Raw genomic sequence first — 57,671 nt, 5'->3', positions numbered from 1 at the left:
GAATCATCGGCCCGGGAGAGCAACCGGAAATCCCGTTTCTGCCGTACGGATCGATCGAACAGGAAATCCATGTCAACCTGCAGGAAGGCAATGACGCTCATGTGATCGAGTCGCTGCGGAAATTGACCGTGCAGATGGCGCAGCGGTACAGCAAGGCGAACTTCCACCAATTCGCCCGCGAAGTGACGGGGAAGGTATTCCGCAAGCTGCATGCGCTGCAGCTCGACACGGTATGCGTCTGCGGATTGCCCGAAGTCATCCGTCACATTCATACCGTGGAGGAGCTGAACGAATACTTCGAGACGCTGCTCAGCGAAGCGGGGCGGTTAATTCGCTTGAAGAAGGAAGAGCATGATCCGATCGTGCATTTCGTGGCGGCCTATATGGAGGAGCATTATAAAGAGGAGATCTCTCTGGACCTGATGGCCGGCAAGATCAACATTACGGGAGGTTATTTATCGACGTATTTCAAGGAGAAGACGGGCATCAACTTCGTCGATTACGTCAATGAATTCCGGATCAAGAAAGCGATGGACATGCTGCTCGATTCGGAGACGCGAATTCACGATATCGCGCTGCTGGCCGGCTACCAGTCGCTCAGCTCCTTCAACCGCGCCTTCAAGAAGTTCTCGGGCGTCACGCCGAGCGAATATCGCCGCAATAACCTTCAACCGAACGCGTCGGATTCGGCTTGATGCGGTCAGGAAATGAAGGAAGCCCACCTAAGCAATTCAGCCTCTGCGACTATGCAGTCCAGTGTGTATAAAACGAAGGGCTTATCTCGTTCATTTATTCTACGGTGACAGGATTTCGAACTGATTGATTATACAACGCATATTTCATACAGAATGACCGGAAAAGCATGCTTGCTTTGTCCGGTCATCTTTGGTGTTATTTTCTACACATAGGTAGAGAGGGGGTATCAATCTCCATACAAATGATTTGCAAACACAACGGTTTGCATTTGCCGCGGCGCAACTAGAACGGGCCAGTAAAATGGATTTCCATTCCAGCCCCCGGCAGTACCATTTTGTTTTAGCAGAATAATTGCAGGGATATCAGCAGCAAGCTTTTTCGCAAGACCCTTCTCTTGATAAGAATCTGGTGAATTCTCTGTTCGCCCATCATTCTTCTGTCTGGCAATGTCACGATTGCGCCTTACAATCGTCCATACCTTCCCCTTCCTTTCATTGTCCTTAGTAAGATTCGCAAGATACTCCAAACTAGCAATAAATGCGGCTTTATTCCAAGAGTGTCCCTCTGCAAATGTGTCTGCTATTTTATTGATGATTGTGATCACATCAGTTGAATCCATCAAGAAGGCATCCGGCGTATTACTACTGTCACTGCAATATTTTGAAATCATCTGATCGATTGCAGCGACCGGCTTCTGAAGATGTGTTTTCGCCCGAATATTAAATCCAATCGGCAGAAGGCGAGAGGCTGGTTTCAAGGTCGTCGTATCCGCTAATAGAATCTTGTTTGGAGAACACGGAATAATTTGGCTTGATGCATCCTTCTGCACAAAGATAACGCCGTTGTCGTGATGACCTTTCTCGAATGCTTCCCTAAGTGCGGAATCAAACTCATGAATGCGCTGCATAACCGTATAGATATCCGGGGTTGTATAGAAACGCGTAACCGTCAAATCCTCCAGTGGTCTCGCTCCGTACATGCGGGAATGCTGAAGCACGGTGTCCTGTTGAAAGGTTTTCGGGCGTCTGCCATAGTAGAAACCAATGAGATTCCCAATCGTAATTCCACGGTCCAAGATCTGCCCACCGATAAAGATGTTCAGCGGGGTTCGCAGCTTCAGCTGTCCGGATTGATCCAATAACTCGTTAACATCTTTCTCTGAATTCACTTTCGTGATCATAATATAACCGCCATTTAGAGCATGCCGCGTTTCTTCCATGACCAATTCAAACGCTGGTATTGTCAAATCTGATCGTCGTATCGAGGCTTTCAAATTCTTATAGGCTTCTTCTATCAGTCGACGGAAAGTGTCCGTGTTTTCTCCAGCTTCATCGGTTAGCTTCTCTACAATCGTTTCAATGATACTCTCCTGCCATACATGCGCGGCTTTGCCTTGTTCCGTATGGATGATGAAGCTGAATTTTTTCGGCACGTTCCTATCATCACGGTCCTGAATGCGCCGGATGCACCCGCCTACTATGAAATTTACAATAGCGCTGCGAAGCGAGGCGATTTTGCGGCTAAATAAACTCTCCTCAATTTTAAACACTCTACGATCCGGCTTCTTTAAGACTGCAAGCTCTTCTTCCGGAACTTCTTCGAATAGATGATAGGGAACAGTACCTTCCACTTCGCTTTCCTGAAAGTAGTATTCCCCTCCAATATATTTATCATGGATAGGAACAAGCTCCGTGAAAGCCGGTTTGATCGGTTTGAACACAATCGAGTCAACGATCATGTCCTCCGGCTGCAGATATAAGGAATATGGAGTTGCCGTTACTTGAAGAAAGCTGCTATTAGGTGCCTGTTGGCGAAATTCATCAATTTTCCCAGCAATTTTCTTAATATCGAGACGATCTTCTTTTGTTTTGGCAAAACCAATGCTTGCAAAGTCAGCTTCGTCATCGATGATTAAAATTTTTTTATTCGCTAACTCCGGGTAATCTTCGAAGAAAGCCTTATGCAGTCTTATCATGTTCTTCATTTCTTTCTTCACGACAAATACGAGCTTCTGATTGATCTCATAACGAGTTAACGTCGGCATAACCATGATATCGAATATTTGAATAAGATCCCGTTCGTTCAGTTCGCCGAACTCGGATTTCAATCGTTCCAATGTCTGCTGAGCCAGAGCTTTAGTTCCCTTCGTCAATACGATTACCACATCATAATGATTATCGTAAGCTAATGACATGACGCCTAAGAATGTTCTTGTCTTGCCTGACTGAATTTTCCCAAGCAGCATGCCCGGGCGGTCCAACGTTGTTTGTGTATCCGATAGTTTCTGAACCGTACGCTCCATGCATTCCTGCATTTCCTTGGAGTACTTGTTCTGGGTATTCAGGTATGTAAAAAATGGCCCCTGAAGGTTCAAAGTCTGTATCACTGTGCCACATCCCTTTTCTATTAAATAAAGATCCATCCGATCGACAATAGTGAACGCACGTTTCTGACAACTAATTGTCACCTCACCTGCGTTACACTGGTCCCAGTAGATAACGAGAGGGGCAAGGACGGATGAAGAAGTACATCGTATACGATCTTGAATCCACTGTAAAGCAAAGACGCTCGGACAGTCCGAAATCATTGAAATCGGCGCGCTCGAGCTAATGGAACGGCGGTGTCGCCCTAACCGATCTGTTTTCCACACCCATGTGAAGCCTTCTCTCCGACCGCTGCTTATGCCGTATACAACTTCATTCACGGGTAACGCCTTTGCTTCTTCGCGCATCTCTTCCTTAATTCTGATCTGTTCTTCACGCATTTGCGGGCCGACTCCATCAGCTCCATGTGCTTCAGCACCTTCGCATCGCCCGGATGGCCTAGCAAAGCGCTGTCCGCCGTGAACGAAGCCGTTACTTCCCAGTAGTGAGAGCTTGCTGCTGCCCCGCTCGTTATATCGGCATACTCGCAATTCACGAGCAGCAATGCGTGCGTACCTGCCTTGCGCGGTTGAACGGCAAGCTCTATCAGGACTTGCTTGCTCTCGCCGGCGGCCATGTCCCCTAATCGTACGGTATGCTCACCCAATCGCTCCTCGCTTCGATAACCAAAAATCCCCGTAATCCGCACGGCATCGGAAGGATGCAGAGTGAGCGTTACATTCCGGGCAACGAGGCGGAGCAGCCCTTCCAGCTCTTGCTCGAGAATAGCCGGAATATCGTCAGGCTGACGAATGTAGTAGAAATTCCCTCCGCCGCTCTCGGCGACCGCTTCCATAAAACTCTCTTCCAAGCCGCTTCCTGCCCCTATCGTCGTAATGCCGATACCGGCAGCGTGATAGATCTGGGCGATCGCCGACAGCTCCTCGCGGTCGGTAATGCCGGCATTGGCATGCCCGTCGGACAGCAGAATGACGCGATTCACCGTGCTGTCCTTCAATCCTTTGCGCACATGCCTTACGCCTTCGATCAAGCCTCCGCTCAGATTGGTGCTTCGTCCCGCGTCGATGGCTTCGATCATCCTTTTCATTCCAGCCTTGTTCCTGGTCGTCCCGGGAGGGAATACCGTCACCGCCTCTTGGTCGAATGCGACCATGCTGAGTGAATCTCCATCCTCCATGAGATCCGTTATGAATTGGCAGGCCTGCTTGCTGTAAGCAAGCGGCTGCCCGGACATCGATTCGCTGCGGTCCAGCACCAGGGAGAGATTGAGCTGGGCGCGGGCTGAAGACAGTGCCGCTTTCCCTGCTGCCTCGATAAGGAGATAAACCTTCTCCGCACCTCCAATCGGCAAATAGGGACTGCTCCATGCATGGGCGGCTGAGACGGCTTTGTTCATTGGATTCATCACAAGTTCCTCCCCGTAGACATTCTTAATGGCTTGTCGGCGACACAGGATTTACGGTTCCTTCCCATAGATATACTTTAACGAAACCGGTAGACGTCTGATTGTCAGCGAATGTACGTTCGTGCACGAATGAGCAGAGGGCGAATCCCCGCATGAAAAAAAGCGTACCCGATACGTTATTCTTCGCATCGTGTACGCCCGTGCTTCAGTATAATGCCCGGATCCGGCTGCAGCCGCTACTGATACAGCTCCATCCATTGGCTTAGCTGCTGCTTTAAGCCCTCTCTTACCGACTTGGGCTCCAAAATTTCCGCGTTCGGCCCGTACCGGAGAATCCACTGAATGAACTCCTTCTCGTTGTTGACGGTGACCTCGAACAATAAGCTGCCGTCCTTCTGATCCTTCATCCGGGGATGCACGAACAGCTCCTCTTCCTTTATGTACCGTGCCGCTTCGGGACTGAAGCGCACCTTGAACGTCACATTCTTGTCGCCGCGGTCGATGGACCATGTGTTCTTCAAATATTGCTTAATATTGAATTCACCCTTGTCGAAGGACTCTCCGGTCATCGCCACCTGCAGGAACCGACTGATCCGGAACGTACGGATGGCTTGCGCCGAATGGCAGTAACCAATGAGATAGAACCGCTGATCGCGGGGCACAAGATAGTAGGGGTCGACTCTCCGCTGCGTCGTTTCATCCCTTGACTGCGTGTGATAGACCGTATCGATCGATTGCTGCTCCAGAATCGCCTGGATGATCGGCTGCAGGAAGTTTTCGCTTTCTTTGCGGTAGGCCGGCGTTCCCATCTGGATGATGTCCGCAATGTTCTCGATAATGCTGTTCTGCCTGGCTTTCTCCTTCAAGTGCGTCGCCATGACCTTATCGTAGGCCGTATCGAAGCCGGGCGGCAGCTTGTCCTTGTCCAGCACCGAGGGCAGCAGCGAGAAGACCAGCGCCTCCTGCTCGGAGAAGTTAAGCGGATAGAGAAAGAATTTGCCCATAAAGCGGTAGCCCGTCCCACGGCCTTCATTGGTTACCGGGGCGATCAGGCTCAGAATATCCAAATCCCGGTAGATCGTCCGCGTGGTCACATTGCACTTCAGCGCGAGGTCGGCGGCGGATATTCCCGGGTTGGATTGAATGGCGTTAATCATGTTGAAAATTCGGATCACTTTGTCGATCATGCTGATGCTCCTTAGTCATGTAGTTCTAATCGCCTATATCTACTTATTCGGCCGGCAGCAGGAAGTTCCTTCCTTAGCGGAGGACATATGTCTTTCCTAATAAACTAAAGCTCATTAACGGAATTTTCTACAAGTTAATTCTCATTCCCTCTTAAAATGTGAAATCAATCACATGATTTTATCACGTCATCGCTTACACTTAAGGCATGAACAAATGATGGGAGTGTGCATTATGGAATATAACCCTCGCACGTTTACCTTGAACTACCTGAAATACTGCTATACCTGTCAGGATGCACATCTATGTCTAAGCGATACCGAAAGCAAATGCATCGCTTGCTGGGAAGAGAAGAACATCCTTAAGAAGGAGGAGGCTGCCCCCGTTACAACGGAAGAGCTGCTTAGGAAATACGCGGAGTAAATCTCGGGAACGACCGTAAGAAAGCCACGGCATAATCGCGGCCAGAGCACAAAGAAGATCGTTAATCTCCTGACCAAGCAGGCAGGAGACTAACGATCTTCTTTTTCTTGCGCTAAATACCAATTCCTGCAGCGCTTTGGAATAATCAAATAAAACATAGCCCCCTAAAAAAGGGGGCTATGTCATCAATCCGGCCGAATCCAACGGCGGATCCGGTTTTTTAACCTTGTTTATTGAGCGGCGCTTGGAGCGTTGAGAGCTTCTTCCGGCACTTTGATCTCGGCGACCTCGTTGTGCTTGGAGAACGTGCTGGTCATCACCATATCAAGCGAGATGCTCTGGCCTTCCTGCTCCATATCCATCGTCATGCTCACATCGGATTTGGTAGGCAGATAGGTCTCTTTGTTTACGCCATACGTAATTTTGATGTTCTTGATGTTCATCGCATCCAGCATAGCCGCCACTTGCTCGTTGGCGCCGCCGGATTGGCTCATCAGCGATTTGGCCATCTCCTTCATGCTGTCTCCGGACAGGTCGGCCGACATCACGTATTCGCTGCCCTCTTCCGTAATTTTCATATCTTTGGCGATCGTCTTGAACTGCTCCAGCTGGGCTTCCGGCTTCATCGAGCCGGACAGGCTGGCCATCATTTGATCTTTCATTTCATTCGGCAGCTTCACCCAGCTTCCGTTCGTTCCCGAATAGATGCCATCTTCCGTGATGTACTGCGTGATAGTCTGGTTGCCCTGCTGATCCGGCATTTGCATCTGGATCTCTTGATAGATTGCCATTGGCTCCTTGATGATATCCGTCTTCATCTTCATGTCGATCTTCTGTTCCTGCTTCTGATCGCCCTGCGCCATCGTAATGTTCTGGTTAATCGCGGCATCCATCGAGAAGCTCTTAAGCGCTATGCTTGCATCTGTCGTTTTCGAAATGAGTTCATCTACCGTAGGGAGCGATCCCGTCTCTTTGTTCGCGTTAGCTGAGTTGCCGCCGGCTCCGGTCGTCTGCTCGGCGTTGCCGCCTTTGTTGCCGTTACCTGCGTTCGATTCGACCGGCTCCTTCGAACCGCAAGCGGTAAGACCCAGTGCCAGGATGGCTGCCAATAGTCCTGCTGTCAACTTCTTCAATTACTCGTCCTCCCAAGATTTGTATTCTTTCTTATATTAACCAAATTCTTGGGAGGGATGATAGGGAATATTATCCCGATTAAGTAGCTATTACGACCCAATCTATTCCAACTTAAGGCCTATTTGTCGAAAATAATCGCAACCGGCGTCCCTACCATCCGGCCGCTATACGCTGCTGCCTCCGGCATCCTGCCATGCGCCGGCTGCGCTTTATCGCATTTTCCTAACAAAAATCCCGAATCATTTGCTCCTTCACTGCCGCGACCGGATAATCCGGATAGATCGACAGCAGAAGCATCACGCCATGCAGTGCCGAGGAAAAGTACAAGGAGCGAAGCTTCTGATCCACAACCTGCATGCGCTCGAAGATGCCGCATTGAAGCTCATATTGCCTGGACATTTCCTGATTCAGCATTTGGCTGTACTTGGAAAGCACCGCGTCTTCCTCCGGATGCGTCTGAAGATGCAGGAAGAAGCGGTACGCCTTGGGATTCTGTACGATATACCCCAGCGCCCCTTCGATAATTTGCAGCAGCTGGTCTCTCGGCGAGTCAAGCGCGTAAGCCGCTTCCATCACGCCTACAATCTCGTCCACCCGGGCCCGAACGATCTCGGCCAGAAGGCCTTCTTTCCCTTGATAGTAATTGTACAGCAGTCCTTTGGATACGCCCGCTCTCCTGGCGATATCATCGATGGATGTGGCATGATACCCTCGTTCAAGGAAGCATTCCATGGCTGCGGTACCGATATTGTCCATGGCCAATTGGCGAATCCTTTCATTCTCTTCCCGGCTGCGCGGCATTTATGGTTCACTCCTCCCGATTCGAATCCAGAAAGCGTTGAATAATGGAGGCGAGCTTCGAGGCGTGCGTCATCGTGATCATATGATCCGCACCTTCCACCTTGTCAAATTGCACGGACGGCACGCGCTCGAATTCCTTGGCGACGCCCAGCATATCGCCCCATTCCACCGTTCCGTGAATAAAAAGCGTTGGCGCGGCCACTTGCTCCAGCCGCTCGATCGCCGGAGGCTGCGGCCATATGACCTCGAAGCTTCGCCATTCCGTAAAGACTCTTGTCATGTAATGACTATGCAGGTCAATCAGAAAGTCGCGGTGTTCGCTCGCCATTACGGTTCGGTAATTGGGGCCTTCCAACGAAAACTCTACCATTTTACCGATATCTGGAGCAAGCGCATTTACAGCCCCCATCCACTCGAGAAACGCCTGCGAATACGGATACCCGGTCAGGGAAGGCGCAATAACGATCAATCGCTCGACCATGTCCGGATGGGCAAGCGCGAAATTCAGGGCCAGCTCCCCGCCCATGGAGTGGCCGATAAGTGTAACCCGGTTCAGCTGCAAGTGCTGGAGCAGCCCGAGCAGATCCGAGACGGGATCCATCGGCTCCTGCGGTGCGGGAGATTCCCCCATCCCCCTGCCGTCATAGGTGACGACTTGATTGGACTTCGCGAGCAGCGGCGCAAGCCCCTTCCATTCCCTGGAGTCGACGCCGGGACTGTGAATCATGACGACTGCCGGCCCACTTCCCTGAGTACCGTAGTATAAGTCCATATCACAAGCTCCTCTCAACAAAATTTGGAATTTCTTGACTCTATTTTATTTAAAACTGAACATTCAGTCAATGGAAAAACGAACGGCCGGCAGAGGGGGTTGCCATAAATGGCTTGTTCTTGCATGGATTGGTTCTATGTTATGATGTTGAAAATAATCGCATTGGATGGATGATATCGGTGAAAACTTTCATTACCTTCAAACAGAAGCTCATTATGACGTATATGATCTTTATCGTGCTGCCGCTATCCACTCTCGGCTTTGGAGCCTATCATTTATACAGCCAGGCCATGGAGAAGAAAGTAAGCGATTTCGCCGAACAGGTGGCGGTCAGCACGGCTTCCAGCATTGAAATGTATATTCACGAGCTGGAAAGATTCACCCTCATGCCCTATCACAACCAAGAGCTGCTGGATATGCTGACGATCATGCAGCCCTCCAATTCCTTGTCTGAGATGGACATGAAAGAGATCATCGAGAAAAATTTCAGCTTCTGGCAGTCCCAGCGGGACAGCGTGGAGGAGATCTATTATTTCGGCGTACCGGGCACAGGAATGAAGCGGATCTATAGTCAAGGTTATCTCCCGCCCGATTTCACCGTGGATATGATGCCATGGTACGAAACGTTCAGCCAATCCGGCAGCAACACCGTTTTCCTCAGTCTTCATAAGCCGATCGTCAATTATTACAACGATATCCATGACGAGCAGAAAGTCTTCTCCTTGGTACGCAAAATATACAAATCGACGACGATGCTGGAGTACGCCGGTTATTTCGAGGTTGATTTCAAGCTTGACGATATCCAAAAAATGATGGATCTGGTCAACCGCGACAAGAACAGCTCCTACTTCATCATGGACAGCGCCAAGCAGGTCGTCTATGCCAATCATTCCGTAGATGAACAGCTCCTGGCCAATCTCCCCGCCATACCCGCCGACAAGCAGGGGCAGCAAATGATGAACATCGGGAAGCAAAAGAATATCGTGGTCTACAGCAAAGTCGGCGGATACGGCTGGACGGTTGTCGGGTACGTGCCCGTGGATCAAATCGTGTCCGGCATCGTCAGCGTGCGCAATTCCATGATCCTGCTCGGAATCATTTGCATTATTTGCGCCATTCTTATTTCTACCGGGATCTCCTATCAGATCACCAAGCCGATCTACCGCCTCATCGCGCTTATCAAACGGGTGGAAACGGAAGATTTTCAAATCGAATATGTCAACCCGCCGCGCAATGAGATCGGTCATTTGATCAGGAGCGTTATTCAAATGAGCCGGAAACTGGATGAGACGATCCGCAATCTTTACCAGGCCGAAATTGTCCGCAAGGAGAGCGAGCTGCAGGCATTAAAGTCGCAAATCAATCCTCATTTTCTATTTAATACGCTCGAAATGATCAAGATGAAGGCGGAAATCGATGAAGCCGACTCGACCGTCGACATGATTACCGCTTTAGGCAAGCTGGTGAAATCTTCTGTTTTTCAAGGCAATGGCTTCATTACCTTTCGCGAGGAAACGGAGTATTTAACCAATTATTTCTATATTCAAGAAAGCCGCTATGCTACACGGTTTGAAATGACCGTTGACGTCGAGGATGAAATTCTGGATTGGTATTTGCCCAAAATCCTGATTCAGCCGCTTATCGAAAACGCCTTCTATCATGGTCTGGAAATGAAACAGGGGAAAGGCAAACTGAGCGTTACGATTTGGAGAGAGTCGGATTATGTAAAGGTTCAGGTTGCCGACGATGGCCTCGGTATGTCCCCGGAACGCCTGCAGCAGCTGATGCTGCAATTCCAGAACAGCACGTCCTATGCGTCGAGATCCAAGAAAAGCATTGGGCTGGCCAATGTATATGCCCGCATGCAATTGTATTTCGGCGGCCCCTATACGATGAATATCAACAGCGAGCAAGGGCTGGGAACACAGATTACTCTGATCCTGCCCATCATCCGCAGCGAAAGTGAGGTCAACATCTATGTATCGCGTCATAATCGTTGATGACGAAGCCGTCATCCGCCAAGGCATCAAGAAAATCCTGCAGCGTTTTGCCCCCGAATGGGAGGTTGTCGGCGAAGCCGAGGACGGCATCTCCGGCCTGCAGCAGATCCTGCGTCTGCAGCCGGATCTGGCGATTCTGGATATCCGCATGCCGGGGCTCACCGGCATTGAATGCTGTGAGCAAATTGCGGATCAAGCCCCGCGTATCCATCGCATCATCCTGACCGCCTATCAGGATTTTCAGCTTGCCAAGCAGGCTATACATTATGGCGTGCTGGAGTTTATCACCAAGCCGCTGGACCGCGAGGAGCTGCTGCGGACGCTGCGCAAAGTGGAGACTTTGGTTGACGGAGAGCGCCGGGAGCAGGCCCAGCTGAGCTCTCTTCGGCATACCGTCCGCCAAGCGGCTCCTCTGGCTCAACAGCTGTATTATCATCAGTTTTTATTCGGGCATTATTCTAATGATCTGGAACAGTTTCTTATCGATACCGGATATTCCGTCCCCTTCAAGCAGGATAACGCTCTGGTCGTCCTGCTGGCCGTGAGTCCGGATTGGATCGAGAAGGATACCTTCAGCCCATTCGACGTCGAGCTGTTCATGTATGCTCTTGCCAAGTTCGTCCAGGAATGGTGTGACGACCAGCCGCATGCCTTTATTTTGCAGGACCATGCCGGTCAATTGATTGTCATTCTCCAATACCCCGCCGATTCGGCGGAACCTGCCGGACAGCTGGCGGCGCAGCTGGCAAGCGGGCTTAATAAGGGCATTCGCCATTATTTCAAACGGACGGTCACCATCGGGATCAGCAGCGTCCATTCTTTTGCCGATACCCCGAAAGCTTACCAGGAAGCCTCTCTGGCCGTCACTTACCGCATTGTTTATGGCGGGGATCAGGTTCTGTCGCATCATGACCTTCATGCCCAGCGGAATATACCTGTGCATTTGCTTGAGCAAATGGAGGCCTCTTTGGAGCAACTGATGCAGGGCAATGAACAAACCGCTTACGAGGTGTTGGATGAAGTCACTTCTTCCGGGCGCATAGGCCCCGTCGACCTGAAACGGATTATCGTCCACTACATGCTGCGGCTTGCGGTACAAATCAAGCAAATGGATCAGGATATCCATCAAATAAGCGGCAAATCCTTGCAAGCGTGGTTATCCGAGCTGGAATCCACAATAACCCGCGACTCCTTAATGGAGAAGATCAAAACGATGATCCATGAGCTATGCCGGATCATTGTTCAGGAACGCAATCATCTGGATCTCAAGCTTGTGGAGAAAGCGAAGCAGCATGTGAGGGATTATCTGTCCGAAGGGGTCAGCCTTCAATCCGTTGCGGATTATCTCGGGATGAATGCCAGCTATTTCAGCCGATGGTTCAAGTATTCGACAAATGGAAATTTCGTCGATTTTCTTAAAGAATGCCGGATCGAGAAAGCAAAAGAACTGATTCAGCAGGGCAAGCATACGCTTCAGGAAATCAGCACGCTGATCGGTTATGCCGATGTGAAGCATTTTTACCGCGTCTTCAAGGAACGTACCGGCTATTCGCCGTCAGAATATAAGAAGCATTGCATGTAAGGGTAAAGAAATCCATCCCAAAGTAAAGTTTACACCTCTACATGTCCCGTGCCCGGTCCTTTAACATGGAATATAAGAAAGATGAATGCGCTTTCTGAACTTACATCAAGGGGGATTCCAATGAATATGAACAAGAAAGCAAAGATGCTGCCGGCTATGATGCTCACGCTTGCTTTGGTTTTGGGCGGCTGCGGCGGCAATGCAGCCAAGAACAGCCCGTCCGATACGCCTTCTGCGGCGTCGGGTAACCAGGAGACAAGCGCGGCCGGATGGACAGGCACCATTACGATGTATGCTCAAGTCTACACGCCCAACTCCAAGAACATTACAGGCTTGAAAGATCAGCAAATGCTGCAAACGGTAGCTGACGAGTATGAGAAGACTCACCCCGGAATCAAAATTGAATTTGTCGATGAGGAGTATAAAGATTACACGCAGACGATCCGCGTCAAAGCGGCGGCCGGCGAATTATTCGATGTGTTCTGGGGACAATGGGAAGAATTGAATAACACCTTCCCTAAAGGCATTGCAGAGGATTTGACGGAATACTTGAACAAGCCCAATCCGTATATTGCCGATAAACCGGCCTGGAAGGATGCCATGAACGAAACGGTCGTGAATGAGACCGTCTCTCCGGATGGCAAGATCTATAACATCAATGGCGACTATGTGGCGACCGCCTTCTTCTATAACAAAGACCTCTTCGAACAAGCCGGCATTACCGAAGCGCCGAAGAGCTGGGCGGAGCTGATTGATACCAGCAAGAAATTGCAGGCGGCCGGCATTGTTCCGATGTCGCAGGCTCCGGACTACGGCTGGTTCCAACGCCATTTCCTGAGCGACTTCTTCTCCAAGGAATTTGAAACGATCTCCGGTTACGACAAGAAACCGGGTATTTCCTCCCTGGATCAATCCGTCGCGATTTCGAAAGGCCTCCTGAGCACCAAGGACGAGCGATTCATGGGATGGTGGCCGATGTTCAAGGAGCTGACCGATACGTGGAAGAAAGATTATTTGACCGCTGACCCCGGTGTTGCCGCCAACAGCGCAAGAAACGACTTCTTGGCCGGGAAGACCGCCATTATGTATGATGGCAGCTGGCTGCCTGAAAACGCCAAGGACGCCAATATCAACTTTGAATTAGCTTCCTTCAACTTCCCTGTATTGACCGCTGCCGATACGGCGCACACGACAGGTCACGATACTTCCGGGGCCGTAGGCGGTCCGAATGCGGCGTTCCAGTTTGCCATTGCAACCGAGCAAGCCAATGCAAGCATGAAGGAAGAAGGCAAGAAAGAAGCGGTGCTCGACTGGCTGCAATTCCTCGGAACGCCGGCGAATGTAGAGAAAGTCGTCAATGAGCACGGCACATTCGTTCCGACCTGGCCGGGCACGAAGCCGAACGAGAGCATGGCCGATCTGGCCAGCCAAGCCTCCAAAGAGCTCAAAGCGATCGGTGTCGGCGGGTCCTCGCCAAACCTGAGCAAAAATCTGCAGCGGATCTTCGGCTTGTATCTGAGCGGCAATATGGATTTCGATAAAGCGCAACAATCCGTACAGAAGGAACTCGATACCGCGATCAAAGAATACGAAACCAAAAACAATACGGATTACAGTCAGTACTAAGCTTATAGGGAGAAGGGAGCTTGCATGACAAACGCATCGCTCCCTTTTTTCTATTCTCTCAAGAAAGGACGGCTTCCCTGATGAAAATAATAGATAAGTTCAAGGGTTCTCTGACCGGATACGCCTTTATTTTACCTACCTTCATCTTCCTCATCTGGTTTATGTACTTCCCGGTTTATCAGGCTTTGAGCGGCGCTTTCACGAACTGGGACGGCTTTAATCCCCCTCAGTTTATCGGACTGGACAACTTTGAGCGGATGCTGACCGACGAGGTGCTGAGCCAATCCACCGTCAATGCGTTAATTTGGATTGTATTCTCGATCGCTTTGGCCGTTATACCGCCATTTCTCGTTGCGGAGCTTATTTTCCACGTCAAAAATCTCCGGGCCCAATATATCTATCGCACCTTATTCGTCGTGCCCATTGTCATCCCCGGCATTGTAACCGTCCTTCTCTGGCGTTTCCTGTACGAGGGTGACGGCGCCATTAACCGAATTTTGGAAATGATAGGTCTGGGATCCTTGCAGCAGCTATGGCTCGGAGATCCTAATATCGCGCTCTATTCCATCATTCTGATGGGCTTTCCGTGGATCAGCGCATTTAACATGCTTATTTTCTACTCCGGCTTGCAGGGAATCCCTCAGGAAGTGATCGAAGCGGCGAAGCTCGAAGGGGCTACCGGGTGGAAACGGGTGTTCAAGCTGGATATTCCGCTCTCCTTCCCGCAATTCAGGCTAATCGTGATTCTATCCCTGATCGGAAGCCTGCAGAATATTATTCCGCCGTTGATTATGACCAACGGGGGGCCGGGATATTCCACCTATGTGCCGATTCTCCATATGTACAATGTTTCCACAGTAAACGGCGAATTCGGTTACGGCATGGCTATTGCCCTCGTTATGTTCATCATTATTTTGCTGTTTACAATCCTTAATATGAAATTGATCAAATCCGAATCCTAACCAAAGGAGGACTACTCTTTGAAAAGCATCCGGCTGCCATCCGTTGGACAATGGATCTTAATTATTCTGATCTTCTTCTCCTTTCTGCCGATTTATTTCATTCTAGCCAATTCAATCAAAACGCCGCTTGATTTCGCAGCCAGCGATCTGAATATTCCGCAGCATTTCGAATGGAGCAACTATGCGGCAGCATGGGAAAGAATAAACACGCCGATCCTGAATTCGGTTTTCATTATTGTCATCAGCGTGTTCTTTATCGTTATCTTTTCTTCGATGAGCGCCTATGCGTTCGCCAAGCTTCCCTTTCCGCTGAAAAATATATTATTCATGCTGATCTTCTGTCTGCTGCTGATTCCGGGCTTCCTGACCTTGATTCCGCTTTATCTGCAGATCAAGAAGCTGGGGCTCTCGGACAGCTACTGGGCGCTGATTCTGCCCTATATCGCGGGCGGCCAGGCCTTCACCATCTTCGTGTTAAAAACCTTCTTCGACCAGCTGCCCAATGAGCTGTTCGAGGCAGCGCGGATAGACGGCGCCGGAAACGCCAGAATTTTTACCGCTATCGTGCTTCCCTTATCCGTTCCGATCTGCACCACGGTCGCAATTATCAATATCATCAACCTGTGGAACGACTATCTGCTGCCTTCGCTCCTGTTGGACCGGGCGCATCAGACCTTGACCGTCGCTCTGGTCGCCTTCGAAGCTTCCGCCGGCAACAATGGCCTTAGCGACTACGGCGGGATGATGGCGGCTTATGCTCTCGCCTCCGTGCCGCTCTTGATCCTGTTCTCCGTCCTCATGCGCAATTTCGTCGAGGGCATTGCCAGCGGTTCGATTAAGATGTAAACACAACAACACATGCCAGCATCGCCCATTGCAAATCAAGGACGTGAAATCATTCGCGTCCTTGATTTTTCACTGTGTCATCGTCACATTTGACGCCCCGGCTCCGCTATCAATAACAAAGGCTGACGGAACCACCACCGTCAGCCTTCCTAAGTTGTCTTGCAAGAACGCGAGTTTTTAAATGCTGAGCTCTAGACCATTTTGCAGTCTCCATACAAGGCCTAGACTCGGCCTATGTCCCGAAAATACAAGGCCATCGGCTTCCCTCCCCATGGTAATTCCCGTATATCCTATGACAAAGCTTCTATCCGAGCTTCACTTTTCCAACTGATTAGATTCGTCAGCTCTCGGCCTGCTCCCTCAGCTGCTTATACCAATCCCGCACGCTGCGCTCCAGTCGGCTTGCCAGGTCCGGATGAGCGTCCTTGAGATTGACCCGCTCGCCGGGGTCCGCCTCCAGATCGGAGAGATGGACATCGTCCGGCTGCGTACGGTCGAAGTCAAGCTTGCCGTCTAGAACCAGCTTCCACTTTCCTTCGCGAACCGCAAGCTGGCTGCCGTATTCCCAGAAAATTTGGCGATGCGGCGTCGATGTCCCCTTCGTCACCATCTCAACGACGCTAAGGCCGTCAATTTCTTCCGGAGACGGCGATGCCAGGCCGGCAAATTCCATGACTGTCGGCACGATGTCGGCCATCATGCCCGTATCATGGCACACCTGACCTGCTGCAATAGCATGGGGGTAGACCAGTATCGCAGGTTCGCGGATGCCGCCTTCGAACAAGCTTCCTTTATGACCGCGGAATACGCCGGCGCTTCCGCCATAGTAGACGTCTTCCGTGCCGTCGAGGTAATTGCGGGATTCCGAAGAAGGCCCATTGTCGCTGGAGAAGAAGATAATCGTATTCTCATAGAGTCCGGTTCGCTTCAACGCCGCTACGATATCGCCCACGCCGTCGTCCACGGCGGAAATCATCGCCGCCATCAGCTGACGGTCGCGGGGCAAATGGCTATATCGCTTCATATACTTCTCCGGTGCATGCATCGGGTAATGCGGCGCATTGTATGCGGCGTAGAGGAAGAAAGGCGTCTCCTTGTGACGCTCGATGAAATCGACGGATTTGTCCGTAATGAGATGGGTCATATATTCGCCGTCATGCCATACTTCCTCGCGGTTGTTCCATAAGTCATGCGTTGGATTGACATGCGGCATGCCCCAATAGAAGATATGCGAATAGTAATCCACACAGCCGGCATGGAAGCCGAAGTAATCGTCGAAGCCGCGGGCATTCGGCGTAGCATCCTCGGAGGAGCCGAGATGCCATTTGCCGTAGAGAGCCGTGCTGTAACCGGATTCCTTGAGCCGCTCGGCCAGCGTCTTCGCTTCCCGCTTCAGCCCTCCGGTTCCTCTCTTCCCGCCCAAAATATGGCTCACGCCTGCTTTCGCCGGGTACAGCCCCGTCAATAACGATGCACGGGACGGCGAGCAGACCGGTGAATTGGAGTACCATTCCGTGAAGCGGACCCCATCCTCTGCAAGCGCATCCAAATGTGGGGTGCGAATCGCATCCGACCCGTAGCATCCCAAATCGCCGTAGCCCAAATCGTCGCAGTACACGACGACGATATTCGGTCTTGTCATAACGGTCACACCTTTTCTCTAATTTCATTGCAATTCATAGCGTTCGCATCGATACAGAATATTTTCCTACCGCACGTACATATCCAGCTTATTGATCATTTTCCAAGCATCGTCACTACCCTTTCATTATAACCCGCCCCTCGGCCGTTGTCGCGCTTCGCATCGAAGCCCTATCTTTGAATCGGCGGCAGCTGCCCTCTCTTGATTCCCCGCCAATAAAAACAAAGCAGCCCCGCGCGCGGCGAGGCTGCCATAATTAAAGATGAGACATTGCTTGCAGGGGGGAAAATCGCCTATAACTTGCGGAACAGCTCTTCCAGCACTTCGCCGCTCGCATTGCCGCCTGCGGAGAACAGGACAACCCCCGACTCGCTGACCGTCGCCTGTTTACCCAATATTAGCGCGGCCGTGCTCACGTCAACGTAGTCTTCGCCCCTCCACTTCTTCAGCTCTTTCTTGTCTACGACTTTCTTCGCCGTCTTCTCCAGGAATGCGACCGGAATGTACAGCTGACCGTTATCCCCGATCGGCGTTACATTGGTATTGTCCCCGTCCACAATGACCTTCTTGTCGCCCAAATACGCTTCATACCCGTTAACCTTCATCGCAACCGCTCCGCCATTCAACAAGGAAGTCAGCTCGGCGCTCAGTGCTGCGTTCTGGCTCCGGGTCGTGTAACGGTAATTGAACCGGCCATTCGGCGCGGCGTCGCCCTGATCCAGGAACTGCATGACGTCGCCGCCATCGACCGAGTTATCCGCCCATTTGAAATCGAAGCCTTGGGCCGCATCAATACTCAGCATGTTCTTCGGAATCGTCATATACATTTCATTGCCGCTGACCGTATACTCGGCATCGCCTGTCTTCGTCCAATTCCAGGTGCCGCCGTCGTTGGCCTCAATCGCCGCCTTGCCGCCGCTATCCGAACGGTTAATGATAAAATCATAGCCTTCCCAGCCGGTGGCGGCATTCTGGTCGGCATCAATGTACAGGTTCATCCAATCCGTTCCCGTACGGGCCGTGAGCGCATCCTTCGTCCGCACATAGAAGTACCAATTGTGATTATCCGAGCTGACCTTCGCATACTCGATATCGTTCCTGCCGCTCGTATTCGTGTAGCGATAGACGCCCGCGAAGGACATGCTGTCCCGGTGTACCGTATCGCCCAGCGTATCCCGGTATTCCGGACCGACCGCCTTCCATTCCTGGAACGCTTTGTGCTCGTGGATTTTCCCTTGCCCGAACGCGGCCGGAACCGGCCGAACGCCCTTGAACTGTCGGATCTTCTCCACGGTCTGATAGTAGTAATTATCGTTGAACCCGCCCTTCATCGGCTCGAGGTCGCGGCTGAATTCGGGATTGAACGCATCCACGTAATAATGCTTATAGAGCGGATCGTTCCTCACCACCGTATACGTATTGGCAATCCGCTGCCCGTTGGCGTCGTTCTCCCATCTGCCCGCCCACCATTCGTTCCAGCCGGTCAGCATGACGTATTCCGGATCGACCTCGGATACGCGGCTCCACTGCTCCTCGTAAGCGAGACCGAGCGGCGTCGTTTGCAGCTCGAATTCGAAATCGTTCAGGCCGTCCGTCGGCTGCTCGCCGTTCGCGAAGCTGCGTCCCCTGGAGGAGTTCGCATGGAAGCCGGAGGCGACGGTCAGCTGCTCCACCTCTCCTGTCGCAGGATCCTTGCCCGGCGCTTGAGGATATTCGGCGATCCAAGGCCATCTGCCCATGCCGTCTCCCGTCCAACCGTTGAATGCCCACGACGACCGGACCGTGAACTGTTCGCGGAGCGTCTTGGGTACCTTGGCGAGATTGCCGAGCACGAGCGGCTTGCCGTCGACCTTGAACCACAGCTCGTTGTAGTAATTGTCCTTATATACCTCTTCCCAGGCTTGCGTCATCATGTTCTTGCCGGAATCGGCATTATCGCCGAAGAAGAAGACGATCTGGGGCGTGTCGAGCCCTTCGTTTCTCATCTTCTTGTATTCATCGAGAACCACCGTATAAATATGCGGATACAGCAAATTATTCGAGTTGTCGAAGAAGACGAAGTCGACGCCCGCTTCCGTCAGCATATTCGCATGCTTGCGGATGACCCAGCGATCGTCGGAACGGTAGTAGCCGAAGTACGGCTCCGCCCAATAATGCGCGAATCCGAGCGGCCCCTGCGGGATGATATCCCATACCGCGTTCACGCCGCCTTCCAGATAGGTTTTGTTATGGTCATAGATTTGACCCGACGAGGCGTCATGCCATAGAAAATAGAACATGCCGACCTTCTTGTCCTTCGGTGCTCCCGCAACCGCGTAGTCGGGGGAGGTTCGGGACAAATCGTCGGTAGCTACCCATGTATCGCTGTACACGTCCCGGTACTGGAAGGGCTCCGCCGCTTCGTACGGCGGCCGCTCGTATTCGGCTGTCGTGACGGAAACGTTATCCAGCACAATGTTCGGCGTATTGTGGACCCACCAGTTGATGAATCCGCTCTTGCCAATGGCATATCCCGGCTGGGAGGTGACGGCCGGCGTCTGCAGATTATCCGCCGCGTACAGCATGACATTCTCATCGTCGATCGCAACCTGTGCGACGAATTGCTTTACGCCCTGATCGTCGTTGACGTAGATCTTCACGATATTCTGATCCAGATCGTCTTCGAGCTCGATCGTCCGCTTATCCGCGAAACTGTACGGAATTTGAACATATCCGGTCAGCGGCCAGTTATTCGTGCGGATGCCGACCTTGTTATCCTTGAAGGCCAGCCACAGGCCGGTCGATTCGTTCGCCTGCGATGAATAACTGCTAAGACGCAAGCCCACGTACATCGTCATCCACGGGGACGTATCCTCAGGCGCAGCCTGCAGATCAAACTTCACCTGGTAGCTGCCGGCTGCCGCCGTCTTCTTCTTGAAGCGGAGCCCGTATAAGCCGCCGTTCTGATTCGTCAGCGCCCCGTCGATCACCCGGGCGTTGTTCACCTCCCAGATCTCATCGCGGATGACCGTATCGTTCGGAAAATCGACGGAATCCGTTCCCGCTTCCGTAATGACGGAGACATTGTCCAGAAAGACGCCGGGCGTGATGTGAACCCACCAATTGATATAGCCGGATTTAGCAAGCTGGTAGGAGAGATCTGTCGTGATTTTGGGCGTCGCGAGATCGTCCGCGGCATACATGCCGACAGACTGGCCTTGAATGTTCACCTGCGCGACGAAGGTTTTGCTTCCTTGATCATCCTGGACGTAAATTTTCACGATGTCCTGATCGACGTTGTCTTCAATAAAGACTCTCCGCGCTTCGTAGAAATCATAGTCGATGGTCATGTACGTCGTTTCCGGCCAGTTATTCGTCCTCATGCCGATCTTATTGTCCTTGAACGCAAGCCACAGGCCGTCGGGCTCATTCGCTTGTCTGCTGTACGTGCCCAGACGCAAGCCCACATACAGCGTCATCCAAGGCGAGGTATCTCCAGGCGCGGACACCAGGTCGAATTGCGCCGTATACGTTCCTGTGGCGGGCGTCGTTTTCTTGTAGCGCAAGCCATGCAAGCCGCCTTCGAGATTCGTTAGCGCACCGCCGACGATCTGGGCGTTATTGCCCTGCCATGTATCGTCGATGTCCCATACCGGGCCAGGCGATTCCACAACATTCGAGAAATCCTGCGTATACGTGACGGGCGCGCCGCTGGCCCGGGCAATCCCGCCGCCTGCATCATCGTAGCCCAGCGTCACCGTCGACAATGCCAGAAGGATGGCCATTCCCCCAATTAACCATGACCGTTTCCACAATAACAACATCATTCACCTCCAATAATGATAGCGCTTGCATTTTAGCGGTTCAGGTTGTAAGGTTTTGATCTTCGTATCCGATCTTCGATCTCAAATTGCGGCGTAGGTTGTCGATTTTAGTGCGACTTTTGCAGATGTGTTTCCACAGCTCAACGAGCTTAGTGGATCAAGAAACACGGCTGCAACGGGAGCAATAAAAGCGATCAACCGCAGCGGAACAATTCCCTCATTTGTCCTCCTTTACCTGCATTATACAACACACTTATGTTGGATTCGTTACAACATATTGCTGATTTTTCGCTATCATCATGCCGTCATGATCGGGCGATTGCTCCTTCGGCTCTATCGGTCCTTAGCGCCCCTTTTACTGTGTCAGCTATATATTCAGCCCGCTCCGGTATCGTGTATAATGAATATACAGAATTCCATTATTTAACTCGCCTCTCACCATTGTTTCGAATGAATGTCTGCCTATTCAGCCATACCTGACAGCTTGATAACCTTGATATATGGAGAGATTGCAACGTGGACGTTTATCAAGAGCCGATTGAATACCAGAATCCCATTCTATGCGTGAAAATTTGGCAGCTCGTTAACAAGGGAATTGAGTATCCGATCGACTGGATCTGGCATTATCATAAACCGGTCGAGTTCATCTTCATGGAGCGCGGTCAGCTCGATGTCCATACGAAGGATCATGTGTATCATTTGAAGGCGGGAGACAGCTGCGTAATCGGATCGTCCCAGCTTCATTTCAGCCGAAAAATCGGCGAGGAGGAGCTTGTCTACTATGTGCTGCATGTCGAGTTCTCCGCTTACTTCGATCCGGCTATGCAGATGTATTACCGGATGTTCATGGAGATCGATCAGCCGCTGGACTGCCTCAACTATGTCCTGGAGACCAATGAAGCGGTCAAAGCGGACATCGGCCGCCTATTCGCCAATATATATCGGGAGATGCACGATAGGCCGAAGGGTTATGAGATTGCAACCAGCATGCACATGAAGGATTTGATGCTGACGCTGCTGCGCAGCGATACCCTCGGCATTCTGGAACGGCAGGATGCCGGAGGGGTTCAGCTGCTGCTGCCCATATTGGCTTATGTGGACGAGCATCTCGACGACAAGATCGAGCTGCAGGACGTGAGCGCTCTGGCGCATATGAGCTACTCGTATTTCTCGAAGTTTTTCAAAAAAACGATGGGCATCTCTTTCACCGATTACGTGAATCAGAAACGGATCAAGAAAGCGGAGCTTCTGCTGCTGACGGAAAATTGGAACGTGGCTCAAGTGGCGGGCGGCGTCGGTATCGTAAACATGGCCCACTTCTATAAGCTGTTCAAACGCTATAACGGATGCACGCCGAAGGAATTCATCGGCAAGCTTCGTATTGCGCTCTAAGCTGCCCGCCATGGCACAGGACAGCGGCAAGAAGCCTTGGACCGGATTCGGTTCCAAGGCTTCTTCTTATTGAAATGAGCACCAGCCGCCCTGTCGTTATACCGTGTTCGACGATGCACGGCTTATATTTTTGCCATAGAAGATTTCGTCCATCTCCGTCTTTAACCGGTCTGTTATTTCCCTCTCTTCACCCGGCTCCAGCTTGTCCTTCGTGTAGCCGAACAAATAGTTATTGAGATCGAACTGGCGCAGCTTGCATTTGGTATGGAAAATATTCTCCTGATAGACATTCACGTCGATCATATCGTACTGGCGTTTGATTTCATCGGGAATGTAGTTCTGAATGGAGCTGATATCATGGTCGATGAACAGCTTATGGCCTTGTATATCCCTTGTGAACCCCCGTACGCGGTAATCCAGCGTCATAATGTCGGTATCGAAGGAATGAATTAAGTAATTCAACGCCTTCAGCGGTGAAATTTCGCCGCAGGTCGATACGTCGATATCCGCCCGGAAGGTGCTGATTCCCTCATCCGGATGATATTCCGGATACGTATGGACCGTAATATGACTCTTATCCAACTGCAAGACGACCGATTCCGGCAGCGGCCCCGGGGATTCGGCAAAGGATTCTGTCGGGACCTCGACCACCGGCCCCTCCGAGATGAGCAGCGTGACGCTCGCCCCCTGCGGCACATAATCCTGCTGGGCAATATTCAGCACATGCGCGCCGATAATGTCCGTTACCGTCTCCAGGATCCGCTTGAGCCGGTCGGAGTTATATTGTTCGTCAATGTAAGCGATGTAAGCCTCGCGCTCCTCCTTCGTCTTGGTGTAGCAAATATCATACATATTGAAGCTTAAGGATTTCGTCAGGTTATTGAACCCATGTAACGTAATGCGCTGCTCCGGCGTCAATGTCATCTGTTCATCCCTCATTTCTTCCCAAGTCTAAACCACAGCTATCGCATCCTCTCCATATATTACCCATTTCAGAGACGTTCATTGTATAGGATGGATGAAATCCGGATTCTCCTTGGCGGACGATACCGTTTGTCACACATCGTGCTAGGTGGGGATGCACTCGATGCAGGGCGGGCTTCATATACGGCTGTCACGGAACACGGTAATTGAGAGCTGTACCTTCGGTGCAGCAAACACCAGCCGAGAGAATAAAAAAGCGGTTGAACCGTCCCCGGCTCAACCGCTTTCCCGATATCTATTCAGCCTGCCGGGGAACTGGAGGCAGCTTCTAATACGGCCCAATTAGAAACGCTTCAAGAAATTAACGATCGTGAGCAGACCCTTGTCGAAGTTCTCCAAGTGAAAATGCTCATTCGGCGCGTGCAGATTCTCGGTGGGAAGACCGAAGCCCATCAGCACCACCGGCGCGGACAGCTCGCGGGCGAAGGCTTCGACAATCGGAATGGAGCCGCCGTCCTTCGTGAACACCGGACGGGTTCCGTACACCTGCTCGTAGGCATCGGCTGCCTGCTGCAGCAGCGGAATCGAAGGCTCGATGGTGAACGGATTGCCCTTCTCCCTTTGCACGACGGTCACTCTGGCCCCCGCAGGCGTATGGCTGCGGATATGCCGCTCGATTTTGTCGAGAATATCCTGCGGCTTCTGCTGGCCTACCAGCCGGCACGTAATCTTGGCATGCGCTTCCGCCGGAATGACGGTCTTCGTGCCTTCTCCCTGGAAGCCGCCGTACATCCCGTTAATCTCGAGCGTCGGCCGCGCCCCGGTCCGTTCCACATACGTATAGCCTTCCTCGCCGAACAGGGCATCCAGATCGAGCCTTGCCTTCAGCTGCTCTTCGTCAAAGCCCTTCTTCGCAAGCTCGGCACGCATTTCCTCCGTCAGTTCCGGCACATCGTCATAGAACCCGCCGACGCTTACCCGCCCCTGCTCATCATGCAGCGATGACAGCAGAGTAACCAGTGCATGTAACGCATTCGGAACGCCTCCCCCGTAGGTCCCGGAGTGGAGATCCGTCTTGGCCGTCCGGACGGAAACGTCCAGCGAGCATAGTCCGCGAAGACCGGTGCAGATCGCCGGACGCCCTGGCCCAAGCAACTCCGTGTCGGAGATCAGAACCGCATCCGCCGCGAGCTTCTCCTTGTTCGCTTCCAGGAAGGGATGCAGGTTGGCACTCGATATTTCTTCTTCTCCCTCGATGCATACCTTGATATTGACCGGAAGCGCCTTCTCCTGCCGGAGAATGGCTTCTATCGCCTTAAGGTGCAGAAAGAGCTGTCCCTTGTCGTCCGTGGCTCCTCGTGCGTACAGCTTATTGTCGCGTATATCCGGTTCGAAGGGAGGGGTTTCCCATAGATGCAGCGGATCTACCGGCTGTACGTCATAATGGCCGTACACAAGGATCGTCGGTTTGCCCGGCGCGTGCAGATGATCCGCATAAACGATGGGATGGCCCGCAGTCTGGTGAATATCGACGTTCTCCAGTCCCGCTTTCTTCAATGTGTCAGCCAGCCAGCCCGCGGCCCTGTTCACATCCGCCTTATGCTCGGACAGCGCGGAGATGCTCGGAATCGAGATCCATTCCTTGAGCTCGTTCAGATGCTCTTCTCTTCTTTCTTTGAAATAGGCTTCATATGCCATATGTATCCAACCTCCTATATTTGTACATTCCGGATTATCTCTAGATAGCACAGCTTGTCCTGTCATTCCATATCTTACCGCAATAAGACCGTGCTAATCCGATTATACCACTATTGGCCGGCAACTTTCTTCTTCGCATGGACCCAGCCCTCGGCACGGCTTGCCTTTATATAGTAAGCGTCGAACTTAGTGCCGCTTTGGCAGTCATCTTTCGGCCTACGCCTCCCGGCCATGAAGCGGCTAGCCAGGGACCCCGCCAGCGCTCAAAAGCCCAAGCGCATGATCCGCTCGGGCTTTCGTCTTTATTGCGTACGCAAATAGTTTACCGTGGCAGAACCGATATCGCCGAGCCGCCAGAGCGCAATGCTTCCGATGCCCGCTTGCCGGGCGGTGTCGATCCAGCCGGCCATACAGATTGCAGGCCATCATCACGCGGCATCCAGGTGCAGCAAACTAGAGGACGCGGAACTTCTCGAAGCAGTCCGGCTTCATCTCCGTCGAAGCGCCCGGCATTTGCGGCAGCACGTAGTAGCCGTTCTCCACAGTCGCAGGTTCCACAAAAATGTCCCGAATCCACGGGATATATTCCAGCATGATCGCATTTTGCGTGGAGGCGACCAAATGCTGATGAATTTGTCCCATATCGCCGACATGCGGACACATCGGCAAATCATAAGCCGCGGCCAGTCCTGCAACCTGCAGCCACTCGGTAATGCCACCCAGACGAGTAACATCCGCCTGCACATACTCGACGGCGCCTTGATGAATATAGTCGCGGAAAGCATATTTATTGTACACATGCTCGCCAAGCGCAATCGGCACGTTCAGTTCGTCCGCCAGCTTCTTATGGCCCATCACATCATCGGGATTGAGCGGCTCCTCCAGCCAGTACAGATCGAATTCCTCCAGCTTTTTCCCCCACGTCATTGCCGTCGTAATGTTCCATTGCTGGTTCACATCGATCATCAAAATAATATCGTCGCCGATGACCTTGCGAACCGCTTTAACCCGATCGTAGTCTTCGCGGGAATCCGGCTTGCCGACTTTCATCTTCACCCCGGTAAAGCCTTGCTCGACGATCTCCGATACGTCGCGGATAAGACGCTCCTTCGTCCAGTTCAGCCAGCCGCCGTTTGTATTGTACGCTTTGATGCGCTGCGGCTTGTGACCACCCAAATATTTCCACAACGGCTTGCCTGCCGCCTTGGAAATGATGTCCCAGAGCGCGATATCCACAGCAGCCAGCGCCATATGGGCGATACCTGCGCGGCCGACCCAATGCATGGCGCCGAAGCGCAGATCGTCCCAAATTTCCTTCACCATAAACGGATCTTTCCCGATTAAGGCCGGCCCGTAGTAACGATCGATCGTCTGCACGATCATTTCGTCCCCGAGCGCACATGTTCCCGTATATCCGTAACCGACAATGCCTTCATCGGTATAAATCCGCACCCCGGGAAGCCCCCAGTGACTTGCGGCGTTAATCGCATCCGTAATCGGCGGTGTAATCGGCACATGCAGCGCGAAGCTCTCTACCTTCGTAATTTTCATCCGGTTATCTCTCCTTTTTCTACTGCTGAGCGGTATAGTTACGTCATTTCATCATAAGAACAGCATGGATTAAAAGCAGCAGACAGCCTGCAGGCCATAAGATTATGGCTGCGGGCTGTGGGTTGCTATCAGAACGAGCTCGCTTTGTTCGTATCCGGGCACCAGCGCGCGGTACGGTAATAGCGGATCAGAACATTCATTGCTTCCTTCGACTGCAAGTGTGTCAAGGCTTCCATCGCATAGGCGCGCACATAGCGATCCTTGCTCCCCATAGCATCCTCCAACGCCCGAATGACTTGCGCGGATTCGCCATTTTTGCCGGCGCGCAGCAGCGAAAGGGCAGCCGTATAGCCGATTTTATTGGCAATGTATCTCTGCATATTGATGAAGGAATCGCCGGACCGCTCGGGTACTGGCGTAGATTCCGCCTTTAGCGATGCCGTGAGCTCCTCTGCCAGCGCGGGAACGACCAGTTCCGCGGGCTCCGCAACCATGCCAAGCGACTCAACCGCATTGCGGCGCAACCACTCGCTGTCCGCTTTCGCCGCCTCGATCAGCGCAGGAACACCTTCGCCGGCATCCGGTCCGATCATCCCAAGAGTGTATGCAGCGAATGCCGCTTTCTTCTCATCGGAGTGCTTCAGCAAGCCGACCAGCCCCGGCACCGCAGCGGCACCGGCTCCCTGCAAGCCGTAAGCGGCCCGCTCGGCCACTTGCGTCTTCCCTTCCGACAATTGCCGGATCAGTTCCGCAATGCCTTGCTCGCCCATATGACCAAGCGCATACGCTGCATTCAACGCTGTCGTCTCAGCCGGATCCGCCAGCAGCTTGCCCAGTGCAGGCGCGCAAGAACCAGCCGCTTCTCCGATCAGGCCCAGCTCATCGGCTGCCCGGCCACGAACGGAGGCATCCTCCGAGGCCAGTGCCTGCTCCAGACGCTGTAGTTCCAACGCATCGGCAGCGGCGCCAATGCCGCTCATGGTCGACTCCCCGCGAAGCCAGTTCCATACGTCCTGCCACAGATTCAAATGCTCGGCCGGCAGTCCGGCCGGCACTTTCAGTTCTGCGCTCTGATGGTTCCAGCTTGGCGCTGTCGAAGCATGCAGCCGTACGAACTGGAATTTCAGCATATAGCGGTCGATCTGGGAGAAATTGAGCGAAGCTTTATGCCACAGATCGAAGTGCACGAGCACCATCGTACCCGCTTTGCCGGTCGGCAGCAGCGTCTCGCCGCGATCGCCGACGAACTTCTCGTAATATTGCGTGCCCGGCATAATAGCCGTTGGCCCCAGCTCTTCCGTTACGTCCTGCGTATAGTAGAAAATCATGGCCCACCAAGGACGGTGGCTGCGCATGGAAGACCAGAAGCCGTCCTTATGCCATTGCCCTTCCGGGTTGCCGGGCTTATTGAAATGGCAATGCCGATGCGGATGCATATAGTAATCGGGGCCAAGCAGGCTGGTCAAAGCCCCTTTCACAACCGGCGTCTCGAAAAATTGCTGAATTTCCGGCACACGCGGCAAAATGTTATTGCCCGGGTTCCCCTCTTCCTGGAAAGCATAATTAATGCTGCTCATCACTTTCCGGTGAAGCTGCTCCGGCAATTCGTTGCGAAGCACAACATAACCTTTTGTAATAAAATGAATCATTTGCTCATCTGTCAGCAAATCATTATTTTCAGTCATAGTTGACTCGCTCCTTTGATCTCGTATTCTTGCGAGTTTTATTGCATCAACCGAACGAATGAATGTATTTGCAAGGAAGTCCCGCTTTTATTTGCACAATTGTCCGATGAATGAATCAACATCGAAGTATACTAAACATACGCGGGCTTATTTCAAACTAGACAAGAAATCGATCGTGTTTTGATCCGGTTTATAGCTGGTCGTGTCGAACGGCTCTTTCATCGCTTTTTGCGCCATGTCCAGATACTCGGCCAGCCCCAGCTTATCCAACCCTTTCAAATACGCATCCCAATCGTTCTCCACCGACTTGGAGCCGAGGATAAACTGGGCTTTCCACTGTTTCACGTATTGCTCAATATTCGTCTTGAGCAGCGCGAACTTCTGATAATCCTCCGGCTCCATCCAGATGGCGCCAGGGTAAACCTGATCCGGCTGGTGACCGGTATAATTGCGCATCGTCTCCAACAGCAGCAGCGACTCCAGCCCCTCGGCAGAGAACGGCGGCTTGGCCTCGACGAATCCGTTGCGCCACGTCATATCCTGAAGTGCCGGCCCCATCTGGTTCCAGCCTTCATTCTGCTTGGCGCCGGCGGAATAGAACTTGTCGGACTGTGTGATGAACAGCGCTTGCTCGCCGTTCAGTCCTTTTATGCCTGGACCGGCTTTGGTCCAATATTTGCCTTCGGCGCCGTAGTTCATCGTCTGCGTCCCCTCCGGCGTATAGATGAAGTCCAGCAGTTTCATAATGCGCACAATCTGCTCTTCTGTCGCCTTATTCGTGACGGCAAAAGACAATGAACGAGGCGTGTTGCCGCTAAAGGCTGCATATTGTACTCCATCCGGCCCCGCAAGCGGTGCCATCGTTACCCAGTTCGAATAGCTCTGATGGCCAGGATCAAGGAATGCGGCACTATACAAGGACGAAACGACGGCTACTTTATCTTGGGCAATGAGCGGTTTCAACACCTCGGACTTTTGGCTGAACGACTGCTTGTCGATCAAGCCTTTGCTGAACAGCCTGTTCATGTAAGCCAGACCGTTCTTCCAGCCATCCTGCGCGGGAGCGTAGACGACCTTACCGTCCTTCAGATCGAACAAATCGTTGGCGTTGTCATACGTAAAGGAATTCATTAAGAACACCGTCGGGTCGAAGCCGTCGGAAGCGCCGGACAATGGAATCAGCCCGTTGTCCTTGAATACCTGCAGCACCTGCTCGAACTCATCGGTCGTGGTCGGCATCGTCAGGTTGAACTTCTCCAGATAGGACTTGTTGATCCAGAACTTCTGTCCCCAGTAGCAATGCAAGCAGGAATTGTACATCGTCAACCCGTAGATATTGCCATCTGGAGCCGTAACCGCTTGCTTCAATCCCGGTGCGTTTTCGATAGTCTCTCTTAAATTGGGGGCGTATTTGTCAATGTAGCTGTTTAATGGCACGAGAATGCCCTGTTTGGACAGCCGCAAAACTTCCGACAGAGAAAAGCCGCCCGACCAGAATACATCGGGGTAGTTGCCTCCTGACAGCAGCAGCGATTGCTTGGTGGCCGCGTCGCTCGACGGCGCCGTGACCCATTCAATATTCAGCTTGAATGTATCTTTGACATAATTGGTAAACCAGTTCGTATTCAAATCGACGACATCGCCGGGCGGCACAGCATAGAACGAAACGTCCACGACGCTCGTTTCATCCACCTGTCCTGACGGCTCAGCGGGTGCAGCATCGCCGTTTTTCGGCGTATTTCCGCCACTGTTGTCCGAACAGGCGGATAAGATCATTAAGATACAAATTAGTGCTGCCGCAACGGCCGTTTTTGTTTTCTTCACCATGTTTATACCCCTCCGAAATCGATTAGATGGAAGCTGATGAAACAAGGCAATCCGGTTTAAGCTTTGATTGAACCGACCATCACCCCCTTGACGAAATACTTCTGAATGAACGGATAAAGCATCAGAATCGGCACGCTGGCAATCACGATGACGGAATACTTCAGCAAGTTTTTCATATCCTCGAATTGCTTCAGCTGCTCGGCAGACAGCGACATCGAAGCCGTCGAAACCGAATTGAGCACCAAAATTTCACGCAGCACCAGCTGCAGCGGATACTTCTCCTCGCCGTTCAGGAAAATAAGCGCATTGAAGTAAGAGTTCCATTGGCCCACCGCCGACCAAAGGAAGAGCACGGCCAGGACAGGCTTGGACAGCGGGACGACAACGCTGACCAGAAAACGGCCGTCGCTGCAGCCGTCAAGTTGGGCCGCCTCGTACAAATCGCCGGGAATCGTCGTCTGGAAGAACGTCTTCGCCACAATAACCGAGAATACGCTGAGCGCTCCGGGCAGCACCATCGCCCAGATCGTGTCCAGCATATGCAGCGATCGGACAACGAGATAGAACGGAATCAACCCTCCGCTGAACAGCATGGCGAACAGCAAGGCCCATACCAGAATTCTGCGGCCGACGAACGTCGTATTGGATATCGGGTAAGCCATCATAACCGTGAGCGTAACGCTGATCACGGAACCCAATCCCGTATAAAGGATCGAGTTCAGGTAGCCGCTCCAGATTTGCGGATATTGGAAGACGGCCTCGTATCCGTATAAGGTCGGTTCCACCGGAAACAGCCAGACGCGTCCGGACATGACCGCCGATGAGGAGCTGAACGACGAGCTGACGATATAGATGAGCGGATAGGCGACAGCAATCAGCACCACGGTAAGCACCGTGTAAATGACGGCCATCATGATGCGGTCTCCCATCGACTCCTTGATGAGCGTATGCGATCTCATTTTCATTCCCGCCCCTTCTGTTAGAACAAACTCGATTCGGAAAATCTGCGTGCAAGCAGATTGGCCGAGAAGATGAGAATAAATCCGATGATGGAGTTGAACAGGCCCACCGCAACGGCAAAGCTGTAATTCATATGCACCAGCCCGATCTTGTACACATAGGTCGAAATGACCTCCGATGTGCTCAGGTTCAACATATTTTGCAGCAGGAACACCTTCTCGAATCCAACGCTGAGCAGACCGCCTATCGACATGATGAGCAGAATAATAATGGTCGGCCGAATGGTTGGCAGGTCGATATGAACCATCTTTTGCACCCGGGAGGCTCCGTCAATTTTTGCCGCTTCGTAGAGCTCGGGATTGACGCCTGACAGCGCTGCCAAATAAATAATGGCGCCATACCCGGTCTCTTGCCAGACGGCAGACCAGACATATAGGGAAGAAAACGCTTTCGGATCTCCCAAGATATCCATGGGATCCGCAATGCCCAGCAGCTCCGTCAGTTGCCCGTATATGCCGATCGTCGGCGACAAAATGATGTTAAGCATCCCGACCAGAACAACAGTGGAAATAAAATAAGGGGCGTACGTAAACATCTGAACCACTTTCTTGAACCGTTGGCTCTTCACTTCATTTAGAGCAAGGGCGAGCAGGATGGCTGCCGGTGTGCCGACGAGGAGCGAGTACACGCTGAGAAGCAGCGTATTCTTGATAACCGGCCAGAAGAAAGGAGATTCGAAGAACATGGCGAACTGTTTGCCTCCTACCCAAGGACTTCCCCAGATGCCCTGAATCGGGTTGAATTCCTTGAAGGCAAGCTGAATCCCAACGAGCGGAACATAGTTGAACGTAATGAGGAATGCGACAGGTACGGCGACAATCAAATACAACTGCCAATGCCGCAAAATATATTTCTTCCAGTAAGCAGTCATTCGAACGGTCAAAAGCCAGTCCCCCTTCTTCTTTGAAATCGTTTACTAAATCGTGTATGATTTTAAAATTTATCATACACGATTTATTGTGCGAAAAAGAATTGTTCTTGATTGGATCCAATTTTTTGCTTTTTACTTCAATCGTTCCCTTAAACGCTGTACGGAATTGTTTACATGCGTTCTCATCGCTTCAACCGCTTGTTCGATATCGTCGGCAAGCAGCGCGCGTATGATTTGTTCATGCTCCGCCTTCTCCACATCGAGCACAATTTGGTAATGAACGAGACTCAAATAGCGATGGATGCGTTCGATCAGCGAGGTTACCATTTGCTTCAAATTTTCGTTGCCGGCATAGTCCAGAATAGTGCCGTGCAAGTCGCGGTTCATCTCCAGCACAACTTGGCTTCCGTCGGTACCGTCCCCCTCCTCTTGCACCGAGCTCAACCGCTGCAAAATTTGCTCCAGCCGCGCACGCGGAATATGCGGTGCCGCCTTACGAATGGACAGTTCCTCCAGCTGCAGACGAATTTCAAAAATCTCATTAATGTCGGTCAGATTCATCTCCGCCACGAACATGCCCTTGAACGGAACAACAGTGACCAGTCCTTCCGACGCCAGACGGAACAGCGATTCCCGAATGGGGATATTGCTGACCCCCAAATCTCTCGCCAGTTTGTCAATGTTGATCTTGTCGCCTGCCGGAATCTTGTGAGACATAATTTGCTGCTTCAACAACGTGTACAGTTCGTCGGTTAATACATAGCGGTTTAGTTGTTTCTCCCTCAATTCCGTTCAGCTCCATCCATATGACTTTTCCAAGATTATAGCATATTCATACGGATTTAGAAGAACCGGCAGTCTCCCTGTTTTGTACAAATTTTCCGCCAACACCTCATGAAGCGCTTACACCTATTAAGGAAAATAGCCCCCTCGCCTTGGCTGAACCTGTTCTTCAAAATTACTATATCCGAATCGCCCAATGAAGTATTTATCCGAGGGTCTCTTTTTTGCACAATCGTCAGATTATTTTTACAAAAAACATCCAATCTCATCGAATTTTGATGAACGGACAGCTGAAAAAAAAGAGCTTCAGTCCCCGGCAGATTCCTTGAAGAACCTTTTTATAGCAGAAAGGAATGCCCCTCCCATCATCAAAATGAAAGGCGTGTTCCCCTCACAAATGCACGAAAAAAAGCACCGGAATCCGATACGGTTCCAGTGCTGCGTATGAACGGCTCTCTCCCGATCAGTCGGAGTAACCCCGTCGAAGGCGAATCCTCATTCCCCGGAATAGAACCGGTACTGGTCCTTCCCTTTCTCCTTCGAGGCGTACAAAGCGATATCCGCCCTCTTGCACAGCATCTCCGGATCGACGCCATGCTCGGGGGCAAGCGATATCCCGATACTGACCGATATTTGGCCGCCTGCCGGCGCAAATTCCCGTTCGGACATCTTTTTTATAGCCGCAATAATCGACTTGGCCGACTCCTCCGCCTCTTGCTTGCTGGTTGCGGGCATGATCAGGACGAACTCGTCGCCGCCCCATCTGATCGTAATATCTTCTTTGCGGGCAATGGTTCGTATACTTTGGGCCGTGCATTGCAACAGATGGTCTCCCTTGGCATGGCCCTGATTGTCGTTAACCGCTTTGAAGTTATCGAGGTCAATCAATGCCGTCGTTCCTCTGTTCTCGCCCAGAACAGCCGCTAACGCTTCGTCGAATGCCGCACGGTTCTTCAGCCCAGTCAGACTGTCGTGAAAAGCAAGAGTCATCGGTCTGGCCACCCAACGGGAGATAATCGCGGACAGGACGATCGTAACGCCGAAGACGATCAAGAGCTGAACGATCAGCCAGCTGCGGTTAGCTTTTAGAGCCGCCTGCAGGTCATGCTCATTATAGATCACTTCGAGTATTTTGTTCTTGGTCGTCCCGCTGTCGAATTCGGAGGTATAGGGGACATAGCGGTAAACGGCGGGCTCACTGTCCCATACGCTCCTAATTTCCGTCGTCTGCCGGGACTTCAGCGTCTGTTCGAAGGCCTTTCTTCTATCCGGGGGAAGCGTGGTCTCCTGGACCGGCTGGCCAAGCGAATAGCCTCCAATATTCAGGACGTTGATATCGTTAATAGAAGGGTTCTTGGTTACTAATTCATCGATCGCATGGAGAAAATTATATTCCTTGAAAATCGCATCGTCCTGAAGGAAATAGCCGAGCTATGTACTTTTTGTCCCGCGTCGCCATATAGCTGTACTTCTTGATCTTGCCGGTAATTTGCTCGATATCCATGCCATCGGCTGAAAATTGGCCTGAAGCTCTCGTTTCGTCCAACATCCCCTTCAGCTTGATGCAGCACTCAGCAAAATCAAGTCCTACATTTTCCGCAAGACTGCTGTGGGTAATGACATCATTGCTATCGATGATATAAATATCCATCCCAAGCTCTTGCTTCAACGCTTGAAAATCCCATTCATCGAACGAAGGCTGCTTTTCATAACGATTCAATAACGCGATGGAGCTCTCCCTCATCGTTGACGTAATATGTTCTCCGAATAATAAGTAAGCTTTCTCCACCGTGTGCAGCGTATATTGAACCATCTCTTCATTCTGACGCACCTGCAGTTGATTATTGCCGACCGCCTGCTCCTTCAGCCTTATATGGTCTGTCAGTACAATCATAATTGATATTCCCATGGCGAAGAGGACCATGATACCAGACAGCTTCAATCTGAAATGAACCTTCACTTATGTACACCTCGCTGCAGCCCACTAGGATGTCACATCTATTCAGCTATTCCACATACCAGAATCAAAACCCTTTATTCGACAATAGATGCCAAAATATTTAAGCCCATCCAATGATTCGAACACGAATGCCGCACAGCAGAATGTTTTTTACAATTTCTCAATAATCGGCATATGCAGCAAAGAGGCGTCCACCTCCGGGGTGAACGCCATATTTGAAGCGCCGATCTCGACAGCTTGCTATATTCCGCGGCCTAATGATGCGTCTGGATCAGGCGCCGAAGCGCTGCCTGTACCCGCATTTTCTGCACAGCTCCTCGACCGCCTCTCTCCTGGAGAATCCGTCATAAAGGTTATTCGCCCGCTCACCCTCCACAATCTCGGAGAATGGGGTGCTGTTCACGTTGCCAAGATTAATGACGCCCTCGCCGTCGAGGCAGCATGGGACGACCGTACCGTCCACCAGGATCGCCGCCTGATTCCGGAGCGCATGACAGAAGCCTTTCCCATCATCCTCGGGCGCCTCCAGACTCGGCCATTGGAACTCGTAATCCTGGTTCAAGTAGATGCGGTCGGCGATTTTGAGCCCGCTGCCCGGAGCGACCTTTTCTTCAATCTTGAAGTCCAGGTTAAACTCCTTCTCCAGCACCTCCAGCGTCTCCCTGTTCCGTTTCTTCTGCTCATTCGTCACATTGTCCTGATCCAGATTCCACAGCCTGAACGAGATGATGACATTATGCTTGACCGCCTCCCGAACGAAGGCGAGGATATTCCCAAGGTAACCTTCGCGGTCCACCGAGCCCTCGTGGCCATCGAAGCTGTGAAGCGAGAAGTTCATCTGGCGCAGTGCCGGTTTCCCTAGAATCTTGGACATTCTCTTGGGAATGAGCGTGCCGTTGGTCGTGATGTTGACCTTGAACCCCTTGGCATGGCTGGCATCCAACAGCTCGTCGATCCGGGGATGGAGAAGCGGCTCGCCCTTCACATGCAGGTAGATATGATTGGTATGCGGTTTGATTTGATCCAATCTATGATTAAATTCATCCAGCTGGATAAACTTCGTCTTCCGGCTTGTCTGCGGGCAGAAGCTGCATGCCAGGTTGCAGACGCTCGTAATTTCAATATAGACCTTGTTGAATGTCTTCAAGTCTTGTTCCCTCCGCGCGTTGCGTGATCTACCATGCCTATTCTACCATCAATAGATAGAAAAAGCATGAACCGATCCTGGCATGTGAATCAGAAGACGAATGCAGGAATGTTCTTGTCACTTGACGCCAGCGCGTATTTGCTGCTGTGGCAATCTCTATATGGGTATGGGTACGGGTATGCGTATGCGTATGCGTATGGGTATGGGTATGGGTATGGGTATGGGTATGGGTATGGGTGTGCGTATGGAGGTGCGTATGGGGGTGCGTATGGGTATGGGTATGCGTATGGGGGTGCGTATGGGTATGGGTATGCGTATGGGGGTGCGTATGGGGGTGCGTATGGGCATGCGTATGGGGGTGCGTATGGGTCGTGCGTATGGGTATGGGTATGGGTATGGGTATGCGTATGGGAGGGCGTATGGGGGTGCGTATGGGGGTGCGTATGGGAGGGCGTATGGGGGTGCGTATGGGGGTGGCATTATAATGTTGTATTTTATACAACATTATACGGAGAAAACCGTGATGATACCGATATTATTGCACATTCTACAACAATTTCCTCTAAAAAGCGGCTAATCCATGATTTCATAACTACATTGTTGTATAAAATACAACAATTCCGCCAATGCGGGCTAAATGATCAAGTCGTGTTGCACTTTTTACAACATCAGCGGCCGGGCCTCCGATTATTGGACACTTTGCGACGAAGCTTTGAGCAGACGCATCATAACGTGAATACGCAGTTCGTCGTTTTTCACTGTGTCGGACTCTCATAACGGCTACCTCCAGCTAAGTTAATTGTATATCGCTTAACCTCAAAGTGTGTCCAAGATGATTAGGAGGCTTTTTAGATCACCATCTACCTGCATCGGTCGCAAGATAGAGAGAGAGTTCGCCATACAAACACCTGCATCGGTCGCACGACAGGAAGTGAGTTCGCCAGGCAAACACCTGCATCGGTCGCACGACAGGAAGAGAGTTCGCTAGGCAAACACCTGCATCGGTCGCACGACAGGAAGAGAGTTCGCCATACAAACACCTGCATCGGTCGCACGACAGGAAGTGAGTTCGCCATACAAACACCTGCATCGGTCGCACGACAGGAAGAGAGTTCGCCAGGCAAACACCTGCTTCGATCGAACGGATCGCATGCCAGGTAATTTGAACCTATGTGCTCGACCGCTTCGGAATTTGCACATAAGCAAAGAAATGTATACGGTCGACAACAAAGTGAGGGAATGAGGCACCTTCCCCCTAAAATGATATAAATTCTTGTATGTCAACAAAGAAACCTCTCCTTAGACGGTTGGTCATACTTCCAATCGAATAAGGAAAGGTCTTGTTTTTTATTCTGCCTTTGCAGCAGCCGGTTCTATTCGAGAGCCGCCTTGACGCCCGAGCCGGCTAGGCTTCTCATCGTCTCTTGAAACGCGTCGTACCCTCTGCCTACGTGCTCGACCCGGTGGGAGTCCGATCCGTAGACCATCGGAATGCCCAGACGGTACGCTTCCCGAAGGATCCAATCCGAAGGATAAATTTCATTGCACGCGGGTTGGAATAGTCCGGCCACATTGAAGTCCAGCTCCATCTCCCGCTCCTTGATCTTGTTCAGAATGCGCAGGATCGTGTCCCGGCAGCAGTCCGGATCCTGAGGTCTATAAATATCCTGATACTTGTGGATCAGGGTAAGGTGTCCAATCCTCCGCGGCTTATTCGGGCCCAAATCCGCCTCGACGCTCTGTTCGATCGCTTCGTAATACGCTTCATACACCTTCTCGACGCTGCCGTAATAATCGATCAAACCGTCCTTGAAGTCGTCCGGCTTATAATCCACGCACCGCCAGCCGTTCTTCCCCGGCAGAAAATGCACCGACAGCACGCCGTCCTCCAGCCTGTTCCCGCAGTTGTCCAGCAGCTGCCGGGTATAGGATTCCATCCCTGGTATGTAATCCACCTCCAGACCGACGAGCAGCTCGATTTGGCTCTTATATTTCGCCTTTAATTCCTCGGCCATCCCCAAGTATTGGGGCAGCTCGTGATCGGGCATCGCCAGCTCGGCGATCAGCTCCGGACCGTTCGGAATTTGCCGCGACAGCTGCGAAGGCAAGGGGGTATGCTCGGTCAGACTATACATGCCGAACCCGCTCTTAATTGCTTGAGCGACATACAGCTCCGCCTTCTCGCCTGAACCATGATAACAAAATTCGGTATGGGTATGACCGTCTCTATGAACAGCATGGGGGTAACTTTTCAGCATCGCGATTCACTTCTCTCCCTCGTGAATGTAATTAAACGACCAGCCTGGTCCACGCCATTCTACCACAGGATAGGCGGCTTTTTAATAGATTATATCGTCCGAGACTAAGATGGCTATAGCCGATAATGGAACAAGACTGACTCCTGCTGCCCTTATATCGTCGTTGTCTTGCCGGCTTTCACCTTATGTAAGGCAGCGATAAACCTTTCATTCTGTTCATGCGTCCCGATCGTAAGTCGAAAATGATGGGGATAGCCGAAGCTGGTGCACGGTCTGATGATGAATCCCTCTTTCATCACGCCATCATACAGAGGCTGCACATCCTCCTTCGTATCCACGAATATGAAATTCGCATACGATTCAACCGTTTCATAACCGAATTTCGCGAGCTCCGCCGACAGGAACTTCATTCCCTTCAAATTCTCCGCCAAAATGAAGTTCGTATACTCGACATCCTCCAAGGCCGCACGGGCCGCCGCATCGGATGCTCTTGTAACCGGGAACGGCTCTCTGACGGCCAGCATCGGCTGCAGCAGTTCAGCCGGCGCAATCGCATAGCCTACCCGTGCCGCCGCAAGCCCATATAGTTTGGAGAAGGTGCGGACGGAGATCACCGGGAACCCTTCGTTCATGTAGTCAATGCCCGACTTGTACTGTTCGATTGAAATGAATTCCGCGTAAGCCTCATCCAGGACAACGACGACATGCTTCGGAACGCGCTGCAGGAAGGAACGGAGCTGATTCGAGTCGACCACCGTACCCGTCGGGTTATTCGGATTGCAAATATAGATCAGCTTCGTCTTCGGCGTCACATGGTTCAGCATCGCCTCAAGATCGAATTTATGGTCGGCCGTCAGCGGCACTTCGACCGGCACCCCGCCCATCATAACGGTTGACGTGCGATACACCGGGAAGGTCGGGCTGCAGTAGACAACCTCGTCCCCCGGATTCACGAAGGCCTGTCCGATAATGAGGAGCACATTGTCCGCCCCGTTGGAGATGAGGATTCGATCGGGATCCACCTTGTGCAGCTCGCCCAGCTTGCCCCGCAGCTCCCGGTTGCTCGGTTCCGGATAAAGATGGGTTTGCATCAGCGCTTCACCCGCCGCGGCAATCGCTTTGGGGGACGGGCCATAAGGGTTTTCGTTGGAAGCCATCCGAATAATTTCGGTCAAGCCCAGCTCCTTCTTCACGTCTTCAATCGATTTCCCCGGTATGTAAGGCTTCAGCTTCTTGACGCCATGATTCCATAACTGTTCTGTCATTCCGGTTTACCTCCGTCAATTTGTCTGCCTTGCCAAGCTGTATAAGTTGAACGAAGAAAGATACAATGAGCGACGCAGGAAGAATGATTCTGAAGGAGCGTTAGCGGTCGCCTTGGTTCCCGGATTTCAACAACTGCCCAATCGAGTTCAGGAAAATCGGGGAACAACAGCGATCGTAAAAACATTTTGCCTGCGCAGCGGGTTGTATGTTGCTCAATCGTTCAACTTATACAGAAAAAACCGTCACAATAGCAAAAGAGACAGGCTGCCCTCTTCTGTATGCTCCGGTTCTTATCACTAAAGTTAGCATTTAATTAGCTGTATTATACATGAGTTCGGGATTGAAGTAAACCAAGCCGGGCAAGGCATGACGGCGCATTTCCGGCCTCCGCTTGCGGTGCGAACAACACGGTTCGCCTCCTTGCCGCCATCCACGGAGCCCCGCATCCACATTCTACTCCATCCGCCTGCCTTGCGATACGACAATCCGTCCCAGCTTCACCACGGTATTCACGTGATTGATTCCAAAATGGTACGGCAGGTACGCCAAGTTAGGCGCATTGAACACGACGATATCCGCCTGCTTGCCCACCTCCAGGCTGCCTGCCCGGTCGCCCCGTCCAATGGCATATGCCGCGTTGATTGTGACCGCGGTGATAATCTCCTCGGGCGTCATCCCTAAATTCAAGCAAGCCAGCGTCATTGCCAGCTGAATATTCTCGGTCGGCGAGCTTCCCGGATTATAGTCCGTCGCCAAGGCGACCGCCAGCCCAAGCTCGATCATCCTTCGCGCGCGGGCATGATTCGTTAAGCGCAGATTGAAGGAGGTGGCCGGCAAGCATACCGCGATGACGCCGGCACGCTGCATCGCCTCAAGTCCTGAGTCGGAAGCTGCAAGCAGATGCTCGGCGGAAACACAGCCTAATTTCCCGGCCAGCTCTGCGCCGCCTATCGGCTCGATTTCATCGGCATGGAGCTTGACGCTGAAACCTAACGATTTCGCCGCCGCCAACAGGCGTTCTGTCTGCTTCACGGTGAAGACACCGTGCTCGCAGAACGCATCGCAAAACTCGGCCAGCCCTTGGCGCTTCACTTCAGGCAGCATCTCTTCGATTAATAGCTGCACATACTCGTCTGCGCGGCCCTTATATTCTTCAGGCACCATATGCGCCCCCATGAAGGTGGACACCAGCTGCACGGGATGAACCTGATTCAACCGATGCGCGACCCGCAGCTGCTTAATCTCATCCTCTAGCGTCAGGCCGTAGCCGCTCTTGGCTTCCGCGGTCGTAACTCCGTACTCCAGCATCGTGTCGAGGCTCCTCTTCGCTTGGCGGAAGAGTTCATCCTCCGAGGCTTTCCGTGTGGCGCGCACCGTGCTTAAAATGCCGCCGCCTTGAGCCAGAATTTCCAGATAAGAAGCGCCCTGCAATTTCAGCGCCAGCTCATGTTCCCGGGATCCGCCATGAACCAGATGGGTATGCGGATCTATCAGTCCCGGGGTAGCCAACAGTCCCTCTGCATCGTATTCGGTAGCAATCGCGGCGCCTTCCAGCGCAGTCCGCACATCGGCTTCCGTACCGACAGCCGCGATGAGCCCTCCCGAGACGGCGATCGCTCCATTCGGGATCGCCCCTACCTCGGACATCTCGCTCCCCTTGCGCGGACCCGGCGTCCCCCTCATCGTGACGAGGGTTCCAATATTATGAATCAATAGGTCAATCTGCTGAGCCAATGATCTCCCCCCATTGTATGTTTCCGTCCGGCACCGGGTTTCTTCGGTGGACCGGCAGCTGCAGAACGGTGCGCCTCAAGCCTTGCCGCGCTGCATATATCCCGTTAGAAAAGTCAGTATGGCATGCAGCGTCATCCTAACCGTCGCCCGGCGCGGATCCTGCATCGGATCGACGCACACGACGTCGAAGCCCTTCACCTTGGGATGCCGGCCTAACCGGAGCACTGCTTCCAGCAGCTCCCACGATGTCATGCCCGCGGGAACCATGGCAGGGACACCCGGTGCGAAGGCTTGATCCAGCACATCCATATCCACCGTTACATAGATCGCGTCCGTGCCGTTCCCCGCCGCCTCCAATGCCCGGTCGACCAGCGCATCGATGCCGATCAGGTGCACTTGTCGCGAGGTATACTGGGTAATACCGTGAGTCCGTGCATACTCATGATACGCGCTCGAGTTGGCAAAGCTGTGAAGTCCGATCTGGGCGATATGACAGCCTTCGACCGTTCCCGATTCGATCAAGCCGCGGATCGGAGTTCCGTTCGTCGGCCCTCCATCCTCCAAATTCCGCACATCCATGTGCGAATCGATTTGCACGATGCCCACCTTGCCGCCGACATGCCGCTTGAACGCCTTGACCGACGGGCATGTAATCGAGTGGTCGCCGCCCATAATAATCGGGAACAGCTCCGGTAAAGCCGTATAAATCCCGGCCATGCCTTGCTCGATGTTCGAATGGCATCTCGCCAACTCCGTTACATGCATCTGAATATCGCCCAGATCCCGGGCGTGCAGCTCTTGCAAATCCACTTCATGGTCGATGCTGTACGTGGTAACAGTCGGGAACAGCTCGCGCAGCGCATTGGGCGTCATCGAGGCGCCGGAATGGCTGATCGAGGTCTTGGAGAGCGGTACGCCAATGAAGCCTACCTCTGGTGACTCTTTGCCATTCCATGGGGTTAGCCATTGCGACACCTTCGTTTCATTACGGTCGCTCCAATTCGAGCGTCTAATAAGCTCGGGCGGGTTAAGCAGCTCGATCTTGATCATCCGGTCCCATTCCTTCCTTGGGGGATTCCCACTTATGCCCCGTCCTGCTGCCCGAGCATCGGCATATGGACGCCCTTCTTCTTCGCGGTTTCGATCGCCAAATCATACCCGGCATCCGCATGCCGGACGACCCCCATTCCCGGATCGGAGGTCAGCACACGCGCAAGCCGCGCTTCCGCTTCCTTCGAGCCGTCCGCCACGACGACCATGCCGGCATGCAAGGAATACCCCATCCCTACGCCGCCTCCATGATGCACGGATACCCAGCTGGCTCCGGCCGCGGTATTCACGAGCGCATTCAGAATCGGCCAATCCGCTACGGCGTCGCTGCCGTCCATCATCGCTTCCGTCTCGCGGTTCGGCGAAGCGACGGAGCCCGCATCCAGATGGTCGCGGCCGATCACAACCGGCGCGCTCAGCTCGCCCGAGGCAACCATGTCGTTCAACAGCTTGCCGAAGCGCGCCCGCTCGCCGTAGCCAAGCCAGCAGAGCCGGGCAGGCAGCCCTTGAAAGGAGATCTTATCCTGCGCCATGCGAATCCATCTGCACAGTCGCTCGTTAGGCGCAAATTCGCGCAGTATCGCCTCATCGGTCTTATGGATATCGGCCGGATCCCCGGAAAGGGCTACCCAGCGGAACGGTCCTTTCCCTTCGCAAAATTGCGGCCTGATATACGCGGGGACGAAGCCGGGATAATCGAACGCCTGCTTCACGCCTTCATCGTAAGCTACCTGACGGATGTTGTTGCCGTAATCGAACGCAACGGCGCCCTTCTCCCGCATATCGAGAATGGATTGGACGTGAACGGCGATGGAGGCTTTGGCCTTCTTCACGTATTCCTGCGGATTCGCGCTGCGGAGCCGCTCTCCCTCCGCAATCGTCATTCCCGCAGGCAGATAGCCGTTCAGCGGATCGTGAGCGGAGGTTTGATCGGTAATAATGTCCGGGATGAAATGGCGCCCCAGCATCTCCGGCAGCACTTCCGCCGCATTGCCCAGCAGCCCGATGGACAGCGCTTTTCCGGCTTCCTTCGCCTCCTTCGCCAGCGTTATGGCTTCATCCAGAGACTCCACCCATAGATCGCAATAACGGGTTTCGATCCGCTTCTCGATCCGCGTTCTGTCGGCATCGATGCCGATGACAACCCCATCGTTCATCGTAACGGCGAGCATCTGCGCGCCGCCCATCCCTCCCAGCCCGGCAGTCACGGTAATCGTTCCTCGGAGGCTCTGATTAAAGTGCTGGCGCGCGCACTCCGCGAACGTCTCGTACGTACCCTGGACGATGCCCTGGCTCCCGATATAGATCCAGCTTCCCGCCGTCATCTGGCCGTACATCATGAGTCCCTTCCGGTCCAATTCGTGGAAGGTGTCCCAATTCGCCCAAGCCGGGACAAGATTGGAGTTGGCCAGCAGGACGCGCGGGGAATCCTTCGTCGTCTTGAACACGGCGACCGGCTTGCCGGACTGCACGAGCAGCGTCTCATCGTCTTCCAGCTCCTTGAGGGTGGCCACGATGCGCTCGAACGACTCCCAGCTGCGGGCAGCCTTCCCGATTCCGCCATACACGACTAGCTTCTGCGGATGCTCCGCGACCTCGGGGTCCAGGTTGTTCATCAGCATCCGCAGCGCCGCTTCCTGAACCCATCCTTTTGCGTTCAGCCGATTTCCCCGCGGAGCCCGGATAATTCTATCCATGTTATGCATAGGATCCTTCTCCTTCCCTGTCACATTATTCGTTAAAAAACAAAATAGAGGTTCGCCGAACGGAGCAGGAAGAATGATACTGGAGAAGCGCTAACGGTCGCCTTCGTTACTGGAGTTCAGCCTGCAGCATAGCCTCAAAGAACTCCGGAGACAACCGCGATCGGAATAGCGTTCTCTCTGCGCGGCGGTTTTCATCTCCTTACAGACTATGCAGGTGCACCGTTATCGAGTGACCATTCCTGCTCCTTCATGCTTCGGGACAGCCGTTCGATATCTTGAGCGAACACCCTGTCCTTCACGATCAGCGGAACGATAGAGCGGATTTGATTATGCAGCCTTCCCGTTCCGGGAGCCAGCCCATCGGCCCCGCGGATATCGGCGGCTTGAGCCGAGCAGATCGCTTCAATCGCCAGTACCATTCGGCTGTTCTCCACAATTCGCGCCGCATGTCTGGCCGCCGTCGTGCCCATGCTGACATGATCCTCTTGATTCGCGGACGAAGGAATCGAATCGACGCTGGAAGGGTGGGCCAATGTCTTATTTTCCGATACGAGAGAGGCCGCCACGTACTGCGTAATCATTAAGCCCGATTGCAGGCCGGGGTTTGGGCTAAGGAAGGCCGGCAGATCGTTCAGCTGCGGATTGACGAGACGCTCGATTCGCCGCTCCGATATGCTCGCGAGCTCCGACATGGCGATGCCGAGGAAGTCCATCGCGAAGGCGATCGGCTGGCCGTGGAAATTGCCCCCCGAGATCACTTTCCCGGAATCCGAGAAGATCAGCGGATTATCCGTCGCCGCGTTGATTTCGATCAGCAGCTTATCCTTCACGTAGGAGAGCACCTGCTGGATGGCGCCATGCACCTGAGGGATGCAGCGCAAGGAATAAGCATCCTGCGTGCGAAGCTCGCCTTGCTTGGTCGTTAGCCGGCTTCCCTCGACCCAGCCGAGAATACGTTCGGCGACCGCCTGCTGCTCCGGATACGGGCGCACTTGATGCGATTCGGGGAGAAAGGCACAGACAATGCCTCTCAAGCCTTCGAGGGTGAGCGCCGCGACACCGTCGGCCAATCGGGCCAACTGCTCGGCCTCCAGATACGCCATCGTGCCAATGGCCGTCATCGCCTGCGTGCCGTTAATAAGCGCCAAGCCTTCCTTGGCCTGCAGCCGGATCGGCTGAAGGCCCGCCTGCTGCAGCGCATCTCCCCCGGACATCCGCTGTCCAAGGTAGTCGGCCTCCCCTTCGCCGACGAGCACCAAGGCCAGATGCGATAACGGCGCCAGGTCGCCGCTGGCGCCAAGCGACCCTTGGCTCGGAATAACCGGGCTGATATTGCGGTTGAGAACGTCAACCAGCAGCTGAAGCGTCTCCGGACGAATGCCGGAATAGCCTTTCGCCAGCGCGTTCGCCCGTAAGAGAAGCATCGCCTTGACGACCTTGCCGGGGAGCGGCTCGCCTACGCCGCATGCGTGGCTCCGGATCAGGTTGATCTGCAGCTCCTCGACGTCGGCGGCCGGTATGACGGTATCGCTGAATTTGCCGAACCCGGTCGTCACCCCGTAAGCCAGCCTACCTTCCGATACGATCAGCTCCACGACCTCTCTTGACTTTCGCACGCTATCCCAGGCGATATCGCTAATTTGTACCTCCTCATTATGGTGAACGACTTGGCTTACTTGGTCCATCGTCAAACGGTTCCCGTCTAGTTGAATCATGGACACCCGCTCCTCGTAGTCCGGATTGAATGCATAAAGGGGCTATACCAAGGAAATGCCTTTCCCGGTATAGCCCCCTGATTATCTAATCACTATGGGCTGAATATTAAAATGAAATGATGCCGCTTTGGGCGGTACGTCACGTTTCGCCATCGGGTGTTTCTACGGTTGGTTATCCGTCTTTCTATAACTCCGCCGCTTGTGGGAATAACCGGATTGACTTGCGAATTTACGGTGTCTAAAAATGCTTATCAAACGGAAGCTCCGCACCAGGAGACAGGAAATTAATATCCCGATGCACGTTAGGCTCAATATCTCTCTTATTCAAATGATTACGCTCCTATACGATATGCATAAACAAATATCTTTGCGATTATTGTACGGCATCTAAGTCGAATAGAATGAGCCTGCCGCTCCTTCATCGAATCCCTCTCCCGTTCCCGGCACGCTCCCCGGTTCCCTAAATATGATTGTAGCCGAAGCCAAGCGCATCATGCTCGAAGCCCTTCTTCGGAGCGCCAATGGTGCCGTAGATGCAGACGCTGATCCATTCGCTGGAATCCCCCGATACGTCCACCACGCCTCGAACGATCGCGAAGGTCAGACCTACCGTGCGCAGAATGTCCCCGAATTGAACCGTCCCCCGGCCGACCCCTTGTATCGCTTCCAGGATGGCATGATATAAGGAATGGACCTCCCGGTATGCATGAGGGTCGATCACGTGATTGGCTTTGGCGCTTGTCTCGATTGCGGCCACGACCTTGACCAGATCCATGGAGCCGACCTTTCCAACGGTGTAACGGTACCCTCTTCGCGCCAGCTCCTCCTCGATTTCTCCGCCCATTTCGTCGTTGTGCAGCAGAACGAGCAGCGATGTCAGCTTGCCCATGGTAAATTTCGTGCGATCAGAGTATCGGGTTGCTTTTGATTGTGTCATCTTGGCACCGTCCCTCTCCCATAGTACAAAATCCCCCGCCTAACAACGAAAGAGCTTCGCAGTAAAGGAATGCGACGCAAACTCCTCCATGCCAAGCTCTTCTCTATTCACGGTCCGTCCAATAAGCAAGTCGATAAATGTATTCAAAGTATAGCAGAGCCTAAGCCGATGTCAATACGCTCTTATTCGCGTTCAAGCCGTTCATGAAGCGCCCCATCCGCTCCAGCGCCTCGGTAAGCCGGGCAGTCGAGGACGCATACGAGCAGCGGATATACCCTTCCCCGCCCGTTCCGAATACATGGCCCGGCACGGCGGCGACTCCGGCTTCGCTCAGCAGCTGCTTGGCGAACTGTTCGGATGTCAGTCCCGTATGCGCGATGGAAGGAAAGGCGTAGAAGGCGCCTTGCGGTTCATGACAGGTTAGCCCGATCTCCCTGAGCCCCTTCACGAACATCTGTCTGCGGCCATCGAATTCGGCTTTCATCGCATCCTTCGCTTCCAGTCCGCTGCGCAGCGATTCGATGGCGGCAATTTGTCCGAGGGTGGGCGCGCACATCGCGGTATATTGATGGATCTTGAGCATGCCGGCGATCAGCTCCCGGTTGCCGCAGGCGTAACCGACTCTCCAGCCCGTCATCGCGAATGCCTTGGAGAAGCCGCTGATGACGATCGTCCGCTCCTTCATGCCCGGTAGCGCGGCAATGCTGGCATGCTGCCCGCCGTAGGTCAGCTCCGCATAAATCTCGTCCGAGATAACGATCAGGTTATGCTTGATCGCAAGCTCGGCAATCGGCTGCCAGTCCTGCTCGGTCATGACCGCACCCGTCGGATTATTCGGGTAATTGAGCATGAGCACCTTCGAGCGGGGCGAGATTTGCTTCTCCAGCGCTTGTGCCGTGAGCTTGAACTGCTGATCGGCGAATGTTTCCACCTCGACCACCTTGCCGCCGTGCAAGTGGGTGATCGGCGCATACGCGATATAGGTCGGTGAAGGAACGAGAACCTCATCGCCCGGCGAAATGAAGGTCCGCAGCGCCAAGTCAACCGCTTCACTGCTGCCGACCGTGACGAGAACCTCGCTTGAGGGCTCATAGTGAAGCGCAAAGCCGTTCTTCAGATACGAGGCGATCTCTTCGCGCAGCTCCATCAGGCCAGCATTGGGCGTATACATCGTCCTGCCTTCGTTCAGCGCGCGTACGCAAGCCGCCCGGATATGCTCCGGCGTTGCGAAATCCGGCTCCCCGACGCCAAGCGAGATAATATCCCCGCCCCCTTCGGCCAGCTCGAAGAAAGCGCGTATGCCCGATGGCGGTATTTCCAATACCTTTGGCGTAATGAACTCATTCGACATGCTCAATCACTCTCCGCTCTCCCGTTCTTGCTTTCCATGAAGATTCGATAATCCGATCCAGCAGCTGACTGAAAGAAATTCCCGCCGCTTGGGCGCTCTTCGGGAGCAGGCTGTTCGTCGTCATGCCGGGCAGCGTATTCATCTCCAGCACGTATGGGACGCCGTCCCTCAGCATCATATCCACCCGGGCGTACACGCTGCATCTTAAACTGCGGTAGCAGGTTAGCGCCGCCGAACGCACGCTTGCATCGATCTCGGTCGGCAATACGATAACTTGCTCCTCTGCGCCGCCGTCTTCATATTTAGCTTGGTAATCGAACCATTCGGAATGCGCCGACCGGATCCCGATGATGGGCAGCAGCTCCCCGTCCAATATGGAGCAGGTAATCTCTTCGCCCTTAATGTAACTTTCGATCAATACCGCATCGTCCCAGCGAAAAGCATCCTGAACCGCCGCCTTCAGCGACTCCTCGCTTGTCACCATATGCGTCCCGATGCTGGAGCCTCCGGAATTGGGCTTCACGATGACCGGATAACCCATCCGCCGGACAGCCTCCGGCGAATATTCCGACATGCTGCGCAAGCAGAGCCAGTCAGGCGTCTGAATCCCTTCCGCACGCAGCAGCCTCTTGGACAAATCCTTATCCATGCAGACGCTGCTCGATAATACGCCGCTTCCCGTATAGGGGATTCCCAGCGTCTCGAGCGTGCCCTGCACCGTACCGTCCTCTCCGAAGGACCCATGAAGCGCGAGCAGCGCGATATCGATTCCCTTTACCTTGCTGATCAGCTCATCCCGCTTCGTCAAGTCGATAGGCGTTACCTCATACTTATCCCGGTCCAAGTGAGCGAGCATGACCTCGCCCGTCATTAACGATACGTCGCGTTCGGAGGAGATCCCTCCCATAATGACGCCAACCTTCATCTTCCGCACCTCTTATCCTCTTAGTTGTTTGGCTGCTTCGCCTATGATCCGGATTCCCCTGCCGATCTCTTCATCGGCCACCCGGGAGAATCCGATCCGCATCGTATTCCGTCCCTGGCCGTCCTTCGTAAAGAAGATGTCGCCCGGCGTGAAGATGACTCCTTGCCGTGAGCAAGCTTCCAGCAGCGCTCGGGTATCGAAGCCTTCCTCGAATGCGACGAACAGGTGCAGCCCCCCATCGCCCGACAGCTGTTCGAATGGGATGTGAGCTTCGCAGCACTGCTTCGTCCACTCGTACTTCCGCTTATATTCCGTTCTGGCTTTCTTCAAATATTTCTCCAAATTGCCGTTGTACAAATATTGATACAGGATCGACTGATCCAATGTAGATGTATGAATGCTGCGGGCGCGCTTGATGCTCTCCAGGTAATCGATGAGCTCCCGGTCCGCCAGCACCCAGCCGACACGGAGTCCGGGAAACAGCACCTTGGAGAAGCTGCCCAGATAGATGACGCTGTTGCCCTGTCCGGCCGTCGCCATTAACGGGGATACATGGGAGCCGGAATAGCGCAGCTCCTCGTTGAAGCCATCCTCGATCACCGGTACCTGATAACGCATCATCAGCTGCATCAGCCGCTGCCTTTTCTCAGGGGACATCACAATGCCCGTCGGATTATGGTACGAAGGGACGAAGTACGCGCAATCGAACGCCTTCTCCGATAGCGCCTGCTCCAGCTCCTGCAGGTTGATGCCGTCCCGCTCCATTGCAATGCCCGTAATCTCGAATCCATGAAGCTTGAGATTCTTGATCGCCGTATTATGCGTCGGATTCTCGCAGATCACGGAGCCGTTCTTCTTGCTTAAGGCCGACAATACAATATCGAACCCTTCCGTGAAGCCGTTGGTGATCAGCAGGTCCTTGCCTTTCAAATCGACGCCCTTGTGATCCATATAGCGCAGCAAATAATCGATTAGCGGCTTGTACCCTTTGGCATAGCCGTAGTTCAGCAGAACGTTGCCCTCCACCGACATGCGGTCCATGAACGCCCGCTTGACATTGTCGAGGTCGAACAGCTTCTCATCGGGCGCTATGCTGGTGAAGGAGATCGTGCCTTTCTCCGCGCGTATGCCGCGCTTCATCAGATCGAGCTCCACTGCCATCTGCGCCCGCTCGTTCATCCGCGCTCCCCAGTCCAGCCGCCAGGCGGAAGAGGCTGCCGCACCGGTTGAGGCAGCGGCAACATAGCTCCCTCTGCCGTGTACCGTATAGGCGAATCCGTCATCCTCCAAGCCTTCGTAGGCGGAGATAATGGAATTGCGGCTAATGCCCAGCAGCGTGCTGAGCTCGCGCGTGGAAGGGAGCTTCTGATTGGCTTGCAATGCGCCTTTTATAATTAAACGTTTCACGTATTCCTTCACTTGAATCGATACCGGACGGTCATCCATGAGCTGGAAATCGTTAAACATCTCTCATCGCCCCCATCATTATTCTGGCATAGAAGGCCGCATAACAAAAGAACCACTGCCCCGGGTTTTATATCAGGGTGTGGTTCTGGTCCCGATTGCCAAATGTATCGCCGCTTGCATCGTATTGCGATCTTAACCATTCCACCCGCTTACGAACCCCCGGCTGTCTTCCGGGCCGGCTTCCTCCTGAACATGCCCTTAACCCGACACCCCCGCAGGGCATAAGGCTAGACCATGCCTTCGTAGGTCGCGATAATATCGCGGGCACGATCCGGAATCGGGGTGCTCTTGCCGGTTGCCGTTTCAACGAGCACGATGGTGCCGCGGCCTCCCGCCTTTAATTGCTCTTTAACGACCAGCGCATACTCGATTTCCAATGAAGACCGGCCGATACGCGCTACTCTGACATGGAGCGTTACGGGGTCCCTCAGATAGAGCGGAGCCAAGTACTGGCATTCCAGATCGGCGACAACCGACACCTTCTCCTCGCCGAACAGCTCTTCCGTCAAGGCAAGATTCTCGAAATAATCGATGCGGCCCTGTTCGAAATACATGAAGTAGCTCACATTGTTCACATGCCCAAGCAGGTCTGTCTCGCAATAGCGTACTTTAACCGGAATCGAGAAATTGAATTTAGACACCCATCCCTGTTTATCAGGCTGGATGAAGGTTTCTTTGTTCATCAGCGGATGCTCCCCCTCATGCTGCTGTACATGCTGTATGGTTAGTTTGGATTTTACTCCTGCTGGCGCATCCGGTCAATGTCAAGAGATGGCCATGTCCGCTTCTTCAGGATGCATCAGGACCTCGGCGAGGAAATAACAAAAAACCCAAGCTTATCAAAGCTTGAGTGAATATAACGCGTAATGGCACCCAGCAACATCCCCTAATGACCATCGTCGCACTGCGAAGAGGAATAGGGTTAGCTGCTTCGGTCGGCTATTCGTTCCTGACTATCTTGAATACGTTGTCCAAGTTTCCTTGAAGCCTCTTCTTGAGCGGAACCTTAATGTCTCTCCCCAGCTCTTTAAAGAACTGCTCGATATCGCATTCAATCTTGTCCGCGGTCACCTTCACTACGCCGTCTGTCCCGATATTCTGATTCCATTCAAGCGGGTACGTAATATCCACGGAATACTTCTTCCGGAGCGTATTGGAGTACCTGTTGAAAATCTCGAGCAATTCTTCATTCGTAAAATTGTCGATTGCTATTTTTCCTTTTGCCGTGAAAGTCAAATTAATGTTCACTTCGGCATTTCCCCCATTCTCTTACCCAATTTTCAGTCCAGATCAGCCCTAGTTGATTAGGTTAGAATGGAACTACAAACTCACTCTTCTATCATACTAATAATGAACAGATTCGTATACCCATGTACGAAAGTATCGTCCAACCAATCTTATCCTGCTCCAGTGTTCAAAATAAATACCCCCGGCAATCATGCTTGTGTCGCTCACGATTACCCGGGGGGGTGTTCAGGATGCTACCTTACAGATAAAGAAGCCCATGTGGTTTCGAGCCACCGGTCGAAGTCGTCGCCCTTGTCGCCTTCATAAGCGTCGTACACGTCGAGCCTCATCTTCTGCAGCTTTTCTTTGAAGGCTTCGAACGTATGGTCCGGCGGCAAGCTTTTCTTTACGCGAACCATAATTTTCGTGGCTCCCTTGATCAATTCGCCCTTTCTCCGCGCCGGCTCTTGCACTTCTTCGCCGAGTTCCTGGAGCTTCCGATAAGCAGCCTCCTGCACGCTGTACACGGTATCGTTCACCATGCGATGCATAAGCACATCAATGGTCTGCTTGCTATTCCATTGGCCAAGCTCCTCGACGGCCTCCAGCCGCTCTCTCCAATTGGACGCGCGATTAGCCGATTTTTTTAACGCCTCGTAATTAGAGGGCAAATCGGTTGCGATTTCGTTATGTTCCAAAACAAACCCAACTCCTTCTATTCATTCTGACTGGCCGCGCCCTTCGTTCCGTCCTTCTTGCCGGCGCCTTTGCTTTTGTAGGGCTTGGGAGCGTTCTTGGCCCGGTTAGCGCTGGCTTGCCACCGGTTCCAGCCCTTCTTATCCGTTCCTCTGCCCGTCCCGCCTTTACCCTTTGCTTTACTCAATTGATCACTCCGTTAGAGGTTATAAAGTCGAGCTGACTGCTCTACGATTAGTTGTATCCCTTATGTAGGGTTATTTAACCAAGCATGATGAAATATACCGCATCGGGAATGATATGTACAGGGAAAAAGCTCAAGTCCGGTACGACTTGAGCTTCCCCATATCCCCATATGGGAACCTACACCATGATTTTGCACATATCGTTCGTGAAAGCTACCGGGTCCTGAATAGGCAGCCCTTCGATCAGCAGCGCTTGATTATATAGCAGGTTCGTAAACAGATCCAGCTTCTCCTTGTCCTTGTCATACGCATCCTTCAAGGATTGGAACACTTCATGGTTGATGTTGATCTCGAGGATCTTGTCCGCTTTGACATCCTGGCTGTTAGGCATAGCCTGCAGAATCTTCTCCATCTCAATCGTCACTTCGCCCTCCGTGGACAAGCACACCGGATGCGTCTTCAGACGCTTGGACGCTTTGACCTTGCTGACCTTGCCCGCAAGGATGCCCTGCATATGCTCAAACAGATCCTTATTGCCGGAATCGTCGGCATTCGTATCATTCTCATTCTTATCCGATTCAATTCCTAAGTCGCCGCTCGATACCGATTTGAATTCCTTCTCCTTGTAGTTCATGATCATCTTGATCGCGAACTCGTCGATATCGTCGGTGAAGTATAGAATCTCATAGCCCTTGTCCGCCACCATCTCGGTCTGCGGAAGCTTCTCGATTCGGTCGATCGACGATCCCGCGGCGTAGTAGATGTACTTCTGATCCTCAGGCATTCTTGACACGTATTCATCCAGCGTAACCAGCTTCTTCTCCGTGGAGGAGTGGAACATCAGCAGGTCCTGGAGCACATCCTTGTTCATGCCGTAATCGTTGTATACGCCGAATTTCAGCTGCCGTCCGAAGGACTTGTAGAACCGCTCGTAGTTCTCTCTCTCATCCTTCAGCAGGCTCTGCAGCTGGCTCTTGATCTTGTTCTTGATATTCTTCGCGATCAGGCTCAATTGTCTGTCATGCTGCAGCATCTCCCGGGAGATGTTAAGCGACAGATCCTCGGAGTCGACCATCCCTTTCACGAAGCTGAAGTAGTCCGGAAGCAGGTCTGCGCACTTGTTCATGATCAGCACGCCGTTGGAGTACAGCTCCAGTCCCTTCTCGTATTCCTTCGAGTAGTAGTCGAACGGCGTATTCTCCGGGATAAAGAGAATGGCATTGTATACGACCGCGCCGTCGGCGCTAATATGAACATGCTTCAGAGGCTTGTCGAAGCCGTAGCGCTTCTCTTGATAGAAACGCTCGTAATCTTCGGTCGTCAGCTCGTTCTTGTTCTTGCGCCAGATCGGAACCATGCTGTTGATCGTCTGCTCTTCCTGGTATTCCTCGAACTCATTCTCGCTGCCTTCCTTCGGACGCTGTCCCTTCTCATCCATCTTGATCGGGTAACGGATGAAATCCGAATATTTCTTAATGATCGCTTTCAACCGGTACTCTTCCAAAAATTCATCGTACTGGTCGTCTTCCGTGTTTTCTTTAATTGTCAGCGTAATTTCCGTTCCGACCGTATCCTTCTCGCAAGGTACGATCGTGTAGCCGTCCGCGCCATGGGACTCCCACTTGAACGCCTCGTCGCTGCCAAGCGCCTTACTGATGACCGTAACCTCATCCGCCACCATGAAGGCCGAATAGAAGCCGACCCCGAATTGGCCGATGATGTTGTGGCCATCCTTCGCTTCGTTCTCTTTCTTGAAGGCCAGCGAGCCGCTCTTCGCGATAACCCCCAGGTTATTCTCGAGTTCCTCCATCGTCATCCCGATTCCCGTATCGGAGATCGTCAACGTTCTACCCGCCTTATCGGCCGTTACTTTAATGTAATAATCCTCTTGATTGAACACCATCTTCTCATCCGAAAGCGTTCTGTAATATAGCTTATCGATGGCATCACTGGCGTTCGATATAAGCTCCCGCAAGAAGATTTCTCTCTGCGTGTAAATGGAGTTAATCATCATTTCGAGCAATCGTTTCGATTCGGCTTGGAATTGTTTCTTGGCCATGAATAAGTCTCCTTTCAATATAAGCAGTGTACAATCTTATGACTGTTATTATGTCGATGCAGGCCTGGAACGTTAGCACTCTTCTGGACTGAGTGCTAACACTCCTTTTTATATAACATATCCTAATTTTTAATGTCAATATGTTGGGGCAAGAAAGGAGGTTTTACGATCTTTTCCATCCATCAAATGAAAGATTCAAGTTAAACATCCTTTTCTTGCCATTCCCTTCCAAACGCGATACACTCACCTTGAGAAGGACGGGACCTGCAGCGATGCGTTCACGTTTCGTTCACTTTTTGTTCATATTGGGTTCATTTTCGTAACGTACATTAGGGAGTAAATAAGGGTTGAGGTGAGCGATGAAATGAGAACGTATAGTAAATGGTTGATTCGCATATCCGCCATCTATGCATTAATAGGGGCGCTCATGGGCTCCGATATGGCGGGAAGAAAAGATTACTCGATGATTCCGGCCCATGCGCATATTCTGGTAGTCGGCTGGCTCAGCTTGTTTGCCTACGGCATGTTCTATTATGTATTCAAAGAAATCAGCATGAAGAAGACCGCCAAATTCCATGCTTGGGCAAGTCTGATCGGCGGCGGACTGATGCCAATCGGCATGCTGCTGTACAATAAGATGGAGAATACGGCTACCCTGCTCGGGTTCATCCTGCCGGCATCCGTCCTGCTGATCGCGATGGCGCTGTTCCTCGTTCTGCTGTTCTTCGACAAGAAGCTGTTTGCCAAGGAATAATTCTATAGCCGAATATCGTACAAAAGAAGCCTCCGGTTGCCCGGGGGCTTCTTCCTCGCAGCTGATTAACTCGAAGAATCAAAAAAGCTCCCTGCCGTTAAGCAGGAAGCTGTCATGTATGTATATGGAGCGGGTGATGGGAATCGAACCCACGCTATTAGCTTGGAAGGCTAAAGTTCTACCATTGAACTACACCCGCGTATGAAGATGGTCGGGATGACACGATTCGAACATGCGACCCCCTGGTCCCAAACCAGGTGCTCTACCAAGCTGAGCTACATCCCGTTATGAAAATGGCGTGCCCTGAGAGATTCGAACTCCCGACCTTTTGATTCGTAGTCAAATGCTCTATCCAGCTGAGCTAAGGGCACATATATGGAGCGGAAGACGGGAATCGAACCCGCGACCCTCGCCTTGGCAAGGCGATGCTCTACCGCTGAGCCACTTCCGCATTGGTGCGGTCGAGAGGACTTGAACCTCCACGGCTGTTACACCACTAGAACCTGAATCTAGCGCGTCTGCCAATTCCGCCACGACCGCATATGAAGTTGGTTGCGGGGGCAGGATTTGAACCTGCGGCCTTCGGGTTATGAGCCCGACGAGCTACCGGGCTGCTCCACCCCGCGACATTATGAAACAATATGGTGGAGGCTGACGGGATCGAACCGCCGACCCTCTGCTTGTAAGGCAGATGCTCTCCCAGCTGAGCTAAGCCTCCATATGTGAAACATTCCGTTTGAATAAGGAATCGAACGGAGAGAGAGGGATTCGAACCCTCGCACCACTTGCGCAGTCTAACCCCTTAGCAGAGGGTCCCCTTGAGCCACTTGGGTATCTCTCCAAGCATATGACGTCCAACTGGCCGCCCTGACGGAATCGAATGAACTCAAATCCGCCATACAGAAAAAAAACCACATCAGTGGAAAGGTGTGCCTTGTAGAGAAGGTTACACCCTGAAAACTGGATACGAGTTTGCGCAACTCTTTAGCTGATTTTTATCTGGGGTCCCCGCAAAGTACTCGGAATCAGCTTCGAAGCCGTTCGTCACTTTATGGGGTATTTTTAGGATAAGCCCTCGACCGATTAGTATTCGTCAGCTGCATGCATTACTGCACTTCCACCCCGAACCTATCAACCTGGTCGTCTTCCAGGGGTCTTACTAAATTGGGAAATCTCATCTTGAGGGGGGCTTCGCGCTTAGATGCTTTCAGCGCTTATCCCGTCCGTACATAGCTACCCAGCGGTGCTCCTGGCGGAACAACTGGTACACCAGCGGTACGTCCATCCCGGTCCTCTCGTACTAAGGACAGCTCCTCTCAAATTTCCTACGCCCACGACAGATAGGGACCGAACTGTCTCACGACGTTCTGAACCCAGCTCGCGTACCGCTTTAATGGGCGAACAGCCCAACCCTTGGGACCTACTTCAGCCCCAGGATGCGATGAGCCGACATCGAGGTGCCAAACCTCCCCGTCGATGTGGACTCTTGGGGGAGATAAGCCTGTTATCCCCAGGGTAGCTTTTATCCGTTGAGCGATGGCCCTTCCATGCGGTACCACCGGATCACTAAGCCCGACTTTCGTCCCTGCTCGACTTGTAGGTCTCGCAGTCAAGCTCCCTTATGCCTTTGCACGCTACGAATGATTTCCAACCATTCTGAGGGAACCTTTGGGCGCCTCCGTTACTTTTTAGGAGGCGACCGCCCCAGTCAAACTGCCCGCCTGACACGGTCCCTCCACCCGATTCAGGGTGGCAGGTTAGAACTCCGATACGATCAGGGTGGTATCCCAACGGTGCCTCCACCGAAGCTGGCGCTCCGGCTTCCTAGGCTCCCACCTATCCTGTACAGATCGTACCAAAGTCCAATATCAAGCTGCAGTAAAGCTCCATGGGGTCTTTCCGTCTTGTCGCGGGTAACCTGCATCTTCACAGGTATTAAAATTTCACCGGATCTCTCGTTGAGACAGCGCCCAAGTCGTTACGCCATTCGTGCGGGTCAGAATTTACCTGACAAGGAATTTCGCTACCTTAGGACCGTTATAGTTACGGCCGCCGTTTACTGGGGCTTCGGTTCACAGCTTCGGGTTGCCCCTAACCGCTCCCCTTAACCTTCCAGCACCGGGCAGGCGTCAGCCCGTATACTTCGCCTTACGGCTTCGCACAGACCTGTGTTTTTGCTAAACAGTCGCTTGGGCCTTTTCACTGCGGCCCCCTCGGGCTAT

Annotated in this window: 44 protein-coding genes, 8 tRNA genes and 1 rRNA gene (2 of these 53 only partly in view); 10 read left to right on the top strand and 43 right to left on the bottom strand. The window is 52.7% G+C overall.

Annotation, left to right across the window (positions count from 1 at the left end):
* Window positions 1-695, top strand: partial view of a helix-turn-helix domain-containing protein gene (locus L1F29_RS04245; RefSeq protein ID WP_258387135.1) — the final stretch only. Its footprint begins 1,555 nt before the window's first position; only the last 695 of its 2,250 coding nucleotides appear in the window; the start codon falls outside the window, past its left edge; the stop codon is at window positions 693-695.
* A 227-nt stretch (window positions 696-922) separates the two neighbouring features.
* Here the strand turns inward: L1F29_RS04245 and L1F29_RS04240 are convergent, their stop codons facing one another.
* The 3 genes from L1F29_RS04240 to L1F29_RS04230 form a co-directional block, all read right to left on the bottom strand.
* Window positions 923-3,460: a Z1 domain-containing protein gene (locus L1F29_RS04240; protein WP_258387134.1), complete on the bottom strand. Its 2,538-nt coding sequence runs from the start codon at window positions 3,458-3,460 to the stop codon at window positions 923-925.
* A complete protein-coding gene (locus L1F29_RS04235; protein ID WP_258387133.1) occupies window positions 3,397-4,485 on the bottom strand; it encodes a vWA domain-containing protein in 1,089 nt (362 codons plus the stop codon). The genes L1F29_RS04240 and L1F29_RS04235 overlap by 64 nt, the downstream gene beginning before the upstream one ends.
* Before the next feature lie 236 nt (window positions 4,486-4,721).
* A complete protein-coding gene (locus L1F29_RS04230) occupies window positions 4,722-5,672 on the bottom strand; it encodes a helix-turn-helix transcriptional regulator (RefSeq protein ID WP_258387132.1) in 951 nt (316 codons plus the stop codon).
* A gap of 232 nt (window positions 5,673-5,904) precedes the next feature.
* On the opposite strand from L1F29_RS04230, the gene L1F29_RS04225 reads away from it, so the two are divergent.
* Window positions 5,905-6,093 (top strand): hypothetical protein, encoded by a 189-nt coding sequence (locus tag L1F29_RS04225; RefSeq protein WP_258387131.1) that lies wholly within the window; start codon window positions 5,905-5,907, stop codon window positions 6,091-6,093.
* Window positions 6,094-6,323: 230 nt separating this feature from the next.
* Here L1F29_RS04225 and L1F29_RS04220 read toward each other — a convergent pair whose 3' ends face one another.
* The 3 genes from L1F29_RS04220 to L1F29_RS04210 form a co-directional block, all read right to left on the bottom strand.
* Entirely contained in the window at window positions 6,324-7,226 is a 903-nt protein-coding gene (locus L1F29_RS04220; protein ID WP_258387130.1) for a DUF6612 family protein, read from the bottom strand.
* Between the two features lie 223 nt (window positions 7,227-7,449).
* The gene (locus L1F29_RS04215; RefSeq protein ID WP_258387129.1) at window positions 7,450-8,028 is read right to left on the bottom strand and encodes a TetR/AcrR family transcriptional regulator; all 579 of its coding nucleotides are present in this window, start codon (window positions 8,026-8,028) and stop codon (window positions 7,450-7,452) included.
* Window positions 8,029-8,035: 7 nt separating this feature from the next.
* Complete coding sequence (locus tag L1F29_RS04210) at window positions 8,036-8,800, bottom strand: alpha/beta fold hydrolase (protein WP_258387128.1); 765 nt, start codon at window positions 8,798-8,800, stop codon at window positions 8,036-8,038.
* Window positions 8,801-8,979: 179 nt separating this feature from the next.
* Here L1F29_RS04210 and L1F29_RS04205 point away from each other — a divergent pair, with 179 nt between their 5' ends.
* The 5 genes from L1F29_RS04205 (at window position 8,980) to L1F29_RS04185 (ending at window position 15,816) form a co-directional block, all read left to right on the top strand.
* On the top strand, window positions 8,980-10,800 hold the full coding sequence (locus L1F29_RS04205; protein WP_258387127.1) for a sensor histidine kinase: 1,821 nt from the start codon (window positions 8,980-8,982) through the stop codon (window positions 10,798-10,800).
* Entirely contained in the window at window positions 10,778-12,382 is a 1,605-nt protein-coding gene (locus tag L1F29_RS04200; RefSeq protein ID WP_258387126.1) for a response regulator transcription factor, read from the top strand. Before L1F29_RS04205 ends, L1F29_RS04200 begins: the two co-directional genes overlap by 23 nt.
* 126 nt (window positions 12,383-12,508) lie before the next feature.
* Complete coding sequence (locus L1F29_RS04195; protein ID WP_258387125.1) at window positions 12,509-14,008, top strand: ABC transporter substrate-binding protein; 1,500 nt, start codon at window positions 12,509-12,511, stop codon at window positions 14,006-14,008.
* Window positions 14,009-14,088: 80 nt separating this feature from the next.
* A complete protein-coding gene (locus L1F29_RS04190; RefSeq protein ID WP_258387124.1) occupies window positions 14,089-14,970 on the top strand; it encodes a carbohydrate ABC transporter permease in 882 nt (293 codons plus the stop codon).
* An 18-nt stretch (window positions 14,971-14,988) separates the two neighbouring features.
* Complete coding sequence (locus L1F29_RS04185; RefSeq protein ID WP_258387123.1) at window positions 14,989-15,816, top strand: carbohydrate ABC transporter permease; 828 nt, start codon at window positions 14,989-14,991, stop codon at window positions 15,814-15,816.
* Between the two features lie 340 nt (window positions 15,817-16,156).
* Here the strand turns inward: L1F29_RS04185 and L1F29_RS04180 are convergent, their stop codons facing one another.
* Together L1F29_RS04180 and L1F29_RS04175 are read right to left on the bottom strand one after the other, a co-directional pair.
* On the bottom strand, window positions 16,157-17,458 hold the full coding sequence (locus L1F29_RS04180) for a sulfatase-like hydrolase/transferase (protein WP_258387122.1): 1,302 nt from the start codon (window positions 17,456-17,458) through the stop codon (window positions 16,157-16,159).
* A gap of 293 nt (window positions 17,459-17,751) precedes the next feature.
* Entirely contained in the window at window positions 17,752-21,261 is a 3,510-nt protein-coding gene (locus tag L1F29_RS04175; protein ID WP_258387121.1) for a hypothetical protein, read from the bottom strand.
* Between the two features lie 516 nt (window positions 21,262-21,777).
* Here L1F29_RS04175 and L1F29_RS04170 point away from each other — a divergent pair.
* Entirely contained in the window at window positions 21,778-22,653 is an 876-nt protein-coding gene (locus L1F29_RS04170) for an AraC family transcriptional regulator (protein ID WP_258387120.1), read from the top strand.
* Window positions 22,654-22,749: 96 nt separating this feature from the next.
* Here the strand turns inward: L1F29_RS04170 and speD are convergent, their stop codons facing one another.
* From speD to L1F29_RS04115, 11 genes are all read right to left on the bottom strand, one after another.
* Entirely contained in the window at window positions 22,750-23,577 is an 828-nt protein-coding gene (speD, locus tag L1F29_RS04165; RefSeq protein WP_258387119.1) for an adenosylmethionine decarboxylase, read from the bottom strand.
* Between the two features lie 342 nt (window positions 23,578-23,919).
* Window positions 23,920-25,275, bottom strand: a complete 1,356-nt coding sequence (locus tag L1F29_RS04160; RefSeq protein ID WP_258387118.1) for a dipeptidase — start codon at window positions 25,273-25,275, stop codon at window positions 23,920-23,922.
* 453 nt (window positions 25,276-25,728) lie between these two features.
* Complete coding sequence (locus tag L1F29_RS04155; protein ID WP_258387117.1) at window positions 25,729-26,826, bottom strand: mandelate racemase/muconate lactonizing enzyme family protein; 1,098 nt, start codon at window positions 26,824-26,826, stop codon at window positions 25,729-25,731.
* Window positions 26,827-26,954: 128 nt separating this feature from the next.
* Window positions 26,955-28,511 carry a HEAT repeat domain-containing protein gene (locus L1F29_RS04150; protein ID WP_258387116.1) on the bottom strand — a complete coding sequence of 519 codons (1,557 nt, stop codon included), beginning with the start codon at window positions 28,509-28,511 and terminating at the stop codon, window positions 26,955-26,957.
* 147 nt (window positions 28,512-28,658) lie between these two features.
* Window positions 28,659-30,338: a type 2 periplasmic-binding domain-containing protein gene (locus tag L1F29_RS04145; protein WP_258387115.1), complete on the bottom strand. Its 1,680-nt coding sequence runs from the start codon at window positions 30,336-30,338 to the stop codon at window positions 28,659-28,661.
* A gap of 56 nt (window positions 30,339-30,394) precedes the next feature.
* Window positions 30,395-31,297, bottom strand: coding sequence for a carbohydrate ABC transporter permease (locus tag L1F29_RS04140; RefSeq protein WP_373876525.1), 903 nt, complete (start codon window positions 31,295-31,297; stop codon window positions 30,395-30,397).
* 20 nt (window positions 31,298-31,317) lie between these two features.
* A complete protein-coding gene (locus L1F29_RS04135; protein ID WP_258387113.1) occupies window positions 31,318-32,241 on the bottom strand; it encodes an ABC transporter permease in 924 nt (307 codons plus the stop codon).
* Window positions 32,242-32,361: 120 nt separating this feature from the next.
* Window positions 32,362-33,015 carry a GntR family transcriptional regulator gene (locus L1F29_RS04130; protein WP_258387112.1) on the bottom strand — a complete coding sequence of 218 codons (654 nt, stop codon included), beginning with the start codon at window positions 33,013-33,015 and terminating at the stop codon, window positions 32,362-32,364.
* Window positions 33,016-33,507: 492 nt separating this feature from the next.
* Window positions 33,508-34,134, bottom strand: a complete 627-nt coding sequence (locus L1F29_RS04125; protein ID WP_258387111.1) for a GGDEF domain-containing protein — start codon at window positions 34,132-34,134, stop codon at window positions 33,508-33,510.
* A 265-nt stretch (window positions 34,135-34,399) separates the two neighbouring features.
* Window positions 34,400-34,906, bottom strand: a complete 507-nt coding sequence (locus L1F29_RS04120) for a hypothetical protein (protein ID WP_258387110.1) — start codon at window positions 34,904-34,906, stop codon at window positions 34,400-34,402.
* Between the two features lie 337 nt (window positions 34,907-35,243).
* Window positions 35,244-36,119: a radical SAM/SPASM domain-containing protein gene (locus L1F29_RS04115; protein ID WP_258387109.1), complete on the bottom strand. Its 876-nt coding sequence runs from the start codon at window positions 36,117-36,119 to the stop codon at window positions 35,244-35,246.
* A gap of 146 nt (window positions 36,120-36,265) precedes the next feature.
* On the opposite strand from L1F29_RS04115, the gene L1F29_RS04110 reads away from it, so the two are divergent.
* Window positions 36,266-36,604: a hypothetical protein gene (locus L1F29_RS04110; protein WP_258387108.1), complete on the top strand. Its 339-nt coding sequence runs from the start codon at window positions 36,266-36,268 to the stop codon at window positions 36,602-36,604.
* A gap of 888 nt (window positions 36,605-37,492) precedes the next feature.
* Here L1F29_RS04110 and hisJ read toward each other — a convergent pair.
* The 15 genes from hisJ to htpG form a co-directional block, all read right to left on the bottom strand.
* Window positions 37,493-38,377 (bottom strand): histidinol-phosphatase HisJ, encoded by an 885-nt coding sequence (hisJ, locus tag L1F29_RS04105; protein ID WP_258387107.1) that lies wholly within the window; start codon window positions 38,375-38,377, stop codon window positions 37,493-37,495.
* Between the two features lie 152 nt (window positions 38,378-38,529).
* Entirely contained in the window at window positions 38,530-39,642 is a 1,113-nt protein-coding gene (gene hisC / locus L1F29_RS04100; protein WP_258387106.1) for a histidinol-phosphate transaminase, read from the bottom strand.
* Window positions 39,643-40,096: 454 nt separating this feature from the next.
* Window positions 40,097-41,326, bottom strand: coding sequence for an imidazolonepropionase (hutI, locus tag L1F29_RS04095; RefSeq protein ID WP_309252407.1), 1,230 nt, complete (start codon window positions 41,324-41,326; stop codon window positions 40,097-40,099).
* A 126-nt stretch (window positions 41,327-41,452) separates the two neighbouring features.
* Window positions 41,453-42,427 carry an agmatinase family protein gene (locus L1F29_RS04090; protein ID WP_258387104.1) on the bottom strand — a complete coding sequence of 325 codons (975 nt, stop codon included), beginning with the start codon at window positions 42,425-42,427 and terminating at the stop codon, window positions 41,453-41,455.
* A 32-nt stretch (window positions 42,428-42,459) separates the two neighbouring features.
* On the bottom strand, window positions 42,460-44,133 hold the full coding sequence (gene hutU, locus L1F29_RS04085) for a urocanate hydratase (RefSeq protein ID WP_258387103.1): 1,674 nt from the start codon (window positions 44,131-44,133) through the stop codon (window positions 42,460-42,462).
* 206 nt (window positions 44,134-44,339) lie between these two features.
* Window positions 44,340-45,848, bottom strand: coding sequence for a histidine ammonia-lyase (gene hutH, locus L1F29_RS04080; protein WP_258387102.1), 1,509 nt, complete (start codon window positions 45,846-45,848; stop codon window positions 44,340-44,342).
* A gap of 460 nt (window positions 45,849-46,308) precedes the next feature.
* Window positions 46,309-46,785 carry a histidine utilization transcription antiterminator HutP gene (hutP, locus tag L1F29_RS04075; protein ID WP_258387101.1) on the bottom strand — a complete coding sequence of 159 codons (477 nt, stop codon included), beginning with the start codon at window positions 46,783-46,785 and terminating at the stop codon, window positions 46,309-46,311.
* A gap of 160 nt (window positions 46,786-46,945) precedes the next feature.
* Window positions 46,946-48,136: a pyridoxal phosphate-dependent aminotransferase gene (locus L1F29_RS04070; RefSeq protein WP_258387100.1), complete on the bottom strand. Its 1,191-nt coding sequence runs from the start codon at window positions 48,134-48,136 to the stop codon at window positions 46,946-46,948.
* Window positions 48,126-49,061 carry a D-alanine--D-alanine ligase gene (locus L1F29_RS04065; protein ID WP_258389603.1) on the bottom strand — a complete coding sequence of 312 codons (936 nt, stop codon included), beginning with the start codon at window positions 49,059-49,061 and terminating at the stop codon, window positions 48,126-48,128. Before L1F29_RS04065 ends, L1F29_RS04070 begins: the two co-directional genes overlap by 11 nt.
* A gap of 12 nt (window positions 49,062-49,073) precedes the next feature.
* A complete protein-coding gene (locus tag L1F29_RS04060) occupies window positions 49,074-50,528 on the bottom strand; it encodes an aminotransferase-like domain-containing protein (protein ID WP_258387099.1) in 1,455 nt (484 codons plus the stop codon).
* A 227-nt stretch (window positions 50,529-50,755) separates the two neighbouring features.
* The gene (locus L1F29_RS04055) at window positions 50,756-51,211 is read right to left on the bottom strand and encodes an acyl-CoA thioesterase (protein WP_258387098.1); all 456 of its coding nucleotides are present in this window, start codon (window positions 51,209-51,211) and stop codon (window positions 50,756-50,758) included.
* A gap of 256 nt (window positions 51,212-51,467) precedes the next feature.
* A complete protein-coding gene (locus tag L1F29_RS04050; RefSeq protein ID WP_258387097.1) occupies window positions 51,468-51,776 on the bottom strand; it encodes a hypothetical protein in 309 nt (102 codons plus the stop codon).
* Between the two features lie 233 nt (window positions 51,777-52,009).
* On the bottom strand, window positions 52,010-52,453 hold the full coding sequence (locus tag L1F29_RS04045) for a HEAT repeat domain-containing protein (protein WP_258387096.1): 444 nt from the start codon (window positions 52,451-52,453) through the stop codon (window positions 52,010-52,012).
* Window positions 52,454-52,470: 17 nt separating this feature from the next.
* Window positions 52,471-52,638 carry a DUF3934 family protein gene (locus tag L1F29_RS04040; RefSeq protein ID WP_258387095.1) on the bottom strand — a complete coding sequence of 56 codons (168 nt, stop codon included), beginning with the start codon at window positions 52,636-52,638 and terminating at the stop codon, window positions 52,471-52,473.
* A 176-nt stretch (window positions 52,639-52,814) separates the two neighbouring features.
* On the bottom strand, window positions 52,815-54,695 hold the full coding sequence (gene htpG / locus L1F29_RS04035; RefSeq protein WP_258387094.1) for a molecular chaperone HtpG: 1,881 nt from the start codon (window positions 54,693-54,695) through the stop codon (window positions 52,815-52,817).
* 364 nt (window positions 54,696-55,059) lie between these two features.
* On the opposite strand from htpG, the gene L1F29_RS04030 reads away from it, so the two are divergent.
* Window positions 55,060-55,449 carry a hypothetical protein gene (locus tag L1F29_RS04030; protein ID WP_258387093.1) on the top strand — a complete coding sequence of 130 codons (390 nt, stop codon included), beginning with the start codon at window positions 55,060-55,062 and terminating at the stop codon, window positions 55,447-55,449.
* A gap of 125 nt (window positions 55,450-55,574) precedes the next feature.
* On the opposite strand, the gene L1F29_RS04025 is transcribed toward L1F29_RS04030, so the two are convergent.
* The 9 genes from L1F29_RS04025 to L1F29_RS03985 form a co-directional block, all read right to left on the bottom strand.
* A tRNA-Gly gene (locus tag L1F29_RS04025) sits at window positions 55,575-55,648 on the bottom strand.
* A gap of 9 nt (window positions 55,649-55,657) precedes the next feature.
* Window positions 55,658-55,734: transfer RNA gene (locus L1F29_RS04020), tRNA-Pro, on the bottom strand.
* 9 nt (window positions 55,735-55,743) lie between these two features.
* Window positions 55,744-55,820: transfer RNA gene (locus L1F29_RS04015), tRNA-Arg, on the bottom strand.
* A 5-nt stretch (window positions 55,821-55,825) separates the two neighbouring features.
* A tRNA-Gly gene (locus tag L1F29_RS04010) sits at window positions 55,826-55,900 on the bottom strand.
* 2 nt (window positions 55,901-55,902) lie between these two features.
* Window positions 55,903-55,989 (bottom strand) — tRNA-Leu (locus tag L1F29_RS04005).
* Between the two features lie 9 nt (window positions 55,990-55,998).
* Window positions 55,999-56,075 (bottom strand) — tRNA-Met (locus L1F29_RS04000).
* A gap of 16 nt (window positions 56,076-56,091) precedes the next feature.
* Window positions 56,092-56,167, bottom strand: a tRNA-Val gene (locus L1F29_RS03995).
* A 35-nt stretch (window positions 56,168-56,202) separates the two neighbouring features.
* Window positions 56,203-56,290: transfer RNA gene (locus L1F29_RS03990), tRNA-Ser, on the bottom strand.
* Window positions 56,291-56,512: 222 nt separating this feature from the next.
* Window positions 56,513-57,671 (bottom strand): 23S ribosomal RNA (locus tag L1F29_RS03985); it runs 1,772 nt beyond the window's last position.

It is taken from the genome of Paenibacillus spongiae, from assembly GCF_024734895.1.
GTDB lineage: Bacteria > Bacillota > Bacilli > Paenibacillales > Paenibacillaceae > Paenibacillus_Z > Paenibacillus_Z spongiae.
This window is presented reverse-complemented; position numbering and strand designations above follow the sequence as displayed.

Bases quoted from the DNA above. Each gene is read 5' to 3' on its own strand.
- L1F29_RS04240 (WP_258387134.1), bottom strand. From the start codon at position 3,460: ATGCGTGAAGAACAGATCAGAATTAAGGAAGAGATGCGCGAAGAAGCA.
- L1F29_RS04235 (WP_258387133.1), bottom strand. From the start codon at position 4,485: ATGAATCCAATGAACAAAGCCGTCTCAGCCGCCCATGCATGGAGCAGT.
- L1F29_RS04230 (WP_258387132.1), bottom strand. From the start codon at position 5,672: ATGATCGACAAAGTGATCCGAATTTTCAACATGATTAACGCCATTCAA.
- L1F29_RS04225 (WP_258387131.1), top strand. From the start codon at position 5,905: ATGGAATATAACCCTCGCACGTTTACCTTGAACTACCTGAAATACTGC.
- L1F29_RS04215 (WP_258387129.1), bottom strand. From the start codon at position 8,028: ATGCCGCGCAGCCGGGAAGAGAATGAAAGGATTCGCCAATTGGCCATG.
- L1F29_RS04210 (WP_258387128.1), bottom strand. From the start codon at position 8,800: ATGGACTTATACTACGGTACTCAGGGAAGTGGGCCGGCAGTCGTCATG.
- L1F29_RS04200 (WP_258387126.1), top strand. From the start codon at position 10,778: ATGTATCGCGTCATAATCGTTGATGACGAAGCCGTCATCCGCCAAGGC.
- L1F29_RS04195 (WP_258387125.1), top strand. From the start codon at position 12,509: ATGAACAAGAAAGCAAAGATGCTGCCGGCTATGATGCTCACGCTTGCT.
- L1F29_RS04190 (WP_258387124.1), top strand. From the start codon at position 14,089: ATGAAAATAATAGATAAGTTCAAGGGTTCTCTGACCGGATACGCCTTT.
- L1F29_RS04180 (WP_258387122.1), bottom strand. From the start codon at position 17,458: ATGACAAGACCGAATATCGTCGTCGTGTACTGCGACGATTTGGGCTAC.
- L1F29_RS04175 (WP_258387121.1), bottom strand. From the start codon at position 21,261: ATGTTGTTATTGTGGAAACGGTCATGGTTAATTGGGGGAATGGCCATC.
- speD (WP_258387119.1), bottom strand. From the start codon at position 23,577: ATGACATTGACGCCGGAGCAGCGCATTACGTTACATGGGTTCAATAAC.
- L1F29_RS04160 (WP_258387118.1), bottom strand. From the start codon at position 25,275: ATGGCATATGAAGCCTATTTCAAAGAAAGAAGAGAAGAGCATCTGAAC.
- L1F29_RS04155 (WP_258387117.1), bottom strand. From the start codon at position 26,826: ATGAAAATTACGAAGGTAGAGAGCTTCGCGCTGCATGTGCCGATTACA.
- L1F29_RS04150 (WP_258387116.1), bottom strand. From the start codon at position 28,511: ATGACTGAAAATAATGATTTGCTGACAGATGAGCAAATGATTCATTTT.
- L1F29_RS04145 (WP_258387115.1), bottom strand. From the start codon at position 30,338: ATGGTGAAGAAAACAAAAACGGCCGTTGCGGCAGCACTAATTTGTATC.
- L1F29_RS04140 (WP_373876525.1), bottom strand. From the start codon at position 31,297: ATGAGATCGCATACGCTCATCAAGGAGTCGATGGGAGACCGCATCATG.
- L1F29_RS04120 (WP_258387110.1), bottom strand. From the start codon at position 34,906: ATGATTGTACTGACAGACCATATAAGGCTGAAGGAGCAGGCGGTCGGC.
- hisJ (WP_258387107.1), bottom strand. From the start codon at position 38,377: ATGCTGAAAAGTTACCCCCATGCTGTTCATAGAGACGGTCATACCCAT.
- hisC (WP_258387106.1), bottom strand. From the start codon at position 39,642: ATGACAGAACAGTTATGGAATCATGGCGTCAAGAAGCTGAAGCCTTAC.
- hutI (WP_309252407.1), bottom strand. From the start codon at position 41,326: ATGAGGGGGACGCCGGGTCCGCGCAAGGGGAGCGAGATGTCCGAGGTA.
- L1F29_RS04090 (WP_258387104.1), bottom strand. From the start codon at position 42,427: ATGATCAAGATCGAGCTGCTTAACCCGCCCGAGCTTATTAGACGCTCG.
- hutU (WP_258387103.1), bottom strand. From the start codon at position 44,133: ATGCATAACATGGATAGAATTATCCGGGCTCCGCGGGGAAATCGGCTG.
- hutH (WP_258387102.1), bottom strand. From the start codon at position 45,848: ATGATTCAACTAGACGGGAACCGTTTGACGATGGACCAAGTAAGCCAA.
- hutP (WP_258387101.1), bottom strand. From the start codon at position 46,785: ATGACACAATCAAAAGCAACCCGATACTCTGATCGCACGAAATTTACC.
- L1F29_RS04070 (WP_258387100.1), bottom strand. From the start codon at position 48,136: ATGTCGAATGAGTTCATTACGCCAAAGGTATTGGAAATACCGCCATCG.
- L1F29_RS04065 (WP_258389603.1), bottom strand. From the start codon at position 49,061: ATGAAGGTTGGCGTCATTATGGGAGGGATCTCCTCCGAACGCGACGTA.
- L1F29_RS04060 (WP_258387099.1), bottom strand. From the start codon at position 50,528: ATGTTTAACGATTTCCAGCTCATGGATGACCGTCCGGTATCGATTCAA.
- L1F29_RS04055 (WP_258387098.1), bottom strand. From the start codon at position 51,211: ATGAACAAAGAAACCTTCATCCAGCCTGATAAACAGGGATGGGTGTCT.
- htpG (WP_258387094.1), bottom strand. From the start codon at position 54,695: ATGGCCAAGAAACAATTCCAAGCCGAATCGAAACGATTGCTCGAAATG.
- L1F29_RS04030 (WP_258387093.1), top strand. From the start codon at position 55,060: ATGAGAACGTATAGTAAATGGTTGATTCGCATATCCGCCATCTATGCA.